The organism is Cupriavidus sp. 05N38 (assembly GCF_056397345.1).
The window spans coordinates 1-57,671 of the sequence record NZ_JBFTNF010000066.1 but is presented as its reverse complement, the minus strand read 5'-3'; the positions used below and the strand labels follow the sequence as shown (position 1 = coordinate 57,671).

General features: G+C 61.2%; 48 protein-coding genes (1 of these 48 running past the window's edge). 25 read left to right on the top strand and 23 right to left on the bottom strand.

Translation table 11 applies throughout. The features are described 5' to 3' along the window. The 3 genes from pobA to AC1DK4_RS33030 all read left to right on the top strand — a co-directional run. Nucleotides 1-969, top strand: the 3' portion of a protein-coding gene (gene pobA, locus AC1DK4_RS33040) for a 4-hydroxybenzoate 3-monooxygenase (protein ID WP_441614152.1). Its footprint begins 222 nt before the window's first position; the window shows 969 of its 1,191 coding nt (coding positions 223-1,191); its start codon lies beyond the left edge, outside the window; it ends in the stop codon at nucleotides 967-969. A gap of 271 nt (nucleotides 970-1,240) precedes the next feature. Further along, nucleotides 1,241-2,623 (top strand): MFS transporter, encoded by a 1,383-nt coding sequence (locus AC1DK4_RS33035; protein ID WP_441614153.1) that lies wholly within the window; start codon nucleotides 1,241-1,243, stop codon nucleotides 2,621-2,623. Between the two features lie 16 nt (nucleotides 2,624-2,639). Continuing rightward, nucleotides 2,640-3,584, top strand: a complete 945-nt coding sequence (locus AC1DK4_RS33030; protein ID WP_441614154.1) for a ketopantoate reductase family protein — start codon at nucleotides 2,640-2,642, stop codon at nucleotides 3,582-3,584. A gap of 274 nt (nucleotides 3,585-3,858) precedes the next feature. Here AC1DK4_RS33030 and AC1DK4_RS33025 read toward each other — a convergent pair whose 3' ends face one another. The 4 genes from AC1DK4_RS33025 to AC1DK4_RS33010 form a co-directional block, all read right to left on the bottom strand. After that, nucleotides 3,859-4,461, bottom strand: coding sequence for a cysteine hydrolase family protein (locus tag AC1DK4_RS33025; protein WP_441614155.1), 603 nt, complete (start codon nucleotides 4,459-4,461; stop codon nucleotides 3,859-3,861). A gap of 1,037 nt (nucleotides 4,462-5,498) precedes the next feature. Further along, a complete protein-coding gene (locus tag AC1DK4_RS33020; RefSeq protein ID WP_441614156.1) occupies nucleotides 5,499-5,789 on the bottom strand; it encodes a hypothetical protein in 291 nt (96 codons plus the stop codon). Between the two features lie 1,254 nt (nucleotides 5,790-7,043). Beyond that, on the bottom strand, nucleotides 7,044-8,147 hold the full coding sequence (locus tag AC1DK4_RS33015; protein ID WP_441614354.1) for a BamA/TamA family outer membrane protein: 1,104 nt from the start codon (nucleotides 8,145-8,147) through the stop codon (nucleotides 7,044-7,046). Between the two features lie 507 nt (nucleotides 8,148-8,654). After that, on the bottom strand, nucleotides 8,655-9,338 hold the full coding sequence (locus tag AC1DK4_RS33010) for a hypothetical protein (protein WP_441614157.1): 684 nt from the start codon (nucleotides 9,336-9,338) through the stop codon (nucleotides 8,655-8,657). 206 nt (nucleotides 9,339-9,544) lie between these two features. Here AC1DK4_RS33010 and AC1DK4_RS33005 point away from each other — a divergent pair, with 206 nt between their 5' ends. Continuing rightward, the gene (locus tag AC1DK4_RS33005; protein WP_441614158.1) at nucleotides 9,545-10,225 is read left to right on the top strand and encodes a PIN domain-containing protein; all 681 of its coding nucleotides are present in this window, start codon (nucleotides 9,545-9,547) and stop codon (nucleotides 10,223-10,225) included. Between the two features lie 115 nt (nucleotides 10,226-10,340). Here the strand turns inward: AC1DK4_RS33005 and AC1DK4_RS33000 are convergent, their stop codons facing one another. From AC1DK4_RS33000 to AC1DK4_RS32990, 3 genes are all read right to left on the bottom strand, one after another. Further along, a complete protein-coding gene (locus AC1DK4_RS33000; RefSeq protein ID WP_441614159.1) occupies nucleotides 10,341-10,982 on the bottom strand; it encodes a GIY-YIG nuclease family protein in 642 nt (213 codons plus the stop codon). A 5-nt stretch (nucleotides 10,983-10,987) separates the two neighbouring features. Beyond that, on the bottom strand, nucleotides 10,988-11,257 hold the full coding sequence (locus AC1DK4_RS32995; RefSeq protein WP_441614160.1) for a hypothetical protein: 270 nt from the start codon (nucleotides 11,255-11,257) through the stop codon (nucleotides 10,988-10,990). Nucleotides 11,258-11,709: 452 nt separating this feature from the next. Next, nucleotides 11,710-14,220: a hypothetical protein gene (locus AC1DK4_RS32990; RefSeq protein ID WP_477132027.1), complete on the bottom strand. Its 2,511-nt coding sequence runs from the start codon at nucleotides 14,218-14,220 to the stop codon at nucleotides 11,710-11,712. 178 nt (nucleotides 14,221-14,398) lie between these two features. Between AC1DK4_RS32990 and AC1DK4_RS32985 the strand changes: the two genes are divergently transcribed. Then, nucleotides 14,399-15,328 (top strand): viperin family antiviral radical SAM protein, encoded by a 930-nt coding sequence (locus AC1DK4_RS32985; RefSeq protein ID WP_441614162.1) that lies wholly within the window; start codon nucleotides 14,399-14,401, stop codon nucleotides 15,326-15,328. A 773-nt stretch (nucleotides 15,329-16,101) separates the two neighbouring features. Next, the gene (locus AC1DK4_RS32980; RefSeq protein WP_477132026.1) at nucleotides 16,102-16,851 is read left to right on the top strand and encodes a carbonic anhydrase; all 750 of its coding nucleotides are present in this window, start codon (nucleotides 16,102-16,104) and stop codon (nucleotides 16,849-16,851) included. A gap of 216 nt (nucleotides 16,852-17,067) precedes the next feature. On the opposite strand, the gene AC1DK4_RS32975 is transcribed toward AC1DK4_RS32980, so the two are convergent. Beyond that, nucleotides 17,068-17,271, bottom strand: a complete 204-nt coding sequence (locus AC1DK4_RS32975; RefSeq protein ID WP_441614164.1) for a hypothetical protein — start codon at nucleotides 17,269-17,271, stop codon at nucleotides 17,068-17,070. A 672-nt stretch (nucleotides 17,272-17,943) separates the two neighbouring features. Here AC1DK4_RS32975 and AC1DK4_RS32970 point away from each other — a divergent pair. The 7 genes from AC1DK4_RS32970 (at nucleotide 17,944) to AC1DK4_RS32940 (ending at nucleotide 25,882) form a co-directional block, all read left to right on the top strand. After that, the gene (locus AC1DK4_RS32970; RefSeq protein ID WP_441614165.1) at nucleotides 17,944-18,228 is read left to right on the top strand and encodes a hypothetical protein; all 285 of its coding nucleotides are present in this window, start codon (nucleotides 17,944-17,946) and stop codon (nucleotides 18,226-18,228) included. Between the two features lie 599 nt (nucleotides 18,229-18,827). Then, nucleotides 18,828-19,706 carry a polysaccharide biosynthesis/export family protein gene (locus tag AC1DK4_RS32965; RefSeq protein WP_477132025.1) on the top strand — a complete coding sequence of 293 codons (879 nt, stop codon included), beginning with the start codon at nucleotides 18,828-18,830 and terminating at the stop codon, nucleotides 19,704-19,706. After that, entirely contained in the window at nucleotides 19,703-20,140 is a 438-nt protein-coding gene (locus tag AC1DK4_RS32960; protein ID WP_441614166.1) for a low molecular weight protein-tyrosine-phosphatase, read from the top strand. The genes AC1DK4_RS32965 and AC1DK4_RS32960 overlap by 4 nt, the downstream gene beginning before the upstream one ends. 20 nt (nucleotides 20,141-20,160) lie before the next feature. Next, entirely contained in the window at nucleotides 20,161-22,383 is a 2,223-nt protein-coding gene (locus tag AC1DK4_RS32955; RefSeq protein ID WP_441614167.1) for a polysaccharide biosynthesis tyrosine autokinase, read from the top strand. A gap of 90 nt (nucleotides 22,384-22,473) precedes the next feature. Continuing rightward, complete coding sequence (locus AC1DK4_RS32950) at nucleotides 22,474-23,658, top strand: hypothetical protein (protein WP_441614168.1); 1,185 nt, start codon at nucleotides 22,474-22,476, stop codon at nucleotides 23,656-23,658. A 122-nt stretch (nucleotides 23,659-23,780) separates the two neighbouring features. Next, nucleotides 23,781-24,593 carry a glycosyltransferase gene (locus AC1DK4_RS32945; protein ID WP_477132024.1) on the top strand — a complete coding sequence of 271 codons (813 nt, stop codon included), beginning with the start codon at nucleotides 23,781-23,783 and terminating at the stop codon, nucleotides 24,591-24,593. Nucleotides 24,594-24,691: 98 nt separating this feature from the next. Next, entirely contained in the window at nucleotides 24,692-25,882 is a 1,191-nt protein-coding gene (locus AC1DK4_RS32940) for a capsular polysaccharide export protein, LipB/KpsS family (RefSeq protein WP_441614169.1), read from the top strand. 69 nt (nucleotides 25,883-25,951) lie between these two features. Here the strand turns inward: AC1DK4_RS32940 and AC1DK4_RS32935 are convergent, their stop codons facing one another. The 7 genes from AC1DK4_RS32935 to AC1DK4_RS32905 all read right to left on the bottom strand — a co-directional run bounded on the left by AC1DK4_RS32935 (nucleotide 25,952) and on the right by AC1DK4_RS32905 (nucleotide 33,938). Then, a complete protein-coding gene (locus AC1DK4_RS32935) occupies nucleotides 25,952-27,112 on the bottom strand; it encodes a beta propeller repeat protein (protein WP_477132023.1) in 1,161 nt (386 codons plus the stop codon). Between the two features lie 20 nt (nucleotides 27,113-27,132). Beyond that, entirely contained in the window at nucleotides 27,133-28,065 is a 933-nt protein-coding gene (locus tag AC1DK4_RS32930; RefSeq protein ID WP_441614360.1) for a KpsF/GutQ family sugar-phosphate isomerase, read from the bottom strand. A gap of 46 nt (nucleotides 28,066-28,111) precedes the next feature. Continuing rightward, nucleotides 28,112-28,957, bottom strand: a complete 846-nt coding sequence (gene kdsA, locus AC1DK4_RS32925) for a 3-deoxy-8-phosphooctulonate synthase (RefSeq protein WP_441614171.1) — start codon at nucleotides 28,955-28,957, stop codon at nucleotides 28,112-28,114. Between the two features lie 9 nt (nucleotides 28,958-28,966). Continuing rightward, nucleotides 28,967-30,001 carry an NAD-dependent epimerase/dehydratase family protein gene (locus tag AC1DK4_RS32920; RefSeq protein ID WP_441614172.1) on the bottom strand — a complete coding sequence of 345 codons (1,035 nt, stop codon included), beginning with the start codon at nucleotides 29,999-30,001 and terminating at the stop codon, nucleotides 28,967-28,969. Between the two features lie 12 nt (nucleotides 30,002-30,013). Further along, the gene (locus AC1DK4_RS32915; RefSeq protein ID WP_441614173.1) at nucleotides 30,014-31,114 is read right to left on the bottom strand and encodes a glycosyltransferase; all 1,101 of its coding nucleotides are present in this window, start codon (nucleotides 31,112-31,114) and stop codon (nucleotides 30,014-30,016) included. Nucleotides 31,115-31,244: 130 nt separating this feature from the next. Further along, on the bottom strand, nucleotides 31,245-32,486 hold the full coding sequence (locus AC1DK4_RS32910) for a lipopolysaccharide biosynthesis protein (RefSeq protein ID WP_441614174.1): 1,242 nt from the start codon (nucleotides 32,484-32,486) through the stop codon (nucleotides 31,245-31,247). Between the two features lie 45 nt (nucleotides 32,487-32,531). Then, entirely contained in the window at nucleotides 32,532-33,938 is a 1,407-nt protein-coding gene (locus tag AC1DK4_RS32905; RefSeq protein WP_441614175.1) for an undecaprenyl-phosphate glucose phosphotransferase, read from the bottom strand. A 771-nt stretch (nucleotides 33,939-34,709) separates the two neighbouring features. Here AC1DK4_RS32905 and AC1DK4_RS32900 point away from each other — a divergent pair. Further along, nucleotides 34,710-35,528 carry a transcriptional regulator gene (locus tag AC1DK4_RS32900; RefSeq protein WP_441614176.1) on the top strand — a complete coding sequence of 273 codons (819 nt, stop codon included), beginning with the start codon at nucleotides 34,710-34,712 and terminating at the stop codon, nucleotides 35,526-35,528. Between the two features lie 27 nt (nucleotides 35,529-35,555). Here the strand turns inward: AC1DK4_RS32900 and AC1DK4_RS32895 are convergent, their stop codons facing one another. Together AC1DK4_RS32895 and AC1DK4_RS32890 are read right to left on the bottom strand one after the other, a co-directional pair. Further along, a complete protein-coding gene (locus AC1DK4_RS32895) occupies nucleotides 35,556-36,662 on the bottom strand; it encodes a helix-turn-helix domain-containing protein (RefSeq protein WP_441614177.1) in 1,107 nt (368 codons plus the stop codon). A gap of 238 nt (nucleotides 36,663-36,900) precedes the next feature. Further along, nucleotides 36,901-37,119 (bottom strand): hypothetical protein, encoded by a 219-nt coding sequence (locus AC1DK4_RS32890; protein ID WP_441614178.1) that lies wholly within the window; start codon nucleotides 37,117-37,119, stop codon nucleotides 36,901-36,903. A gap of 136 nt (nucleotides 37,120-37,255) precedes the next feature. Here AC1DK4_RS32890 and AC1DK4_RS32885 point away from each other — a divergent pair, with 136 nt between their 5' ends. The 5 genes from AC1DK4_RS32885 to AC1DK4_RS32865 all read left to right on the top strand — a co-directional run bounded on the left by AC1DK4_RS32885 (nucleotide 37,256) and on the right by AC1DK4_RS32865 (nucleotide 43,717). After that, on the top strand, nucleotides 37,256-38,047 hold the full coding sequence (locus tag AC1DK4_RS32885; protein WP_441614362.1) for an XpsR family transcriptional regulator: 792 nt from the start codon (nucleotides 37,256-37,258) through the stop codon (nucleotides 38,045-38,047). A gap of 446 nt (nucleotides 38,048-38,493) precedes the next feature. After that, the gene (locus tag AC1DK4_RS32880) at nucleotides 38,494-40,200 is read left to right on the top strand and encodes a hypothetical protein (RefSeq protein ID WP_441614179.1); all 1,707 of its coding nucleotides are present in this window, start codon (nucleotides 38,494-38,496) and stop codon (nucleotides 40,198-40,200) included. 171 nt (nucleotides 40,201-40,371) lie between these two features. After that, a complete protein-coding gene (locus AC1DK4_RS32875) occupies nucleotides 40,372-41,490 on the top strand; it encodes a hypothetical protein (RefSeq protein WP_441643223.1) in 1,119 nt (372 codons plus the stop codon). Nucleotides 41,491-41,890: 400 nt separating this feature from the next. Next, entirely contained in the window at nucleotides 41,891-42,850 is a 960-nt protein-coding gene (locus AC1DK4_RS32870) for an EAL domain-containing protein (protein WP_441614181.1), read from the top strand. Nucleotides 42,851-43,141: 291 nt separating this feature from the next. After that, nucleotides 43,142-43,717 carry a nitrogen fixation protein NifQ gene (locus AC1DK4_RS32865; protein WP_477132022.1) on the top strand — a complete coding sequence of 192 codons (576 nt, stop codon included), beginning with the start codon at nucleotides 43,142-43,144 and terminating at the stop codon, nucleotides 43,715-43,717. 72 nt (nucleotides 43,718-43,789) lie between these two features. Here AC1DK4_RS32865 and AC1DK4_RS32860 read toward each other — a convergent pair whose 3' ends face one another. The 5 genes from AC1DK4_RS32860 to AC1DK4_RS32840 all read right to left on the bottom strand — a co-directional run bounded on the left by AC1DK4_RS32860 (nucleotide 43,790) and on the right by AC1DK4_RS32840 (nucleotide 50,187). Then, nucleotides 43,790-45,538 (bottom strand): dipeptide ABC transporter ATP-binding protein, encoded by a 1,749-nt coding sequence (locus tag AC1DK4_RS32860; RefSeq protein WP_441614183.1) that lies wholly within the window; start codon nucleotides 45,536-45,538, stop codon nucleotides 43,790-43,792. Further along, nucleotides 45,535-46,347: an ABC transporter permease gene (locus AC1DK4_RS32855; RefSeq protein ID WP_441643224.1), complete on the bottom strand. Its 813-nt coding sequence runs from the start codon at nucleotides 46,345-46,347 to the stop codon at nucleotides 45,535-45,537. The genes AC1DK4_RS32860 and AC1DK4_RS32855 overlap by 4 nt, the downstream gene beginning before the upstream one ends. Next, nucleotides 46,344-47,300 carry an ABC transporter permease gene (locus tag AC1DK4_RS32850; protein ID WP_441614185.1) on the bottom strand — a complete coding sequence of 319 codons (957 nt, stop codon included), beginning with the start codon at nucleotides 47,298-47,300 and terminating at the stop codon, nucleotides 46,344-46,346. Before AC1DK4_RS32850 ends, AC1DK4_RS32855 begins: the two co-directional genes overlap by 4 nt. Nucleotides 47,301-47,362: 62 nt before the next feature. Next, entirely contained in the window at nucleotides 47,363-48,964 is a 1,602-nt protein-coding gene (locus AC1DK4_RS32845) for an ABC transporter substrate-binding protein (RefSeq protein WP_441614186.1), read from the bottom strand. A 17-nt stretch (nucleotides 48,965-48,981) separates the two neighbouring features. After that, nucleotides 48,982-50,187 carry a C45 family autoproteolytic acyltransferase/hydolase gene (locus tag AC1DK4_RS32840; RefSeq protein ID WP_441643225.1) on the bottom strand — a complete coding sequence of 402 codons (1,206 nt, stop codon included), beginning with the start codon at nucleotides 50,185-50,187 and terminating at the stop codon, nucleotides 48,982-48,984. 178 nt (nucleotides 50,188-50,365) lie between these two features. Between AC1DK4_RS32840 and AC1DK4_RS32835 the strand changes: the two genes are divergently transcribed. Then, on the top strand, nucleotides 50,366-51,274 hold the full coding sequence (locus AC1DK4_RS32835) for a GntR family transcriptional regulator (RefSeq protein ID WP_441614188.1): 909 nt from the start codon (nucleotides 50,366-50,368) through the stop codon (nucleotides 51,272-51,274). A gap of 5 nt (nucleotides 51,275-51,279) precedes the next feature. Here AC1DK4_RS32835 and AC1DK4_RS32830 read toward each other — a convergent pair whose 3' ends face one another. Further along, on the bottom strand, nucleotides 51,280-51,705 hold the full coding sequence (locus AC1DK4_RS32830) for an Lrp/AsnC family transcriptional regulator (protein WP_441614189.1): 426 nt from the start codon (nucleotides 51,703-51,705) through the stop codon (nucleotides 51,280-51,282). 201 nt (nucleotides 51,706-51,906) lie between these two features. On the opposite strand from AC1DK4_RS32830, the gene AC1DK4_RS32825 reads away from it, so the two are divergent. The 5 genes from AC1DK4_RS32825 (at nucleotide 51,907) to AC1DK4_RS32805 (ending at nucleotide 57,452) form a co-directional block, all read left to right on the top strand. Beyond that, entirely contained in the window at nucleotides 51,907-52,977 is a 1,071-nt protein-coding gene (locus AC1DK4_RS32825; RefSeq protein ID WP_441614190.1) for an ornithine cyclodeaminase, read from the top strand. A gap of 44 nt (nucleotides 52,978-53,021) precedes the next feature. Further along, nucleotides 53,022-54,140, top strand: coding sequence for a succinylglutamate desuccinylase/aspartoacylase family protein (locus AC1DK4_RS32820; RefSeq protein WP_441614191.1), 1,119 nt, complete (start codon nucleotides 53,022-53,024; stop codon nucleotides 54,138-54,140). A 107-nt stretch (nucleotides 54,141-54,247) separates the two neighbouring features. Then, nucleotides 54,248-55,126: an alpha/beta fold hydrolase gene (locus AC1DK4_RS32815; RefSeq protein WP_441614192.1), complete on the top strand. Its 879-nt coding sequence runs from the start codon at nucleotides 54,248-54,250 to the stop codon at nucleotides 55,124-55,126. Nucleotides 55,127-55,437: 311 nt separating this feature from the next. Further along, nucleotides 55,438-56,505 carry a maleylacetate reductase gene (locus tag AC1DK4_RS32810; RefSeq protein ID WP_441614193.1) on the top strand — a complete coding sequence of 356 codons (1,068 nt, stop codon included), beginning with the start codon at nucleotides 55,438-55,440 and terminating at the stop codon, nucleotides 56,503-56,505. Nucleotides 56,506-56,576: 71 nt separating this feature from the next. Continuing rightward, complete coding sequence (locus AC1DK4_RS32805; RefSeq protein WP_441614194.1) at nucleotides 56,577-57,452, top strand: NAD(P)-dependent oxidoreductase; 876 nt, start codon at nucleotides 56,577-56,579, stop codon at nucleotides 57,450-57,452. Nucleotides 57,453-57,671: the final 219 nt, after the last annotated feature.

Genomic DNA, 57,671 nt, shown 5'->3' with positions numbered 1-57,671 from the left:
ACCATCCTGCGCTTCAACGGCATTGACCGCCGCATCGATTTTCCAGAACTCACTGGTGGCAAGGCTGTGATGGTCTATGCACAGCACGAGGTGATCAAGGACTTGGTGGAAGCGCGCCTGGCGACGGGTGGCGACATTCGGTTCGAAGTGACCGATGTCAGCATCCACGACCTCGACTCGACGGCACCGAGCGTGCGATTTCGTCAATGGGGCGGCAATCTGCAGACAATTGAAGCCGACTTCATCGCCGGCTGCGATGGCACGCAAGGGGTTAGTCGCCCATCGATTCCGAAAGGCATGCTTAGCGGGTTTGAGCGGCTCTATCCTTTCGGATGGCTCGGGATCCTGTGCAAGGCACCGCCGTCATCAGACGAACTGATCTACGCCTTAAGCGATAGGGGCTTTGCTCTCGTCAGTACGCGTTCGCCGGATGTGCAACGCATGTACTTGCAGTGCGAGCCGACCGACAAAATTGAAAACTGGTCCGACGACCGTATCTGGAGTGAATTTCGCGAACGCCTGGCAACGCGTGACGGCTGGGCCCCCAAAGAGGGCCAGATATTCAGCAAGACCGTGGTCGGCATGCGCAGTTCCGTGACTGAGCCGATGCAGTACGGCCGCCTGTTCCTGGCGGGAGACGCGGCGCACGTAGTGCCGCCCACGGGTGCCAAGGGTCTGAACCTCGCGGCGGCCGACGTACGAGTGCTCGCAAGGGCCATCGGCAAGTTCTACAAGAACGGCCGTCAGGATCTGCTCGAGCGCTACAGCGAAACCGCACTGCGGCGCATCTGGAAAGCGCAACGCTTCTCGTGGTGGATGACCTCGATGCTGCATCGCTTCCCCAACGCGGACGAGTTCCAGCACAAGGTGCAGGTCGCCGAACTCGACTACGTAACCGGCTCGCGTGCTGCTTTGACAGCGCTGGCCGAGAACTATGTCGGCTTGCCATTCGACGCGCTCGACGACTGAGATTCAGTCCGTCAGACCGCCCGGGAAGAGGCGGAGGCTGTTCGAAAGCTATGTGGTGAGGAATGCCGTTTTCTCGATAAAGCAGTTTTCCGGCAGGCGTACAGGTTGGACACCTCTACTGCTACTACCAGGGCGCGCGGACGCCAGAGCGCTCAATCAGGAGACAAGACATGATCGATCGAACCCCGTCAGCCGTTGGCTCGCAAGCTTTTCCATCGCGCGGCCAATGCCAGCGCATGCTGCCCACGACCTGCAACTTGGGAGTACGCGCATGAGCCCCCAAGCGGTTCCCTTCAAGGGCAATGCCGATATCGGTCGTCTGCTCGACGATGGCGCCTATACGACCATGCAAAAGATTGTGGTCTTCCTGGCAGCCATGTCCATTGTGATGGACGGCTTTGATGGTCAACTCATCGGCTTCGCGATTCCGTTGATGATCAAGGAGTGGAACATCACGCGAAGCGCCTTCGCCCCAGCGGTTGCCGCTGGCCTCATTGGCATGGGGATCGGCAGCGCCTGCGCAGGCCTGTTCGCGGACCGATTCGGACGTCGGATGGCGGTCATCTCCAGCGTCTTTGTCTTCGGCGCAGCGACCTGCGCCATTGGCCTCGCGCCCGATGTCCTGACCGTGGCCGCACTTAGGTTTGTCGCCGGCCTGGGCATTGGTGGCGCACTGCCGAGTTCGACCACGGTCACGGCCGAGTTCACGCCGGCGCGCCGCAGGACGCTCGCAGTCACGGCCACGATTGTGTGCGTGCCGCTCGGCGGCATGCTGGCGGGCCTCTTTGCCGGTGAAATCCTGCCGGCATTCGGCTGGCGCGGACTGTTCTTTATCGGTGGAACTTTTCCAATTGCGCTGGCTATCATTCTTCTGTTCACCTTGCCAGAGACGCCTCGATTCCTGGCACGCCATCCGGCACGCTGGGATGAGTTGGGCAAGCTGCTAGGGCGTATGGGCCATCCGATGGCCGCCAATGCAACGTACACCGACGCCGCGGAACAGGGCGTAGAAGAGCGGGCCGGGTTTGGCGCGCTGTTCTCAGATGGTCTGGCGCGCGACACTCTGGCAACCTGGGCTGCGTTCTTCCTGTGTCTTACCGCCGTCTACGGCGCCTTTAGCTGGCTGCCGACGATGTTGGCATCAGAAGGATTGTCGATGGCCGTCGCTGGCTCGGGGTTGACCGCCTACAATCTCGGAGGCGTTATTGGCGCGTTGGTCTGTGCTGTTGCGATAACGCGATTCGGGTCACGTTGGCCCTTGGTGCTGTGCTGCGCCGGTGCAGCCGCAAGTGCATTCGCGATGCAGACCCTGAATGTCGGGCGCGACACGCACCTGTTGATCTTCGGTTTCGGTGTGCATGGCATGTTCGTCAATGCAGTGCAGTCCACCATGTATGCGCTGTGCGCGTTCATGTACCCCACCAGCGTCAGAGCGACCGGCACCGCGTCCGCGCTGGCCTTCGGACGACTGGGTGCGATCCTCAGTGCATTCGCAGGGGCAGCGGTCATTACGGCCGGTGGTGCCATGGCTTATCTCGCACTACTTGGCTCCGCGATGGTCTTCGCGATGCTCGCGCTCCTTGTCGTCACGCGTCACATCCCGAAGCGTGAGGGGCTGTTAAAGCCGAGTTCCGCGGTGGCAATCACTAGCTGAAATTCTGAGGGAAATCATGAAAATTACCATAGTCGGCGCTGGCGCCATGGGCTCAATGTTTGGCGGCTTGCTCGCTGAGTGCGGCAATGACGTCACTCTGATCGATATCAACGATGCACACATCAGCGCAATCCAATCGGATGGCTTGCGATTGGTCACGGACAACAGCGATCGGCGTGTGAAGACGCTCAAGATTTGCCGACCTGGGGAAGCTCAGGAACTACCCGAGTTGCTGGTGATCTTTACCAAGACCCTGCACACTGGCGCCGCGCTCCAAGGCGTCAAGCACCTGATTGGTCCGGATGTCCATGTGCTGTCCCTGCAGAACGGGTTAGGCAACGTTGAGAAGATCAGCGAGTTCGTCTCGCCAGAGCGCATCCTCATCGGCGTGACCACCTGGCCGGCCGACATGGTTGCGCCTGGCCACGTGCACTCACATGGCAAGGGTATCGTTAGACTCATGGCCGCTGACGGCAACGTCCGATCGATCGTCTCCGTGGTCTCCGAGACGCTCTCGGCCGCCGGTCTCCAGTGCAGTTCGGAAGCCACCGTATGGGCTGCGATTTGGGAGAAGGTCGCGTTCAACGCCGCGCTCAACAGCATCTGCGCCGTAACTGGGTGCACAGTCGATCAGCTCGGTACTACGCCTGAAGGTAGCCGCCTCGCAGAGCTAGTCGTCGTTGAAGTGCTGTCGGTCGCACAGAGGCTCGGTATCGAAGTGAATCCAGCCAAGTGCAAAGCCAATGTCGCAGGCGCCATTGCTCAGCACAAGGGGCACAAGCCATCGATGTTGCAGGACGTTCAGGCCGGGCGCCGCACCGAGATCGAAGCGATTAATGGAGCAGCGGTCGCCACGGCCGATAGCTTAAACATGAAGCTGCCCACAACCGAAACGCTGCTGTCGCTCGTGCGCCTCGTCGAGGCGCGGGCAATTGCCTGTCATCAGCCGTCTCTCTCATAAACACATCAGGATGTAACCCCATCAAGCGTTTGAATGGGAGGCCCCGTATAAAGACACAATAGCCTGCGTCTTGATAGAACGAGGCCTGTCGCCGTCGATGGCGGACATCAGCGGTCAGATACAGATCGCCCGATAAGCGGGCAGCCGCATTTCCCGGTCCCTCCAGCTCGTGTCGAACGGATATTTGACCGAGACTTTATAGCCCTTGTCAGCAGTCGACTTCACGGCCATCGTGAGCTGCCAGTACGCCGGCGACACGAAATGCCAGCAAATGCTAGGCAAGCAACAGCAAGGCATCAACGAGCGAGAGCACCGTTGTGCGCGAATCGAACGCCGTTGAAAAAAGATGATCGTGCACGACCTGATCTGGGTCGTAGCAGCAATCCTTGACCGTGAACAAACGGAAGTCTGCATCGCTCGCGTACGCGACCGACGACAGCACCACACCGGTCGACGCAATGCCCACCATGAGCAGGGTATCGATACCCTGCGCGGAAAGCCGCACCTGCAGGTCGGTACCAAAGAACACGCTGGCACGATGCGCGATGATGAGCGGTTCGGTGGCCTGTTGGCCGAGTTCCGGCGAGATCTGGTCGTCGACGAAAAGACCAAGTTGCTTGATTCCCTGCCCGTTCCTGTTCAACGGACTGACTTCCGGATAGCCTGGACGAAAGTGGATCTTGGCGAAATAGACGCTGACGCCCTTGGCCCTCGCAGCGTCACACAGCTTGCGTGTATTGGAAAGCAAAGTGGGCGCGACCGATGGAAATAACGCCAGGATGTCGGTCTGATAATGCATGACCACCAGAGCGGTTTGCGCTGGAACAATTGCCGGAATCTGCATGGTCACACTGCGCGCATCAGCGGCGCTTTCCATGCCCTGTTGATGGTCTGCTGAATCGACCGGACCACGTTCAACGGGTGACGACATAAGGCTACGCGATAAAAAATGATGATCGACTCTACCACGACCAATGGGTTGTCCGTTCTGGGTCGGCAGCCACCGATGACCGCCGTCGGTCCTCGAACGGTGAGCCGACGGCGGAGTTCGGCCATAAGCAGCCATCAAGCCAGGGACTTGAAGATTGCTGCCGCGTCCAACAAGGCTGCACGACTCAAGGCCACCTGCGGTTCGTCTATCTCGGCCCTGCCCAGGGCACGCTCCGCTTCCCTGAAACTACGCAAACCTACGCATAGCCTCAGGCGTGCGGGAATCACTCCCGGGCGGCGATGCGACGCCGGACTTGTCACAGCAACGCCCGAGGACGCGTGACCTACGCCCCTCGGTGTCTTGAGACAGCAACGTCCGAATCCCCCCAGGCATGCTAGCGGGGGATTTTTCGTCTCGCGTTCTCGGCGCGCTGGGTCCGCGCTCGGCGCCGGCAGGATTGGCGGCCAGCGGCCCGATCTCAACGGAAGAAACCGGGCGATAACTAAAAAATCCTGGTCACCCCTGCGTGTCTGCACAAAAACCACACGCGATGCAAGATTTGAGCGGCTAAAAGTGTCTAATAGGTTTATTAATGGGCTTTACCTTGGGCGAGACTGAAGGACCGCTTAGGGGTCGGGCAGGGCCGGTCGCTGTGGCCATCTGCATGGCCAGAACCTGGCCATAGAGTTACGCATCCCACCTCGCGAGTGGCCTCGATCTTGCGGCCCAATTACACGGCGCACTGAACTGGGATGAATTGGTCTGCCACGCGAGCGATTTGATGGCGCTCGCCGGGTAAGAGCCCAAACGGCCGCGCCTGGCAGCCGGCGTCACGATCACGTTCAGGACAGAAGTCACCGATCGCGATAGCCAAGAACAAAGCAGCCGACCTATCGGTCGGCTGCTTTCTTGAGAAGCCGCTGAAGGCTTGCGGAAGGTTTGGCTCGAACGACTACCCTTCCGCCCGCCTCGCTGACGCCGCCTTACTGCTTCGTGGCGGTGGGGGTCGTCACGACCTTCTCAGCCGCGACGGGGGTGGCCTTCGCTTCGGCCGGAGCAGCAGCCTTCGCCGTGCTCACCTTGGTGGCCTTGGCGTGCGCGGTGGCGTGCTTATGGGTAGCGGTCTTGGCGGAAGCCTTCGCAGCGGGAGCCGGAGTGGCTTGCGCAACCGCAGCGGCCGGTGCCGGGGCAGCAGCGGGAGCCGGGGCAACGCCTTGGGCGAAAGCGGCGCCGGTGATGGCGAGGGAGGCGACAGCGGCGAACAGCTTCTTCATGATGAATCCTTCTTTGAGGTTAGAGGCACAGCAAGTTGCCGTGCTTACCCGTGAAAACGATCCACGTTGATTTGGCGTTGACGATGAGGTTGTGACAAACCGTAAGCGATGTTTCTGCAGAACCCATCGCCGTTATGTCTGCCTCGACCCGAGAATTCACCAAAGGGGGGGCTGCTGCGCATCTGCAACGCCTTGGTGAACGCACTTCGGCTCCGTCTAGGTGATACGGGCAGCTAGAGCCTCGTCTGCTTGGCGCATCGGTAAGGATCGTGGCATAGAGCAGCCGGCCATCCGCACATCGATAGCCGGCGATCCGGGAAACGAATGCCGGGGAGCCTGCTGAGTAGGCCAGCACCTCCTCTTTCAGCGCCGTCGTATCCGTGTGTGGGGGATTCGCTCTCCAGAATCGTCCCGCAGCGATACTACCTGGCGAGCATGGCCCGAGGTCGGGGAAACACAGCGCCCTCCCTACCACGCGTGGGAACAGTGTCATGGGCGTCGATCCGAACCGCTTCTCCAAGGAAATGGGCACAGGTATCGCTCGCACCGACGGCATTGCTACATTCCAGGAGGATCACCAGACTCGCGCATGCCTGTCTAGCCCATCCGAAGATCGCCATGTGTCATCGGTCCGAAAGCGCTGAAACGTGCAATCTACCAACGAACCATCCTCAGTCCGCTTACGCCGAAGTGGGATGTCAGAGCCGTACAACAAACGGGGACCAATCAATTCTCGACCATTGGGTGATGGTGTCGAAGGTGGCTTCGTCACGAAGCTTCCGGCCTTACGACAGCGCGGTGTCGAATGAACGGTTGAGTCCGCAGTCGGGTATGGAAGCTCACTGCGCGGGCGGCCGGCGGGCCCCAGGTGAGCGACCTTCGAGTTCCGAGATCGGCCAGGAAGAGACTTTCGTCTGACGCTCCGCATGGACATTTATGCGGCAGTTCCACTCAAGCAAACAGTCATTCAATCGCCGGCTGCCGACGTCACTTGATCGGCCAACGCGGTCTTCCAATGCGGAGCCGGCAATCGTTGCTTCGCTGGTGTAGCTCTCAATAGGCTCTTGTGAACCCGCCGTCATGCAGCAAGTTCACACCAGTCATGTGGCCGGAGATGGGAGATAGCAGAACTTCGACCGGCCAGAGCCATCTCGTCAGGGCTTACTTACTTCCGCCAGGGAATGTTCGAAGTCTGCGCGCGGGTGGGTCGGTTGAGCCCGCGATGGCGCGCTCGCCGGGACGGCCTGAGCCTGGCTAACGCCAGGCGCTGCCAACCTGAATGTAGAAGGCGTTCTGGTCCCTGCTGTGGGCCACGTCGATCCCGACCGCCACGCCCAGCTTGCGGGCGACCAGGTACCGGAAGCCGGCGCCGACGCTGACCACGTTCTGCGCCTCGTCGAAGCTGTGCCAGTGGCCGTATGCCTTGCCCACCCCGCTGAAGCCCAGCACGCTCCAGCGCGGGGTGACGTTCCAGCGCAGTTCGGCCTCCGCCACCAGCGCGTTGCGGTCCTGGTAGCGGCCCTTCTGCACGCCGCGCAGATCGACATAGGGCTGTGCGTAGAACGGCGTCTGGCCGCTCGACATACGGCCGTCACCCCTCAGGCCAAGCACGAACGTGTTGCCAATGGGCATCCAGTGGTAGCCGCGCAGGTTGTACAGGTCGAAGCTGTTCGAGCTGCCCAGGCCGGGCCGGGCGAACTGGAGCTCAAGTTCGGCGTAGGTGCCGCGACGCGGGTAGAAGATGTTGTCGCGCGAGTCGTAATCCACCACCAGCGCGCCCATGCCGATGCGCTGGCCCCGCGAAATGTCGCCCAGTTCGGGCGCGCTGCTGCCGTGCCTGAACGTGGTGGTGGCATCGAAGTAGGCGTAGCGCGGGCCGACATACCAGCGGCTGTTGCCGAGACGGGCCAGGAACTGCTGGACGGTTCCCGCGCCGCTCAGTTCGTAGGCGCGCGGCTGATTGAGCACGCCGAAATAGTCCAGTCGCGCGTCGACCTTGGCGAGGCCGCCGAGGTAGCGGTAGCGGTCGCCATCCCAGGTATGGAAATGCCCGAGGAAGGCGCCCCACGTGCCATTCTCGGTATAGAGGCCCCCGGCAAAGGTGATGTTGGGCGGCGCCGGCCCGCTCTCGCCGGATCGCGCCTGCGCAACCGACTCCGAGAAAAACAGCAGCCCGAATCCGGCCCCGTAGCCGACGGCCGGCTCCGTAATGACGATCGGCACGGGCAGCGCGCCCTTGTGGTTGAGCAGGTAGTCGCTGGCGTCGAACTGGCCATCCTCCGGATCGATGAACGACAGCGGCGCGGATGCCGCGCCGGTGGCGGCGCACAATGCGGCCACGGTGCACAGGCCGCGCAGGCGAAAGGCAGTTCGACGATACACGGCGGATGTGTGCCGGGGCCATGAGCGATCGGCCCGTAGTTGATCTTTAAGCCTATGCGGCAGAGTAGCCCAAGCGGCCCGCCAGCGCCAGCACTGGGTCTGCGTCATCTCGAACAGAGGATGGCCGAGCGTGGCATCTTGGTCGATCATTCGACCGTCCAGGTCTGCGTCGGCCGAATTGGCGACGCTTTCCATGCCGACATCAAGGGACGTTGTACCTTGGAAACGGCCATTGATGTGCCCCCGTGACGACCGACAGGTATGGGATCGGTAAGAGCCGACCGGCTCACGACTGGTGGAGATCGCTTGCCTGCCAGAAGCGGGCGGTGTTCGCTTGCGAAAGCAGGCACTCAGCATTCACAGTAGCCTGCGCCGGAGCGCAGCACCGGGTCACCAACAGCGTAGCTGCRAACCCTTCGACGATCCAGCCTAGCCCCCAGAGCACCAAGGAAATTGATCGGAACGCAACGGGATTCCAGATGGTCAGAAGGCGCGCCTGCCTTCCCTGCTGGTAGGGAAGTTGCCCGCCGGCGTGCGCTGGAGATACAGGGTATGGCCAGTAATGGTGTCCCCGGTTGAGTAGAACTGAAGCGGCTTGTCTCCGACCTGCACCTGCGTGGAAGGGCCGAAGAGATCGTCAAGCCCGTACCAGGCTTCACCCCCCGCCATCTTGACCCGATATACACCGAAGGGAACCTTGATACTGGACACCGTCCCTCCGCGTACAAATGTCACCAGAACCGGCCGCTGGGTGTTCCATTCCTCAAGCTTAACGATGTTCAGGCTGCTGCTGGCCATTGCGTCGACGGTAAATCCTGCGGCCTGACCTTCCGGCAGTTGCTGGAATGTCAGCACGGTGCCATTGTCGGGAAACGGCTGGGCGGGGGCAGACGGAGTCGGCGGCGTTGCAGGCTGGGCAGGCATTGAGTTCGGAATCTGGCCAAGGATGCGCCGCTCGGGGTCGGACGACGATCCGGCCGTTGTGGTTTGCCCTATGCCGTCGCTGCCGTGCACCTCGGCCCACGGCGGCGTGGGTAGGCTGTAGTCGCGAGGCCCAAATAGCTTCCACATCGGAACAGCAAGTAAGCCGATGCACCCGAAGATAACCGCGATGACCACATGGCCCACCGTCAGTCCTGACCCGCGTCGGCGCGGTGGCAATTTCATGTGTCCGTCGCGAAATCTCTCGCGGTCCCGCGTGTAGTCTCGATCCTGGACGCCCACTGTGCCGTTTCCCCCGTGTATGCACGACCTAACATCTTAGCGGCGACGACCTGATGGCAACCCCCCCACTAAAGTATGGGGCGGCGGGAGTACATAGCCGCCCTGAACGAGCCACAATTCCAGCTTACGTACATTTTGGCTGCAAAGACATGACTAGGAAGCTCCTGCTGGTGGACTACGAGAACGTCCACAAGATTGACCTTTCGCCGTTGGACAAAAGCTATAGCGCGATGATCTTCGTCGGCGCGAATCAGAATCCACCAAAGGCAGTCACCAAGCCCGCCACCGCGCACAGGTTCCAGCGCGTTGACTTCCTGAAAATCGAAGGCAGTGGCAAGAATGCACTGGACTTCCACATCGCATTCCAACTCGGCCGAATGATCGAGACCGCACCACAGACAGAGTGCTTTGTCTTGTCGAGAGACAAGGGCTTCGACCCCTTGCTGGCCTACCTCAACAAGATCGGGTTGAAATGTCGACGTCTGGAGAGCATGGACGAACTCGTGTGCGAGCCCGTGTGTCAGGGCGAGAATGACGAAACGACCGCCTGCAGGAGATGTCACAAGGTGAGTACAATCGCGCACTACGGCGGCCGCTGGTGTACGAATTGCGGCTGCTTCGCGAGCCCCCCGGACCGCAAGCAACTGCCTTCCTCTCAAGCCGGCTTCGCAGAGCGTGAAGGTCAGCGTGGCGGCAGGCACCTCACAGACCGCCAGCAAGGCATTCTCGCAGTCTGCGGGTGGTGCAACTGCCGCGGCGACATGACCGGGGGTATCTACGACGATGGGGAATGGATGTGTGCCGGTTGCGTAGGCCGATACGCCCGGTGACGAGCGGCAGTCCAACAGTCGCTCGACGCGAGCTGTTCCGAATGGCAGAGATGCGTCGGTAGCGCCGTCGCGTGCGCGCCCTCGCCCCACCAATGGGTGGGGGGGTCCCTTTTGGTTAGGCCGGTTGTTCTTCGAATTGCTTCGCTTCGAGCCGGACTCTGCGCTCGTCCAGCAGCTCGCCATCGAACATCCAATAGTCGGAACCGCTGACCGAACTCGATTTGTATCCCATGTCCTGGAGGGCTTTCAGGGCGGCGCCGGACAGGCTCATGGTTTCGCCCTTGAAGCTGACCTTACCGCCATCGAGGACTGTTGCCGTGATGCTCTCATCCCGAGCCAGCACCAGGATGTCGCAAGCCTTGATACCGAGCGCAGCAAGATTGATACGCGATCGGCGCTGTTCCTTCGCCTTTTCCATGGCTTGCACTTCGACGGGGTCGATGTCGGCTTTGCCTGGGGTAATTTCCTTGAAGTTGCCGATGCTCAGTGCCAGCACGACCTTCTCTGGCTCGACTTTGAAGAACTCTCGCTTTGGGTTAATGCGGTGTTCGGAGAATAGCTGGTGGAGAGTTTTCTCCAGCTTGTTCAGATTGATCTCCTCCGGTATCTCGGCGGCAAAGTGGCACTCGAACGGCAGCGGCACTCCGGTGCCGCAGCTTAGATTGGAAATGCGGGATTCGACGCTATCGGTGGTGAGCCCGATTTTCACAAGACCGGGCATGGCCTCGTTTTTCAGCACGTAGATAACTCTGGGCATGGGCGTTATTTCTTGGAGTTGCGGTCTTGTTCGCTGAGTATCTGCAGCAGCGCCAGGACAATTCGAGGAGCCCCGCGGAATCCATCCATGCTTTCATGCTCGTGCACCGAGAGCATGGCCTCAAGGGCCCGGTATGCAGGACCATCCCCGTCGTATAGGGTCTCGTCGATGGCATCGAGGTCAATGACGAGTTGCTTCGTTCCTTCTTCGCGAAGCTCATAGAAGCGGTGGGCAGCCTCCGTCCAGTAGGGGTCTTCAGACCAATGACGCGTCATAGCGGAATTCATGGCGAAACAGATGGAAGGTCATTCTAGCCGTCAGCATAAAAATTTGCACTGTCGCCGCCCCTGATTGATTGTCCATTCTTCTATGCGCGCACTTGCTTATGGTTTGAGTTGACCAGAGTCCTCACAAACCTGACGTTACCCCATTTTAATGACGAATGACAGAAGCGGGTTGGCAAGGGCCAGCTATCCGCCCGCGACCTGACTAGCCGACCAAGTCCGCCCCCAAACACCGGCGTTCCTGAGCGTTTCCGCCGGTGCAGGCGAGTCCGCGTTCGACCGGTCACTGCCGTCCGCCATTGCCATTCGGAAAACTTTCAGCCGACTGCTTCCCGTTGGTAATCGGCCGATCACCATCACTCACGGATACAAAAGTCGCGAAAACGGCTCGCCGAAGGCCGAATATCGATCCGGTGGAGCAGGGCGACTGGGTGTGACTCCTCCTATTTACCGCTAGTCATGCAACGTAGGTACTCCACGCAAGAGACATAGTCGCTCCGGTCTGCGATCTTCACGTGGTTGTAGTTCATTGCGCGCTCGAAGACTGACCAATCACGTTTCACTGCGGCGTGAATTGACGTTCTGCCTAGATGGTCCTGCTGGTCAACAACAGCGCCGGCATCGAGCACGGCGCGAACAATCGGGACGTCGCCGCGATCAGCCGAGAGCATAAGCGGGCTCTGCCGCTTGAAATCCGTCAGGTTCGCCTGTTCAGGCCACGCTCTCAGTAGAAGGCAGATCGCGTGGCGGCGCCTTTCGAGGTGCGTGGCAAGCCTACTGACATCGTCGGACAGCCCCTTCGGAATCATGGTGTGCAAGCGCGGCATACTCGCTTCGAGCCCGTTGAGAAATTTCAACCAACACAGCAGGACGGAATCGCCTCGCACGCTGTCCAACTTCTTGTTGCCGAACGATTTGGCGTTATCGTCGAACCAGCGCTGCAGACTGTCCCAATCTCCTTCTTCGATCATCCGGAATGTTTCGCCCATGATTTGCTTCACTTGCGCCTCGGCGATTGGCCGTTCCCTCGGGTAGCCCGGATAGGGCTTGTAGAGCGTGTCCCAGAAGTATTCGGCGACGACCTTCGCTACGTCCTTTATGTCGATGTTTATAGGATCGCCTTCTATCATGTTATTCGCCAGCATGATGCGATACGGTCGCTCGTGCTTATCGGGATCGAGTCGCCGGTCCGCGACGAGTGTCGCTAAGAGGTCGCGCGCCGCCTCGCCGAACATCGATCCGAAGTTGCGCTGATAGCCGGAGTCGATAGCCTGCTTGAAAAGCTCTGTCGCCTCCTCGAATTGATTGCGTGCGAGGCAGTGCTTCGCCCGATATTGCAGAAGCGGCAACGCCCAGGTAGCGCGCGCAGGACTGCGCTCCGCTTCTTGCAGCAGCGCCTCGACGCGCTGTTCGACGTCGTGGGGCCGGTCCGAGGAGCCGCAGTTGAGAAGGTTCCCAAGTGCGCACACGAGTGCGCCGACCACCTGTTGGGGGGACTGCGCGAGTTGTCTCATGCGCTCAATAGCCGCCTGGCGCGCCCTTGGCGAGGCGTCGGAGGACAACGCCAACTGGCTAACCGCCATGTAGTCAGTTTCCGCCTGCAATGCTCGCCAGGGCGAGGACCTGCGGGCCCGGTCCTTCAGATCGATCTCCAGTTTCCTGCTCTCGATAAAGTCGCTCAGCAACAAGCCCTTCGTCTGGGCCACGCGTAGCGCATCCGCGCTATCCATCGCGAAAAAGTCGTCAAGTGGGGCCTGCGAGTCTAGGGTCGTGAAGCGGTGGGTCAGCAGATCGGCGACTTCGGTTTTGGCGGACAACCTTTGCGAAGGCGCGATCGACAGAAAAACCGTCGCTCGCTCCAGAGGCGGAAGACGATGCTCGAACCAGGCGTCCTGTTCCACTTCGCTTTCGGCGCACTTATAGGCTTCGACGGTTATGTTGTAGCTGATCCGAAAGAGGGCGAAGAGCTGCAGCACTTTGTTCTCATTGGCGTTAGGACAGGTGAAGGCAACGCCCGGACACAGAAATTCCACGAGACGTTTGTAGCCGTCCTGCACCGCACGCGCGATGCGGAGGCGCTGGCGAATGGTGCGCATCGACGGCCTGGCATAGCGAACCTCGAGCAGCCGCACGAATTCCGCTTGCTCTTCGGTCGATGCCTCGTCGTTCATGACAGCTTCAATGCGGCCGGGCTGCGTCATCGGGATCTGCGAACGCAGCGCTTCCGGGTCCAGCTTCTTGCGATGAACAAAGGTCAGCGCGGCGGCGATCCGTTCCTCGTGCGGCAGCTCACCGGACAAGTCGAGGGTGCCTTTGAATTCCATGGTGGCGTCATTCGGAAAATAGTCCTTGATCGACTGGATCCTGGGGATCGTCCCATTCCGCCATTTGTAGAGTGTCCGCTCCATCGAATCGGGCGCATCGGCGTCGTCTCTAGCCTTGGCGCCGCCCAGACTGAGTACGACCTGATCCATCGGCAGGCCGAGAAGATCCATAAGCCAATCGACGACGTGCTGCACGGGAAGGGATATCTGTTTCGTCGTCTGGTCGACGTTGGGAAGGAACCAGAATTCACCGCCGGGCATGCCGTGGTCAAAGGGCTCGACGAGATTCCAATTTGCGATCAGGCGTCCTGCCGCTGGAGCGTAGGTGAAGGCGCACATATGCCAGACAACCTGCTGAGCGCTTGCATCAAATGTCCAGACATTCTGAGAGAGGGAACGATGGAAGCMCGTCCAATCGTCCAGATTGATAGAGGCATCGCGGCGTGCGGCTTCGCTCAATTCGAGCGCATCGAAAATCCCTTCGAGCTCGCTTTTCAGTATGGCTAGGTGACTCTTGAGCTTCTTTTCGAGTTTGACGAACTTCCCTTGATCTTTTGACGACAGACGCTCAAGGCCGATGCACTGGCTGATTTCGAGCAGAACGGATTCGAAGGTCGGCAGGACGGCCATGGAAGCATCCTAAGAAGTGGATAGTGATCCTCATTCTCTGCGATGGAGGGAAAGAATCCAATGAACTTTGGCGTCCCCCGCCTTTCGATCCGGCGCGATCGAGGGGACGGGTAGATTCATTTCGCGGTGGCCGCACTACGGGCAATCTGGGGGAACCCGCATCCACCGGAGAGTGTCCTTGCTGCAAGCCAAGAAAGAGCATCAGCCCATCTCGCGCGAGTTGGTCATCAACTGGCATGTGACCGAAGCGTGCAACTACAGTTGCCGTTATTGCTATGCCAAATGGGACAACGCCGAGTCCCGTCGAGAACTGATTCATGACTGGGCTGGCACGACGCGCCTGCTCCAAGAACTGCAGACGTTCTTTGTTCCCGGGAACGCGACCAATCCGCTTACGCCTGCATTCAAATGGACGTCCGTCCGGCTGAACCTGGCCGGCGGCGAGCCGCTCCTGTATAGCAGGCAGATCCTGAACATTGCAGCGCTTGCGCGCGAACTGGGATTTGGCGTTTCGATCATCACCAATGCCAGCTTGCTGACTCCTGCACTGGCGGAAGCGCTGGCCGAATACCTGTCGTTGCTTGGCGTCAGTCTGGATTCGGCGTGTAGTGCGAGCAACCGAGAAATCGGTCGTCGTGACAGACAAGGACGGCAGATTACGCCCGACACGCTGGAAGGAAGCATTGCGGCCGCGCGACGCATCAATCCAGAACTCCGCCTGAAAATCAATACGGTTGTCAACGCACTAAACTGCGATGAAGACATGACACCGCTGATACGCAAACTGGCACCGGAAAAGTGGAAGGTGCTCAAGATGCTCCCGATCATTTCATCCGAGCTCGGCGTCTCCGACGCTCAGTTCGCCGCCTTCGTGAAACGTCATTCCGGATACGGCTTGCCACTGCGCGCCGAGAACAATGTCGACATGGTCGAGTCATACATCATGATCGATCCGCTTGGACGCTTCTTCCAGAACGCGGGATCTCGCAGCGGGTATCACTACAGTCCGCCAATCCCTCGCATCGGTGCAATCGCCGCATTTGCGAAGATCGCTTTGTCGTCGACGAGATATCTGGCTCGATACTCCTCGACGGGCACCGTGCGATGAAGTATTCCCCCGGAAAGGAGATGACGTCCTTGTTCGCCGGCTCGTTAGGGAGGGTTGGAGATTTACGCGGGGAGGCAGACACGGCGGCCTGCTGCCTCCTTCTGGGCAAGAGCGTTGATCGTCCCCTGTGCCCCCGGCGATCGAAGGGCCTGGTTGAACTTCAAGCGAGACGTGAAAAACGCGCGTCGAGTCGTTAACGAGAGTGTGCCGTCCGCAAACGCAGGATAGAGGGTACAAATGCCCCAAGAGCTTCGCGTTCCGCAACAGCCTACCGCTGTCGGCGGCGGGGAAGGTGCTCAAAAGTGCGTTACGCAGGGAGTTGGGGGAGTGTTTTCCGCACCTCGTCGGGGGCACACGGCGCCCTTGCCGCAGACGAAGGCTTGCCGAGAGCTGTCTTAGCGCCCTACGGCCGTTCGCGCACGGCGCCCCCGAGACATTCAAACGTCAGCTTCGTGGAGACGATGCTCTGGCAGACCTGCCAGCGCGCGCCGCGGACATGTGCGCATCGATCTCGGTGGAACAGTTCTGACGAGGACAGGACTCCCACACCACCACCCCAACCAGTACCTTGCCGTTGGGCAACATGGGAATTCACGGTGCCCGATGTCATCTTCATTTCCTATACACTTTCCTGCGCACATGGAGGTAGCCCGACCGGGCCCGCAAGCCGGCGTCTGCACGATTCCGGCACCTCTGGTGCCATGGTGCGCTGGCCGCGCCGGAGCCGGCCTCCGCGCCTGAGTTAAGCGATTTTCAGAACGTGAGGTAATCAGATGAAAGCACGGATCGTGATCGCAGCATTGGGAACCTTGTTTCTCACCCCCTTGGYCCATGCCTCGGAGCAGGTGCACTGGTCCTACCAGGGCAAGACCGACCCAAGGCACTGGGCGGGTCTGGAAGCGGATTACGCGGTGTGTGGAATCGGCCACCGGCAGTCACCGATCAATATCGAGACACGCAAGGTGACCGGCAAGACGGCCCAACCCGTTGGCCTCTCCCATATGCCTGCCAGCGCAGAGGTCATCAACAACGGCCATACCATCCAGATCGAGCCCGAGAACGGGGGCACCCTTACCCTCGACGGGGTGGCCTACAAGCTCGTGCAGTTCCACTTCCACACCCCGAGCGAAGAGAAAATCAACGCAAAGGCCTATCCACTGGTCGCCCATCTGGTACACAAGAGCGCGGACGGCAAGCTGGCGGCGATCGCCGTGCTGTTCCGCACCGGGAAGTCAAATGCCACGCTGCGGCCAGTCTTTGCAAACCTGCCGGCGAAGGAAGGCGAGAAACGGCGGCTGGATGGCAACATCAATGCTGGCGACCTGCTGCCGGCGGATCGCAGCAACTACACCTTCATGGGATCGCTGACGACGCCGCCGTGCAGCGAAGATGTGCGGTGGGTGGTGATGAAGACGCCAGTGAGCCTGTCATCGGCGCAGCTCGCGGCGTTCCGCAAGTTGTACAAGATGAATGCGCGGCCGACGCAACCGCTGAACGGGCGCGAGATACAGGCCGGGAGCTAGAGCGAGCCCAAGGTCCCTCAATATCTGGAGGGATGTTGCCGCAGACTACATAACGCGTCGGTGCCGCAAGCGCGGTACATCCGCTAGCCAAGGTTAGCCACCGGCCGGCTGCAGCACCCTGGAAGCTGCCGTCGGGGCGACGCTGGATTGAACGGCTGACAGGGGTCGTTCTCCGGCCTTCAGTCGCCTGCAGATCGGCGATGAACCTTTCTTTATTCAGGACGACAAGGAGCGCACCAGTCGCGTTTTCAGCGGCCAGGGTCTAAAGGCGAGAATCCAAAGGCAGACCAAGGGCCCAACCAGCGGAATCAGCGCCAGGTATTCGTAGCCCGATTCGAAACGGGCGGTGCGGAAGACCTTCCGGAACGGAAAGAACCACAGCGCCTCAAAGGCGAGAAAGCCAAGCAGGTAGATGCTCATGGTGCAGCGCCGCAAAAATTCATCCGGGAAGTGTACGGCTCGCCGGTGTATTTCTTTTCCCCTAAGGCGAGGGGGATAGCAGGGGGTGGATGCGCCGCCGTCCGGGCGACCGCTTCACTCCACTCAACTTCGAATTGCGAACATCAGGGAAACGTAGTCAGCAGCCATGGCTCAGTCCGCGACAACAGCGGAGGCACGAGTTCGGCGGTGGGGGTTGAGTGCCGGGCACTTCGCGGGCCCGCATGAGACAACGGGACGTTCCCTTCAAGACTTGATTCGCTAAGATTCTGCAGTCGCCGCAACCGCGGTGGCCGGGGATAGCAGCCCGCAATACGTAGACGGACGACCGCCGCAAGGCGGCATTCTTACCGCTAACGTACGAGGCACCCATGCTTACTCATCTCCCTGTCCACTGTGGGCGACGCTCGAAGCACTTTAGCTGGCTTGGATTTTTGCTGGCATCTAGACTTCGCGTGTCGCATCCACGGCGATTGGGTTTGACAGCCCGTTCACAAAGGACGTCGAGCCGCTCCGCGCGGCTCCTTGTCAAACCTGTTCGCACAGGAGGTCACTCCATGTCCTTCATTCCCGTCACCCATTGCTTGCAATCGACACATCCGCAGTTCGCCCCCGCCTCTGGATGCATCAACGCGATGCAAAGGAGCGTGTTCCATGGTTAAGCACACCCGCTACGGCATCACTGCTGAACACACCGGCGCCGACATGTTCATTACGGCCCATTTCCCATGTGAAGACCCGCTGAGCCTGGCGGGTGAGAAGGCCGCGCAGCTCCACGCGCTGCTCACTGTCACGCAAGACGGCGCCACCGTTGGCCAGGACCTTGCGGACGATCCTCAGGGGCATCTGCTCTCGCTTGCCGCCGGGCTGGCGCACGAGACTCTGGTGCTGAGCGAACTCGCTGCCCAGCATGAACAAGAGGGACAGGGCGGGGCATAATGCAGCGTCAACATTACGCGGTAACCCGGCGAGCAGGACTGCCGGGTTGTCGCGTTCGTGCGTACGGTGCCCTTGTGCGATCGAGTTTTCCCTCCCATCGTAGGGTGGGCAGAGAATCAAAAGTCATTTCCCTTGGCAGAGCACAATAAAACATCAAATAAATCTGCCAGAAATATCGCTGGAAATTTCGAACGAATTACTAACCCTTTCGGGTGAAGCATGCAGGGTACCGGCGCAATTTCCCACCGTCATCAAGGGGGCGATTGTTGCTCGTAACCCCTTGTCGGCGCATCCCTACCTTTGTCGGGTCCACACTTAAGGGGGGATCGAAAAGACAGGAAAAACGCCTGTATTGCCTTGAAGATTGCCCCCCTGGAGCCATACACTTCGCCGGTCCTTCGCGCGGTGATGCAGTGCAAGAGAGCATGCCGGGCAGACAACACGAGGCCATCACCGCCAGGTTCATCTCCGCGCGCTGCACACAGTAGAGCGGGAAGGCACCAGCGTGTGCCAATGTCGGACCAGCGGATTCGTCTCAGCAATGCGTGTCAGAGAATGACAGCAGCGCGGGCATTCGGGTATCAAGGGAATTACTAGTCGTGTTCAAGTATGCAAGCAAGCAGTCGTTTATCAGAGCGTTAATCAGCCTGGGCATTGTCCCGTTGCTGGCCTCTTGCGCACTCGCGCCCGGGATGCGTTTCGATCCCCAACGACCGCTCGATCCGGAAGACCCGGAATCCGTGCCCAAGGTCACGCTGATCACCCCCGCACTGGTTCGGGCGCTGAAGGCGTCCACTGTACCGGCCAACGCCGGCATCGAGGCACTGTACGCTGAGCCGAAGCCGTACACCATTGGTGTGGGCGATATTCTTTCCATCGTCGTCTGGGATCACCCTGAGTTGGTGTTCCCCACGCAGACGTACTCGATCGGTCAGGCCTACGACATTCCCAATTACAGTGGTGCCGCTAACGTACCGGGCTATGTGGTCAGCCCGGCGGGCACCATTCAGTTCCCGTATGCAGGGGTGATCCAGGTCCTGGGTAAGACACCGGATGATATTCGCGGCCAGCTCAGCAAATCACTGGTGCCGTACGTCACCATGCCGCAGGTGACCGTGCGCGTGCTGGCATTCCGCAGCAAGCGCGTGTACCTGGACGGCGAAGTCAAAACCCCGGGCCCGCAGAACATCGACGATGTGCCAATGACGCTGGTCGAGGCACTCAACCGCGCAGGCGGCATCAACGTTCTGACCGGCGACAACAGTCGCATCCGCATCTCGCGCGATGGCAAGAACTACATCGTCAATATGCCGGCGCTCCTGCAACAAGGCGTGGACCCCGCGCGCATCGCCTTCGAGCTCAAGCCCAGGGACGTCGTCTACGTCGATGCCGCCGGTGTGGTCCGCTGGAGCCGCGTGATCAACCAGCTGCTGCCCAGCGGCAACTTCGTAACGGGCGCCGCGAACGTAGCCAAATGATCAAGACTGTTCTGGTGGTATGTATCGGCAATATTTGCCGGAGTCCGATGGCAGAGGGGATTCTGAAACAGGCTTTGCCTGAGACAAATGTCGCGTCCGCCGGCCTCGGGGCGCTTATTGGCGATCCTGCCGACCCTATCGCAGTCGCACTGATGAAGGAACGCGGTATCGATATCACCGCCCACCGCGCTCAGCAACTCAGCCGGGTCTTAGCGACGCGGGCAGACCTAATCCTTGTAATGGACAACGAGCAGCGCCAAGATATCCAGCGGCACTATCCCGCCACCACCGGGCGGGTATTTCGCATGGGAGAGTTCGCCAAGTTCGACGTGCCAGATCCGTACCGCGAAAGCCGCACTGCGTTCGAAAACGCTCTGCAGTTGATCCAACGAGGCGTGGAAGCCTGGGTGCCGCGCATCCAGGCGCTCCGTTAACAGTATTGGTAGCAAAGGCAATGAACCAGACCCCTCCCCCAGTCGTTGTAGCCGCGCCGCCGGAAGAAGAAATTGACCTAGTCCGGTATTTGGACGTGCTGCTTGCAAGCCGTTGGCTGATTGCGGCAATTGCGTGCGTCGTTCTGATGCTTGGAATTGCATACGCCTTCCTTGCGCGACCCGTATACCAGGCGGATATCCTTGTCCAGGTTGAGGACAGCCCCAACAGTGCGAAGAGCCTTCTTGGGGATGTATCGAGCCTCTTCGATGTGAAGGCAGAGGCTGCCGCGGAAATCGAGATTCTTCGATCAAGAATGGTGGTCGGAAAAGCAGTAGACAATCTGAAGCTCTATATCGATGCCAAGCCAAAGTACTTCCCGCTGGTTGGAGCAGGGATCGCGCGCAAGGCGAAAGGCCTTTCAGAGCCCGGGTTCTTCGGGTTGGGCGGCTACGCTTGGGCAGCGGAAGCAATCAAGGTCGATCATTTTGATATTCCAGAAGAGCTCGAGGGCGAAAACTTCCAGATTGTAAGCTTGGGAGACGGTCGCTATTCCCTGGAGCAGCCTAGCCTCGATCATCCTATAGCGGGCGTTATCGGCGAGGATATTCGATCCGAACAGAGTGTCGGGACTGTCAGCGTGTTGGTGACCTCGTTGAAAGCGAAGGCAGGCGTAAAATTCAACCTGGTGCGAAATTCAAGATTGAAAACGCTTGAGGATCTGCAGGACGATCTAAAGATTGCGGAAAAAGGAAAACAAAGCGGCATAATCGGTGCGTCGCTAGATGGAAAAGATCCGATTCTGACGGCCGCTATCCTGAATGAGATTGGTGAGGAATACGTTGCCCAAAATATCAAAAGGAAGGCTGCAGAAGCAGAAAAATCTCTGGTATTCCTTGGCGATCTTCTTCCACAACTGAAAGTCGAATTGGAGCGTGCAGAAGTCAAATACAATGACATGCGTAACAAACGCGGCACATTCAATTTGAGTGAGGAAGGTAAAGCATTTCTCCAAGAAAGCGTTACCGCCGACACTACTCTTCTCGAACTGAAGCAAAAGCGCGCTGAGTTGATAACTCGCTTCGCACCTGGTCATCCCTCCGTGATAGCGCTCGACCAGCAAATCGCTGGCCTAAACGAGAAAGTTGGAAGCGTAGCAATTCGAGTGAAATCCCTACCCAACATCGAGCAAGACGCTTTGCGTCTGATGCGCGATGTTCAAGTGAACAACGACCTATACGTAGGGTTGCTGAACAACATGCAGCAACTCAAATTGGTGAAGGCAGGCAAGGTCGGGAATGTTCGTCTGCTGGATAATTCTCCCGTTCCAGAGGAAGCCATTAGACCCAAGAAGCCCTTGGTCATCGCGCTTTCGGCTGTTCTCGGACTTATGTTCGGTGTTATTGTCGCATTTATCAGGAATTGGTTATTCGGAGGAATTACCGATCCTCAAGATATCGAGCAACACACCGGGCTTAGCGTTTATGCAACAGTTCCGCTCTCGCAGGGACAGGTCAGCTTAAGCAACGAACTTCACTCGCGAAAAAAAGGTCAATACTTACTCGCGAATCGCTATCCAAACGAGACGTCCATTGAAAGCTTACGCAGCTTGCGGACCGCTCTCCAGTTCGCGATGCTTGACGCTGACAATAATCGCGTCCTTTTAACGGGACCCACGCCGGGAGTGGGAAAGTCATTTGTCTCAGCGAATCTGGCTGCAGTTATGGCTTCCGGTGGAAAGCGAGTGCTTCTAGTCGATGCGGACATGAGAAGAGGTTATCTGAATCAATATTTCGGAAAAGATCGAAACCTTGGTTTGTCGGATGTACTTGCTGGAAAAGCGAGTATTGAAGATGTTACTCACGGTGACGTGGCGGAGGGGTTGGATTTTATCTCGACAGGAACAATTCCTCCAAATCCAGCTGAGTTACTGTTGAATGAGAAAATGGTCCACTTGCTAGATGAGTTTAGTGGGCGTTATGACTTGGTGATAATTGATACCCCTCCGGTTTTGGCTGTATCGGACACAGCGATTCTCGCCGCACATTGCGGTGCTGTTTTCTTGGTGACGAGGTTCGAAAGAAGCACCATCGGAGAGGTGCGAGAGAGCGCCAAGCAATTGGGACATGCCAACGCCGATGTGAAGGGTGTGATATTTAATGGCCTAGATCCAAAAGCGTTTCGATATAGCTATGGCTCGAAATATGGTCGGTATCGTTACGCCTACTACAACTATGGGGCATAGGGTATTACCCTCCGGCTGGCCGGTTGCTCACCGCCTTTTGCAGAATCACCGATTCCTGCGAAGGGGAATCCGACGGAGGGAACAACATCGATGAATCGTTTTTCATTTTTGCTTTTCTCGGGAAGCTTGTTTTTCTTCTCCTTGAACGCATTTAGTGTCAGAGCTACGGCGATCGGGTACATCTTAATGTGCCTTCTCTTGCTTGTGAACGGAAGCAAGTTGTTGAGTATAAAAAATGGATTAGGCGTCGCAGTGCTTGGGGTGCTCGCATCCACGGCGATTGTTTGGTCGATCTCAATACTTCACGATTTTTATTTAAATTTTTTTATTAAGTTTTTTTTCGTCCAGATTTATATTGCTGCCGTTTATATATGCTTTAAGTCTGCTGTGGTTGGGTGTAGTGAGCTGCGTAAGGCTTGTCAGGTTCTTATATTTATTCATGCAGCATTCTTTCTATTCCAGGTTGGATATTTCTTGGCGACCGGTGATTTCATCGATTTGAATAACTATGTTAGAGAGGTTGAATCGGAATCCCTCTATATGACTAAGGCGCTGGAAGGAAGAGCCATCGGGATTAGGGGAGTAGGTTTGTTTTCTGAGCCGTCATTCTACGCCATGGCCGTACTTCCTGCTGCCGCCGTTCTTTTGGCCATTGACCGGCGCATTACGGTCCCGATTATTATCGCACTTGGGACCGCAACACTAAGCCTCTCAATCGCCGCGATTTTTGTGGTTGCTTTGCTGGGAACAGTCTTTCTTGTTGCGTGCAAGGGATCTCGCTGGGTAAAAGTGGCCATCCTTGCGGCAGCTCTCGCTGCCTCTCCATTTTTGTTTGAGTTTTATAATCTACGGGTCACAGAGTCTGTAGATTACGATGCAATTTCCAGCAGGCAATCTGTATTCGAGGAATTCAAGCAGCGCGAGTGGAATGCTGATGTATTTGGAGCGGGATTTTTTTGGGATGAGACATCCCGGGTCGGTGTAACCGGACTTTGGGGTTACCATGTTCGCGACTCATCTTTCCTGGTCTACTTGTATTTTGCTTCGGGAGTATTGGGGTGCGGATTATTTGCAACTATCCTTGCGCGAATATTTCGCGGTTGTTTTGTCGAGTTGCTCTTCTTTCTTCCTTTGCTTCTTTTTAAGTTTCATATTCTTTTTGGTCTGCTTTGGTTTACCCTAGCCTCCTTTTACCAAATTTGCCTATGGCGAAGAGTTGCCGAAAGGGAGCATGCACCGGAAATGATGCGGGTTGCAGGAAGGCATAAGAAATAGAAACTTGCTTGCGAGCGCGTTGCAATCCGTAGGTTGGCAAATGAACACGTGTAGTTCGTGATCAGATCCAGTTCTGATCTAGGCGAGTAATTAGCTTAATAAATGGTGACCTGAGGGTGGTTATGATGGGGAATGCCGGTAAGTGCTGCGTCCTAATACCTTACTATAACGCGGGCGATTCGTTGTTGGAGACCATCCACTCTGTCGAGGCCGGTTCGCTGGCGCCGGACGTCATCGTCGTGGATGACGGCAGTAGAGTCGAACGGAAAGCGGTCAATATCTTGGAGAAATATTCAGGCGCGCTGAAAATAAGATTGATTGAGTTGGATGAGAATCAGGGGATCGAACATGCCTTGAATCGCGGTCTCATTGATCTCGGTACATCTTACAAGTATGTTGCCAGGCTGGACTGTGGTGACCGTTGCAAGAACGATCGACTCAGAAAGCAAGTTGAGTTCTTGGACTCACATATGGATTACCATCTTGTCGGAAGTTGGGTTGATTTCGTCGATTTGGAAGGGAAACTGTTATACACCCTCAAGCACCCATCGGATTTTGCGTCGATCAAAAAGATGATGTTTCTAAATCCGACCTTTACGCATCCGGCAGTAATGTTTAGGAGTTCTTTACTTGCCACGTCTGGCTTGTATCCGGTTGATAAGCCAGCAGCGGAAGATTACGCATTTTTCTTCAAGATTATCCAAAACCATAAAGCGTCAAATCTGAACGAAAGCTTGGTAGACTGCCTAATTAGTCCGGCGGGGATATCCAATATGCGGCGGAGAATTCAGATCAAGAGCAGAATAAAAATTATATTGGAAAATTTCGAAGTTAATCCGTACGCATTTTATGGCCTGATTAGGTCAATTTTGCTTTTCTGCACGCCGAGAGGATTCACAGTAACCCTGCGCCGCGCGATGCGGAAGTTACAGTGACTAGGCAGCGAAGGAATATTATTTCAACGATTCGCTCCGGCTCGAATTTTCGAGCCTTGACATATATTGAGCGGTGAAGTTGCAACTGGAACGATGCCATGATCGCAATTATCGTTGACTCTCTGGAGCGCGTCCAATTCTTCAAGAGATTGGTTCTCCCTCTGTCGGACCGGTACGGCTTCATTTTTCTGACTTCTGAGCCAATCGCTCATCTTCGGATCCGTGCCGCGAAGCAGAGGTCATTCTACTTTCGCAGAAGTTGTGGCGAGGCTCGCTACCTGCGGGAGGACGACGTACTGACGTCGATCGAGCATTTAAACGATGATTTGCCGTTCCAGCAACTGATGCAGGACTACAGCATCATATACGGCAAGACGCGAGAGCTATTCGAGAAACTCGGTGTGGTGAAGTGTGCGATGTGGAATGGGCAGCAGATGCTTGGCAGAGCGGCGACGCGGGTCTGTCAGGAGATGGATATCGATACAGTATTTCTGGAGATATCAAATCTACCAGACAAGCTGTTTTCAGACTCAGAGGGTGTAAATGCGCTTTCAAGCATCAGCCGAGACCCGTCACTACTCGACGTTTTGCCCGATGCTGACCTTGAGGATCATCGTCGATGGTTCAAAAAATACGAGGAATATAAGCGCCTCCCCCCACCTCAATCTAATGTGAGGGTCGCGGCAAAAATAGCTTCTGGCTTGAATTATCTGGCTAAATTGGGGACAAATGGCGTTCTTCAAAGGAAGGTAAAAGGGTTAAGGCTTCGTAGCGCCGCATCCGTCACGGCAGCCAACGAGAATATGGATGTGGAAAGGTTAAAAGAAACGGAGTACATTTTTCTTCCGTTGCAAGTGAGTGGGGATACTCAGCTAAAGCTCCATTCCGAAGTGGGTAATGTGGAAGCGATACGGATTGCTGTCGAGAAAGCACGGGAGTTGGGGTGCATCCTGCTTGTCAAGCCGCACCCGGCCGAATTCAATTTAAACGAAATAGAGACTATTAAGGTGATGGCTCACCAACTTGGATTTCGTATTGTTGGGGGCAACACGACGATTTTGATTAAGTACGCGCGTTGCGTTATGACGATTAACTCGACAATTGGCCTCGAGGCACATCTGTACGGAAAGTCCGTAATATGTCTTGGTCGAAGCTATTACAGAGATTTCGATGAGGTGCAGGTGCGGAAATTTGTGCACCGGTACCTGGTTGACGGTATCGACTACTTTTCGCGTATGCCGATCTCCCGAACGGCCGCAGCACGGGCGTTGCAGATTTCTGCCGATTGAAGGTGGGGTGCTATGCTTCCGAACTGGCCGCGCAATCGCTTGGACGGACCCGCGGCCAGTCGGTATGAATCATTTTGGCAGTAATTTTCGGAAATTTTTAATTTTCAAGAATGTGATGTAATTTGAATCGTGCTGATTTTTTGCGCCACCTCGAGAGTCGTCCGCCGCGACTCGAACCGCAGTTAAAATATCGTCACCGTCGAAGATCCAGTCGGCATATTGATAGCCATGTCTATTCCAATCTGGATTGAATATTATATCGTCGGCGACCTTCCAATCATGCAAATCGAGAGAGTAGATGAGAGATAATCGATTTCTTGCTCGCTCGTAGTTGCCCCCCGCGTAGTCATTTTTCACCGCGTTCGATAGAGCGAGGTAGTAGCCACTGCTCGCATCGAAGCGTATAGTGAATTTCTTTCCGCCGCCTGGGAGGTTGATGAATCCAGTTTCTGGGTTGAATTCAGCGCGGGAACCAGATGAATCGACAGTGACTAGGGCTGCTTTCTCCTCACGGTCGTTGTAGTTGACTCGAAGAATATTTGTCACGTGGCCACTTGCGCTTGCGACGAGATTCCCTTCCATCCATCCGAGAAATCTGCCGTCAAGCCAACGTCGACTGGGAGTCGCCCCCGCGCTGATTGTCCAATTTGATGTGTTCAACAGGTCAAGCGTATCTTCCGGAATGGACAATACGATACTTTCGAGGCCTGCTTTCTGCACTCGCTCCATTGAGCGCCWGAGCCTGCCCTCGTGAACGAGAACTGGGACAGGGGCGGAAAGATAACGCCCGCTAAGTGGAAACAAGCCGTTGCGGGCCGAGTCTGGAGATGTCCAGGTAATACCTCCATTTTCGGACTTGCGGATAATTGGCGCTCCACGATCACTTGTGGTGCCGAGTAGATAGAGGTTATTCCGGAAAGTGAAGATAGATGACCAGTACTGGCCATCGATGACGGCCGCTTGAGACCAGTGTTCCCCTTGGTCGACCGACTTGTAAACGAAAGTTCTTTCGCCACTAGCAGCTGGTCCGAACTCGTCGTGAGAGATCACTATCGTACCGTCACGCAGTTTCGCGATTGAAGGTGATCCCAAATATAGCGAGTCGGACGCGAATCGATGTGAGACGACTGTGCCAGGTGGTCCTCCGTTGACTACTTGAGCAGTGCAACTCAATAGGAAAATGTGTGCGCCGAGAATAAATGTTATGCCGAGAGTGCGAAGAGAGTTCATTCTTCTCTGCAGTGCGGATGCTACTTTTTAAAAACACCGACGATGCGGTCATTCTGAGTTACGAGCAACGACGAGACACCTTTACGGTCCATAAGAGCCAACGCGTCCTCCACGCGCGTTCCGACCGGCACGGCGAATGGATCGGTCGACATCATGTCACGTGCTGTTCGTTCGAAAACCGCACTGCGATGGCGCTCAATCGCCCGACGAATGTCGCCGTCGGTTATGACGCCAACTGCGTCGCCGGATCTGACTAAGGCGATTCCTAACCTCGCATCTGTCATTGTGCTCAACACTTGCAGAATCCCGGTGTCGAGTTCTACAAATGGTAGGTCTCTCACCATTTCATCCTCCACCTTCCGTAGCAGCCTTCTCCCCAGCGATCCACCAGGGTGAAACCTAGCGAAGGCCTCGGGGGAAAAATCCTTCGCGCGCATCGCGGCAACAGCCAGTGCATCCCCGAGAGCGAGGGTTGCGGTGGTGGATGATGTGGGTGCCAACTGGAACGGACAGGCTTCAACGACGGCGCCGATACTCAGATGGCAATGTGCTGCCATTGCTAGCGTAGACGCAGGATTCCCAGTGATCGAGATCAGATGATTTCCGTTATCGCGAAGGTACGGAATTATCTTTACGACCTCGTCGGTTTCGCCGGAGTTCGAGATTGCGAGAAACGTATCTTCTGCTGTCACCATGCCGAGATCGCCGTGGTAAGCCTCGCCGGGGTGCATGAAGAAACTCGGAGTTCCAGTACTGGCTAAAGTGGCCGCAATTTTCTTTCCGACTATGCCAGATTTTCCCATGCCACAGACAACGACCCGCCCGCGCGAGCGAAGGATGTGTTGCACAGCTTGTGCAAATGATTCGTCGATCCCTTGGAGGAGGGCGGAGATTGCGTCTGCCTCGGATTGGAGAGTCGCCTTTCCCCACTTAATTAATTCGTTGCTGCTGATGTGACTATTATTCATTTGTTGCGTGCGAAAATTGCTATTCGATAAATCAATTTACGGTTATCGTGTCAAAAGACTTTATAAGGTCGTCAAGCGCCTTGATTTGCTTCAAAACTGGCTCGAGCAGATCAAGCGGAAGTGCACTCGGGCCATCGCAAAGCGCGTTGTCGGGGTCTGGGTGAGCCTCGAGGAAGAGGCCAGCGATACCAAGCGAGACAGCGGCTTTCGCCAGTTCGAGGACCTGACCGCGACGGCCACCGGACGCCTCCGCTCCTGCATCTCGTCGCTGTAGACTGTGAGTGACATCGAAAATCAGCGGGTGACCACCGGTGGCGTTGATCATTTCGCGGAAGCCGAGCATGTCGACGACAAGATTGTCGTAGCCGAAGGACGCGCCTCGTTCGCAGAGGAGAACATTCGGATTCCCGCTCTCTTTGCACTTCATCACGATATTCCTGACTTGCGTAGGGCTCATGAATTGTGGCTTTTTGATATTTAGCGGTTTTCCGGTATGTGAGGCCGCCACTATAAGATCGGTTTGTCGTGCCAGGAATGCCGGAATCTGTAGGATATCGACGTGCTTTGCGACGACCTCGGCTTGCGCAGGTTCATGGATATCCGTAATTATGGGAACGGCGAATTCATCTTTTACCCTGTCAAATATGCGCATGCCCTCCAACAATCCCGGTCCGCGATAAGAGTGTATGGAGGAGCGGTTGGCCTTGTCGAATGACGCCTTGAAGACAAATGGGATTCCGATGGCAGTCGTGACCTTCATGAATCGCTCGCACGCAAAAAGCGTGCTGTCGAGATCCTCCAGAACGTTCAAGCCACCAATAAGGACAAGGGGAAGTTGGTTTGATAGGCGAATATCGGGCGAAATATCAATCTGCATGTTAAGTTCCTATTTCCAGTCGTCCGGGCATAGCGTTTGCCAATCTTGAAACGCACCGGCCAGGTCATACTTGAATGAGTAGCCCGAGGCAAGCAAGTATCCAGGCGTTATATAGTTAGGGCGGACGAGTTTGCGTACCCGAACAGGACTAAATGGCTGTTTCAGGCCGATCAAGCCGGCGAGCAAGCTGATGCTGTGAGATGCCAAAAGTAGAAGAGAAAATGGCACCTCCGGTACATGACGTTTAATTCCGGCAGTCAGGCACACAGCATTCACATAGTCACGAATTGCAGGCGCGGGTTCCATCGACATATTAAATAGCGCATATGCGTCTTTGCTGTCGATCTGTTGCTGATGTACCCACTGCATTGCGTCAACCAATTCTTTTACATAGACGCCGGCCTTCCGCGTTTCCTTATTCCCCATATAAAAGAAATAACGCCGCATGACGGCATGGATGAGCCGAGATACGTTCCCGCTTTCGCCAGGCCCGAAAACTACACCGGGGCGAACGATTGTTAGTACTCTTTGTGAGCGATCTTCGTTGAGCCACGAAAGATGAATTTTTTCGGCGACTAGCTTAGATCCGCCGTAGGCAGAAGCCGGGACCGGCAATGAATTCTCGTCACGTCGTTCATCGCTTACGCCGTAAGGTGCAATCGAACTTGTGAAAATAATATTCGTCGCATTGACTCGTCTAGCCCAATCGCACACGTTCTCCGCACCGAGGATATTGGTCTCGTAGTACTCATGCGGGAGGTGGCCGGGTTCGCGATGCACTGCAGCTAGATTCGCGACGAAGTCGACTCTCTCATCCGGTGCCCATGTGATTGGATGCCGCACGTCCCCAAGTAGCTCAATGGCACCGCTGGATCGCACCATTTCAAGTCGAAACTGATTTTGCTTTTCCTCGATACTTTCTCGGTCAAAAAGGTATACCTTGCGATATTTTTTGCTGGATGCGAGGCTGTATGCCAGAAATGCACCAATAAAACCATTTCCGCCGAAGATAACCGCGCAGTTGCCGTCCCCGATTTCCTCCATAATGAGTTTCTCCTAGTGAGCACCAACCCGGGAAGGCTGGATGTAAATTTGTTCGAGTTGGTGAAGGAACCTGCTTTGGGCAAAGCGCCCGCGAGCGGCCTGCTCCCCTTGGTGCGCGATCTGGGTACGCAGGTCAGTATTCAGATATAGACGTTCGAGTTGGCCAACGGCCTCACTTGCGCCAGAGAACAGAACCCCATTGACTTCATCGTCAACGACGTCCACGTTCCCCGGGCATCGATTTGCAAGAACGGGCAACCCGGATGCCATTGCCTCGATGACTGAGACAGGCATGCCTTCCCAAGCCGCGGTTGAGAGGTACACGTCTGCGGAATGAAGCATGTCGCGTACTTCTTGGCGAGTACGCCATCCAGTTACGCGAACACCTGCATCTGTGAGGGCTGCTTTGCTGGTGAGGTCGCCGTCTCCGATCCAAACAAATTCGAAGCCTCGGTGAGAAAGAAGTCTCGAAATGTCTGAGAAGAGGTCGAAACCCTTCTGACGGCGAATCCCACCTACGGTGACAACTGTGAGGCGCTTGTCTGGTCGGTGCGCTCGAAGCGGGGTGTCGGTGTTTGGCCTGGTAAAGAAGCCGACGTCAACAGCATTTTCAAGTATGAGCGCGGGAAGTCCCAACGAATCTTCAATGGCTAGCGCTTCGCTGCGCGAGCAGGCGATATAGGTTCCATGGCGTTTAGCAGCAATGGCTTCTAGCAGCGTAAAGATTCGCTTCTTGAGATCCGAAATATCGGTTCTCATAAAGGAGATACAGTGCGGGCTGTAAAATGATTTTAGATCTGATTTCCACCCAATTGTCGCTAGGCGACCCACGAACCCTGCGAAGGACGAATGCATGTGCAGCACATCTGGATTGAGTTCCTTCAGTTTCCTGCGAGCTTCGAGGATGCCGCCAGGAAGATCCCGTGGGCCCATCGGAAGGGCATGCAGGACGACATCGCGGTGAAACAGTGATTCGAGATCAGTTGGCGTTTCCGGTCGGGGGGAGTAGACGACGCTTACTTGGTGTCCGTTCGCGGCGAAGTAGTTGGCGGCAAGGCAAACCATCGACAAAGTACCTGTCGCAGTGGACTCGATGAGGTGCGTGATCTTCATAGACTTGCTTTTAACTCGACTGTAAGCTTCGGCTATCGCTAGATAATTCGAGGTTAATTGTTCAGGATTCTTATGGATGTAATGTAACTTGCAATCACAGTGTGTTTTGTCAGATTATTAATAGAATTCACTATCGTAGCGTTGCTTGCAATTCATCGGTGATTTCTGAATGATTCTTTTGATGTGAGTCAGCTGAGACTCTAAAGATAACGAAAAGTCCAAAAAGAAGAACCAGCGAGCCACCGATGGAGAATGCAAGCGACGTACCCAGCAACGTGAACTTACTTATCTTTGAAATTATCAATGCGCTGGCGAGGCTTATTGCACTAACCAGCTGGATTAGTAGGTCGATGCGCTGAGATTTTGTTGCCAGGAAGACCTGCGACAGCGGTATGTATATCAATTGAAGGGCGAAGAACGGCATCAAGGCGTGAAAGTAGATTGCCGAGTGCTGCCATTTCTCGCCGAGAAAGAGGGAGACTAACGTCGTATAGAGTGTAATTCCGGCAATGACGTAGGCGGCTGCCAGAATCGAGAGCATAGCCGCATATGGGCGTAGGACAGTGAGCAGCGGCGCCCCCTTTGCCACGGCAGAAACCGCGTCGCGGCGGAGTACGCCGCCAATGCTTTGTGCGATGAGTGATACTGGGAAGGCGCCGAAGCGATAGGCGGCGGCGAAATAACCAGCAGCTATGGCGTCAAACCAGCGTGGCACCAGGATCGAGAGTGCATAGAGAGAGACTGAAGCCAACAGGGTGGCGGGGAGTGTGTAGCTGGCGAAACGAAGATTTTCGTGGATGAAACGGTAGAAAGAAATCGTGTTTCGACACTTCCTATTGAAAAATAGGATGAGAAATACTGAGGCCGTCGAAAGAGTCAACGTGACAAACGCAAATTCATAAAAAGGGTTGATCTCGACAGAGCCAAATATTTTCGGCGCGGTGATCAGCGAAGCTAGAAGGAGCGCGTTAACAAGGACGCGGAGAAAAGCGATGGCTACGTAATGACGTAGGGAATTTAGATAGTGGGCGACGGCTTGTTGCGCAAAGAAAGACATTGCGAATACGACCACCGTGTACTTGCTGAAAAGAAAGTACAGTAATATCCCTAATGCGATTGTGCTCGCGCTGGCGAGTGTCAGAGCATGTCGAAGCGAGGTGAGCGAGATTGCACGGGAGTCGCTGACGCAGGCCAACTCGTATCGGAATGCCAATATGGTGCCGAGAAACATTCCGAGCGCCACGTCGCCGTTGAAGACGCCAAGCGCCTCTGGGCCGTAGGAGCGCGCGATCACCGCAACGCATGCGAAGAAGAGTAGCTGCGCGGTGACCGTCGAGCCCAGTGCGACGGCTGAGTCCTTGATGCGGAACATCCTACTGCTCACAACGTGCCAGGAAGGGCTGCGAACCGGAATCGACTAATACGCATTTTTTCCCGTCCAGCCTTTGAAAGCAGTGAAGAAGATTATCCGCAGGTCCATCCAGAATGACCAGTTTCGGATATAGAAGATGTCGTGCTCCACGCGCTTGGCCATCTTGTCCAGCGTGTCGGTCTCGCCGCGGTAGCCGTTGATCTGGGCCCAGCCGGTAATGCCGGGCTTGACCCGGTGACGCAGCATGTAGAAGTCCAGCTGCTCTTTGTAGAGGTTGTTGTGCGCCATGGCGTGCGGGCGGGGGCCTACCACGCTCATTTCGCCGCGCAGCACGTTGATGAACTGGGGCAGCTCGTCCAGGCTGGTGCGGCGCAGGAAGGCGCCGATGGGTGTGATGCGGTTGTCGCCCTTGGTGGCCTGGGTGACCACGCCGTGCTCGGCGTGTACCTGCATGCTGCGGAACTTGTAGACGTGGATCTCGCGGCCGTCCAGGCCCAGGCGTTCTTGCTTGAAAAAGACCGGGCCGGGCGAGCTGCGCTTGATCAGGATGCCGATCAGCAGGAACAGCGGCGAAAGGGCGATGAGGACCAGCGCGGCAAAGGCGCGGTCGAAGATGGCCTTGACGGTGCCGCGCACGCCTAGCGATGGCGGGCGGTTCATTTCCACCGCGGGCATGCCCAGGAAGTTGCCGAGCTTGTGGTTGAGCAGGTCGAAGTCCAGCACGCTGGGCATCCACTTGATGTCGATGAAGTCGTTGCGCAGGGAGAAGGCGATTTCCTGCATCTGCAGGGATTCGCTCAGGGGCAGGGTGAGCCAGACTTCGTCAATGCCGTGCGAGCGTGAGAATTCGGCAATGTCGGCGGTGTCGGTGATGCGCGGGCGGCCTTCGGGCGTGGCTTCGCCTTCGGGGGCGTAGATGCCGCTGACCTTGTAGCCGGTGCGGTGGCTGACGGTGGCGCGGCGGTACATCTCCTGGCCGGTGCGGCCGTAGCCCACGATCAGCACGCGCTTGTGGTTGGCGCCGGCACTGCGCACGATGCCCAGCACGGAGCGGCTGGCCAGGTGGACGATGAACAGGCCAGCCAGGGAGAGGCCGTACCAGTAGGCCATCCACAGGCGCGAGAGTGCGTCTGCCTGATGAATGAAGTAGCACATCAGCAGGCTGATCAGCCAGACCAGCGTCCAGGCGGAGATCACGCGCGTGGCCATCGCGGCAAGGCTGCGGCCGCGCCAGGAGGCGTAGAGGTCGAACGCCGGCATGACGATGAAGGCCACCGCGCAGGCAAAGTACTGGATGAACTGGTGAACGGGCGCGGCTGGCCCGAGGTCAGGCGCGAAGCGTAGTGCGGCCGCCAGGTAGCCGGCGATCAAGATGGCCCCGATGTCGAACAGGCGCACCATCAGCGCTAGCTGATCGTGATGCCTGGCGAACATGTCGCGATAGACTCCCATGACTTCTCCCGAAGCGTTCGCGTAGCAGGTGCACCTTGTGCACCGTACTGTTCCTCCCCGCCGGTTAATTGGCTATGCGGGCGGCCGGTGTTGCCGGCGCCATGCACAGTGCCGCGGCGCTGGCCACGGCAAGACAAAGCAAAGTCGTGCGGACTGCTTCCGCGGCAGTCGGGTCCCATGGCATGGCTGCGCGATGGTGGCTGACCTTGCCACCTGCGGCGTCCTTTGCGGACTGCCCATTGGAATTGCAACGCTTGGTTTCTGCCCGCCGGCATAAGCCGCGCGGTGTACTTCGTCTTTACGATGGTGCGGATAATGCGGTGCAGCGAGAATCCCGGGTACCCTGCGTGAGAAGGGATAGAGTGGGGATCGTCGGCGCTTATTGCGCGCGGCGCTTGCGGGCTGCCGTATCGCGCGGCAAGGTTCGCCACGGTCTGCATTGACAGTGGGTCATATGATTTTTTTAAATAACCTGCGTCATCCGTTGCGCCTTATCTTTTATCCCTGCTTTGGTAGGGGGTGCTTGGATTGATGGAGCCGGGGAGAGGTGGCGTGGCGCGTGATTCGGCTGCTTACACCGGCTCTGCGGGATTGCGCGGGCGCGGTCATTGCCGGCCGGCGGCTCTTGCGAGGCTGAAAATTTTCCCATCCGACGAGGGGAAAAGTGAGACAGAYGGTCAAGCGATGCGCGTGCGCCGGCCTATGCTGTGGGTCTGAACTGATCCACGCCTCGTACCCGTTGCAAGGCGACCAACCGTTGGAAAGATGGAAATGGATGGGAATGGCTTCACGCGTGAGCAGCTCGATAGTTACTTTGCGTCTTATGTGGGCATGGAGGGGGGCAATCTGGCGGGCGCAGTCTGGTTCTGCGATTACATGCCGATGACAGATGCGGAATCATTGCCGGTGACGTTGTCACCGCGCCGCACGGTGCCGGCCTGGGACGCGGATTTCCGTCTGCGCCACGCGCGGCAGATAGCTAAGTGGCAGACGCACCAGCGCATTGCCCGCATCATGGCCGCGGCCCGGGAGATGGTGTTGTTCGGGCGGGACGATAGCGGCGACTGGCAGCGTTACCTGGCGGAGTACCTTTACCGGCCGCGCGGTTGGGATTTCAAGCTGAGCTTGTTTCCCTTGTCGGTGCGGGCCGAGAACGGGCTGCCCTGGAAGCGGCTGCACGGCGCACAGGCGGAACTGAACCCCAAGGGCAAGTACCTGGCGCTTTGCCGCACCGGCACGCGCTTCCGCTTTATCGCGGCAATGCGCCGGCGCGCGCGGCCCAAGGTGGTGGTATGCCTTGGCGAGCGCCACGAAAGTGACTATCTCCACGCCTTCGGCATGCGCGGCCTGCCCTATACGGAGCACACGCTGCAGCCGGCCGACCAGGCAAGGGTCCTGCGGATCTACGCAGACCAGGGCACGCACCTGGTGATCTGCCCGGCCGTGGCGGGTGCCGCCGGGCTGGCTTCGGATGTCCTTCTGAATGCGATGGGCGGGTTCATCAGCCAGTGGCTGACGCTGGCCGACTTCCAGACGCGGCCAGACGCGCCTGGCCAGCCGGATCCGGCGGCTCTGCGCCTCGCGGCGTGATGCGGCCCTGCGGGTGCGCTGTGTGGCTCAGGCTTGCTGCCGGTGCAGCCACCGGCGGAATTCTTCGCCCTGGAGGGCCAGGGCGGCCTGCCTGAGCCCGGTGTTGCCGGCGTCGGTGGCGTAGGCACGCAGGTCGCTGGGCGACATGCCTAGCGTGCGGCGAAAGGCGCGGGTGAAATCAGACGCGCTGTTGAAGCCCAGGCCGTAGGCGATGTCGTTGACGGCAAGCCGCGGATACCGCACCAGCTCCAGGGCGGCGGCGCGCAGCCGGCTCTTGCGGATATACGCCTGCACACCACCCTCGTCCTCGAACAGCCGGTACAGGGTCGGGCGCGAGATTTCCATCTTTGCCAGCAGGTTTGCCGGGGACAGGCCGGCCTCGCCGGGATCGGCGTCGATCAGGCGGCGTGCGCGCGCCAGCATGGCGCTGCGGGCCGCGGACCTGGCGCTGCCTTCGAGCTTCGCGCCACGGCGAAACGCCGCGACCAGCAGTTCCACACCGATTTGCATGGCATCCGCGGCGGCTTCGGGCGCCATGCGGGGAAGCTCGCGTTCGAGCATCCTGGCATGGTCCACCGCCAGGCGGGTCAGCGGGGTATCGGTCTCGACAATGCGCCCGTGCGCGGCTTCGGCTTCAGCAAAGACGGTGTCCATCATGGCGCGGGGCACGAAGATCGAGAGCGCGCGCGTGGTGCCACGCTGCATCTGGATAGGCTGGCCGAGATCGGTGAGCAGGATCCCGCCGTGGCGCGGCACCGGGTTGCGTTGCATTCCCTCCACCTCGCCGGCGCTGCCTTCCACAAATACCTGTAGCACATGGTGTCGCATCGTATCGGTTGAGATACGTGCGAGGCTGCGCTGCAGCGTCACGCCGTCGCAACGGCTGTCGGTGAAGAGCATGTCGCCGACCAGATAGCGGTCGATGGCGCCGTGAAAGGGGGCGATCAGGCTGTCGCGGCTCACATGCAGGTCCATGACATGACCCACGCGCTGCCGCCAAGTGAGTATCTGGCCGCTTACATTGGGGTTCGCGCTGGCGTGCGCCGGCCCGCCGACTTCGAAACGGCTGTGCTGCAGGCGGCTGGCCTGCGGCGATGCGTTAGCGGAGGAAAGGGCGAGGGGCAGGGGGGACACGGTTGCCGCGCCGTCCTGAGAGAAGAGGAGCGGTGCGCCTGCCCTACTGTATAGAAGAATGGCCGTGCGCGCCGTGGCCGTACCCTACCGCTTTTATGGGATTGCTTTTCGCGCGCGAATTTGCCCTGTGCCGGCATCGGGCGTTACCCCGCTCAAGAAGGGAAACAAGAGTGCAACGAATCCCTCGAAAGGGGGGCGCGCATCGCTCGATTCTCGCGCAAAATCTCGGTCCGCCTAGTTAGTGTTTCGCGCAAACGCGATCAGGTTTCCTTAAGGCGGGGTTCGGCGGCACGCGGGTCATCATGACAAAGACGCCGGACAGCATCTTCCAAAGGGAAAGACTGATCCAGATTGGTTGCAGGAAGGTCAAATCCGTCGGGGCCGGTGTGGCGTCGGGCTGGCAGGTCTCCGATACGAAGCGGGATGAGAGGCGCGGGATTTCCAGCGCGTTGTCCATCCCCATTCAGCGGGTTGTCTCCAGGTTCTATTAGAGATTTGCCGATGCATTCGGGGCGTCTCGTTGCCTTTCGTACAGGTGTGTATTGCCTCTGCGTGTGGCATCTTTAACTCCACCAAGCGGTAGAGGCATGGAAATAGAGCAGAAGACAGTATTTTCGCGTGAGCAGTTGGACGCGTATTTCGCGTCGTACGTTGGTATGGAAGGGGGAAATCCGGGGGCAGCGGTGTGGTTTTGCGACAGCACGCCGCACCCGTGGGTCGAGTCGCTGGTAGCGCCGCTGGTGCCGCGCGAGCAGCCGGGCGCCTGGGATGCCGGATACCGCGACAAGCACCGCGCCAGCATGGAACGCTGGCAATCCCACCAGAAGATCGCAAGGATCATGGCGGCCGCGCGCGCACACACGTTTGGGAGCGCGCCGAGCGAGTGCGACTGGAAGCATTACTTCGACCATCTTCTCTACGCGCCGCGTGGCGCGGAGTTCAAGCTCAGCCTGTTCCCGCTGCCGGCCCATCTGATCGGGCAGACGCCGTGGTCGAAGGCGTTCCGCGGGCAGCCTGCGCTGGTGCCCAAGCAGCGCTACCTTGACCTGTGCCGCAGCGGCCAGCGCTTCGGCTTCATCGATGGCATCCGCCGGCACTGGAAGCCGAAGGTGGTGGTCTGCCTTGGTGAGCGTCATCTCGCGGACTACGTGCAGGCGTTTGCGCTGGAGGATGCGCGCGCTGCCGACTACATCCTGCAGCCCGCCGACCTGGCCAAGACACTGCGCGTGCTGGAGCGCGACGGTACCACCTGGATCATCTGCCCGGCACTGGCCGGCGCGTCGGGACTGACCTCGGATGTGTTGCTCGAGGCCATGGGGCGCTACGTGGCGGGATGGCTCAACCCGGATGATTTCCCGGCGCTGCAGGTACTGCAGCCGGTGTAGCTGCCGCATCTGCACTGTAGCGGGGCTCGGGCGTGTGCATGGGCACCGGCATGTGCTGGTGCTTGCCTGCGCGCGCCTGCGTGTTGCGCCAGAAGCGAGCGCAATGGCCCGGCCCGGGTGCATGGATGCAGGTGGCGCGGCCGCTGCGGCAGGGTCGCGCCATCACGCCACGCGGGCTCCCGGATAACGCCTTGCGTGCAAGCCAATGCTTTCCCCCGCCTAGTAGGGGTGACACGGTAGTTGGGATTGTTTATCTAGTGTGCTGGCAAGACGCAGCATCGGACCGTTGCTGCTGAATCCGCTTGCGAGAGCCAGCAAGGGTATCCGTGATGCGCAGCAGGAGAGGGCAGCGAAGGGCGCCGGCAACGGCGTGCTGCTGTCGTCCGGCGCGCTGGGCCACAGACCATCATCGAAGTATTGAAGTGTTGATTTCAGGAGCGAGAAGCGTGCAAACCAATTTCAGGAATATCTTTACCCTCGGCATCATGGCGTCTGCCGCGGTTGCGCTGGTAGCGTGCGGGGGCGGGTCGGATTCTTCGTCGCCATCCACGCCGGCAGCGGTTACCGTGAGCGGCAAGGCGGTCGACTTCTACCTGTCGGGCGCCACCGTGACCTTTGTCGATTGCGCAAACCAGACGGCAACGACCAGCGCAACCGGCGACTTCACCTTCCCGGCTGGCTGCAGCACGAGCGCGCTGAAAGTCTCCGGCGGTACCGACATCGGTACCAAGCAGCCGTTCACCGGCGTGCTGCAGGCGCCCGCTGTCACCTACAAGGCTGGCGTGACGCCGGTGGTCACGCCGCTGACCACGCTGGTGGCGCAGCTCGGGCCTACCCAGGCCGCCGCGCTGGCTACCAAGCTTGGCCTGTCCGGCAAGGACCTGGCCACGCTGGACCCGATGCAGGACGCAGCGGTGCTCAAGGCAGCCGTGGTGGTGCAGCAACTGATTGACCAGGTTGCCAAGACGCTGACGGGCCTGGCCAAGGGCGGCGGCACGCTGAGCGCGGCCGATGCCGCTGCGGCAGCTGCCAAGGCGGTGGCCACCGCGGTGAACGCCGCCTCGGGCACGGCTGACCTGGGCAGCGCCACGCTGGTGACGTCGGTGGTGACGTCCGCAGTGCAGAACGCCAAGGCAGGCCTGCCGGCAAACCTGCAGGCGAACATCGATACGGTGGCGGCAAACGTGGGCGCGCTGGCCGGCCCCGTCGTCGCAAACCAGGTCGCCAACGTGAGCGCCGCACTGGGCACCATCGTGCTGGGCACCGATCCGGCCGCGACGGTGGCGGCACTGCAGTCGGGCGGCTCGCTCAACGCGGTGATCGATAGCGCCAAGTCCACCACGACGAGCACCCTGATGTCGGCGGTCACGCCCGCGGCGCTGGTCGATGCATCCATCACGGCCAACCTGAAGACGCTCGGCAACGCCGTGGCCACGGGCAATGCCGGCGCGATCCAGAGCGCCGCGACCGCCCTCGGTGGCTCGGTGGTCTCCACCGTCATCACCACCGTGACCGATGCCGTCAAGCCGACCAACTTCATCCAGCTGGCGACCATGACCATCAACGGCCAGACGTTCCCGGTCGGCGATGCGGTCACGGTCACCGGCGGTGGCGCGCTCAGCTCGATCAAGGTGGCGGTGTCGCAGAGCGGCGATGCCTTCGCCGGTGGTGCGGCTGACGTGCGTGCCGGCCTGAGCTACACCTACAACGGCAGCACCGTGAACGTGATCATCGAGAAGGTGTCGCTGACCTTCAGCGGTTCGGCGCTGACCAATGTGCAGGTGCCTGCCAACACGACGTACTCGTTCAGCATCTCGGGTGCCACCTCGGCCAATGTCAGCCTGACCAATGCCGTGGCCGACAACCTGTTCGACAGCGCCAGCGGCGGCTCGCTGAACCTGCCGTTCACCACCTTCCTCGGCAAGCTCAAGAACGCCGGGGCGCTGAGCCAGACGCAGATCGATGCGCTCACGCCGAAGGCAACCACCACCTTCCCGGTGACGTTTGCCGTGGCGGGCCAGGGCGGCAAGTCGGTGAGCGTGGGTGCGCTGGTCGGCGGCAGCCCGCAGAAGACCTCGGTCCAGTCGGTGCAGACCGGCTCGGCAGTCGTCAGCGGCAACGGCATCAAGACCTCGGTCACGCTGAACCCCTGACCGGTGCGTAGCCAGGCCCTCCGCCCGCACGGGGAGGGCATGCCCGGTCATCCGTCGCGCGCCGGCAGGCGCCGCGGCGGATGACTGGCTTTTTTTTGCGTGCAGCGCGCCGGGCCACGACCCGGTGCGCGCCGTGCATGAGGCACGCTCCCCGGGCCTCGGAGTCTCTCTATGGTGTTGTATCCCACGCGCCGGCTCGGCAAGGCCGGCGCCCTGTTGCTGGGCTTGTCATGCGCGGGCGCGGCCAGCGCGGCGCCAGACGATGTGTTCATGCTGGCAGAGCCTGCCACCGGCGAATTCAATACCGTGCGTGTGGAGGCCAGCTATGACATGGTCAACCACACGGTCGATGTCTTCAACCTGCGCGAGAGCCAGGGCAGCGTGCCGGACAACGCCGGCGATTATCGCGGCGGGCGGCTCATGCTGGGCTACAAGTTCTCGCCGAAGTGGTCGGCCTCGGCGACCTACTGGCGGCGCGGTATCGATTACGGTCCGGACAACAACCAGATCGATAGCTGGATGCTGGCCTTGCATTACGATCCGCTGGCCGAACCCGGCGCGCGTGACCGCATCATGATGCGCTTCTCGCTGTGGGGCGACCGCGCCGGCAGCCTGGACCGCTCTTCCGCGCTCAAGGTCAGGAACGCCACCTTCAGCAGCATCACGGTCCAGGACGCCAACGATATCCAGGCCCAGGCAGACGTGATCTTTTCCGGCGAACTCACCGAGCGCAACCAGCTGACCGGCTTCTTTGGCCTGGGCGCCAGCCGCGTCACCATCGGCGGCATCAATACGCGCCTGCAGCAGGGCGGCTGCACGTTCAATGTCTCCATCGGCTCGGACAATATTGCCAACGGCGCGCTGGCCGCGCCATGCCGCGTGGGCAATACCAACCTGCAGTCGGCCTCCTTCTCCACGGACGCCGGGCAGTACGGTCTGAATTTCAATGACGATTTCAACTACGTGGCGGGCTACCTGAACCTGGGTGGCGCATGGCGCTGGAAGTACCAGAACTTCAGCGCGCGGCTGGGCTACCAGTTCCAGTATTTGCTGCGCAGCAACGTCGACAACCGCGCGAGCACTTATGGCTATTCGCCGATCCGCTCGAACCACACGCTGGGGCTGGAGCTGTCGTACGCGGTGGTGAAGAACGTGGAAGTGTTCCTGCGCGGGCAGGCGTCGCTGCACAACTTTGTGGGCACCATCCCGTTCCTCTATAACGCCGCAACGGCAGGAAAGCTCGACCGTTACTACGGCTACGGCTCGATTGGCTTGCGTGTGGGATTCTGATGCCGAGGGGGGAGCGCGCCGTGAGGCCGGCGTGGTATCGCGCGGGCGTTGCCGCCGGCGAAAAAGAGGGGTGCAGGTGCAGGGCGCCCCTGCACCCCTTGAGTGTTTAGCAAGGGGTCAGTCTTGCTGAGATACATTGTGGTCCTCGCTGCATTGCAGCAGTACCCTGCGTTAGAGGGTGGTCCTGCTAACGAGGGGAACTGAAATCGCCCGTAGCCGGCCGCGGACTGAAAGAATGGGGTCGGTGGTATTGCAGTTCGGAAGGTGAACGCGAAGAACAAGAAAAACGATAAAAACGATAAAAACAAGAAAAAACCACAAGAACAATAAAAACCAAAAACCAAGGCGAGATTGGCGTGGTCAGGGAATGGCAGTAAGGATTGGCTTCCGGGAGCTTGAATTGCATATCGCGTTAATCAGTAGCGAGGCGGGCGCCTGGCCGGCAGCACCGCCGCAATCCGCACCCGCAGCGGCAACGGAGGGCAGCCGCTACGATGCCATGGTCCAGCGCATGGCGCGGCTGCGGCAAAGGATGGCCCAGCCCACGCTTGCGCAGCCGGACGCGGACACGGACGCGCAAGGGCGCAGCCTGCAGAGCGACGAGCTGCTCGCGCTCTCCAGGGCCGATCTGGTCGGCGCGATCGAGCTGGGGCATATCTATCCGGTGTTCCAGCCGCAGATCAGTGCGCTGCACGGTGGCATCGTCGGGCTCGAGGTGCTGGCGCGCTGGTCGGACAAGGGCCGCGTGCACGCGCCGGACAAGTTCGTGGAAAACCTCGCCGGACATGGCGTGGAGAACCTGCTGCTGGATCATTTCCTGCGTGCCTGCGCGCGCGTGCAGGCGCGCTTCCCATGCTACTGCGGCCGCTTCTCGCTCAACGTCAACCCGTGCACGGCGGCCGCCGCCGGCTTTATCCCGGCCATGTTACGCATGAGCATGTCGCACGGCCTGGATATCGCGCGCGTGGTGCTCGAGCTCACGGAGCAGACGCGGTTGTCCCGCGAGGGCGAGATGCGCCTGCTGGAAAACCTCAGCGCATTGTCGGCGCGCGGCATGGTGATCTCGCAGGACGATTTCGGTGCCGGCTACGCTTCGCTGCAGGCACTGGGCCTGCTGCCCTTCAAGCAGGTCAAGATCGACAAGACCATGCTGCACCGGGCGCGCCATGCCGAACGCGCGCGGCGGCTGCTGTCGCTGTCGATGGAGCTGGCACGCGCGCTGGAACTGCAGACCGTGGCCGAAGGGGTGGAGAACGACGAGGATATGGCGCTGGCCAGGTCGCTTGGCGCGGACCTGTTGCAGGGCTATGCCATCTCGGCGCCGGTGCCGTTCGAGGGCCTGGACCAGCTGACGCTCTGATCCTGGATTCCGGCTGGCTCCGGTAATACGTGCGGATGGGCGGTGATGGGTGTGGATCGGCGGTGATAAGGCAGGACTGAGCCGCGAAACGCGTGCGGAGTGCGCAGCGCCAGACCCGTGGCGGCAGGTTTGACTGTCGTTATATACGCCGCTATATTTCGGTCACTGGACTACCGCATCTTCCGCATCGACTGCATCTACCGCATCCGGCAGCCTGTGGCCGCAGGTTGCTGATCGCTCTGATCGCGCAGATTGCCTGGCGTGCGGGGTCCGTCTTCACAAGGCCGTGCCGTGAACCAGTCCTTACTGATCCTCGATGCGTTTTCACTCTCCCCGGGTGAGCCGGCGGCGCGCGCGCTGGCCGGGGTGCTGGAAAGCGCCAACGCCGGCAAGCTGCCCCGCTTCGCGCAATGGCTTGGCCTGGCGGAAGCCGAATTCTGGGAGATGCTCGGGCACTGCTTTCCCGGCGCCCGGGAGGCGGGATGGGCACCCGAGTCCGCGCCCGTGGATGCCGCGGCGCTGCCCTGCGAGTTTCCCGACCTGGTGGAGATGCTCATTTCCTGCGGCGAGGCCGCCCGCCCCGAGATGCGCTGGGCTGCGCACGCGCTGGCCAGCGGCTGCTTCGGCGGCTCGCATCTGTGGCATGACATGGGGCTGKCCGGCAGGCACGACGTGTCGCGCCTGCTGCAGGASTACTTTCCCTCTCTATACGCTGCCAACACCATGGACATGAAGTGGAAGAAGTTCTTCTACCATGCGCTATGCCTGCGGCTTGACCTGCATCCCTGTCCCGAACCGGCTTGCGCCGGCTGCGAGAACTATGCGGCGTGTCATGGGGCGCAGACGGTGGCGGTGGTCTGGCGTTAGTCCGGCGGTTTTCCGCTCCCCGGCCCCGCTCCCGTATGCGGGAGCGAAGGCGCGCGGAGAGGACCGGCGCCGCTACGAAGCGCTGACGCTCGCCGGGCGCTCAGCCAGGCCAGCGGCGCCAGCGCCCGCCGCACCGGCCTGCATCGACAGCGGCGCCTGCTGCCCCGGCGCCACATAAGCCGCCTCCAGCAGCGCCCGCGTATAGGCGTGCTGCGGCCGGTCGAAGATATCGGCCACGCTGCCCTGCTCGACGATACGCCCCTGGTGCATGACGACGATGCGGTCCGCCACCTCGGACACCGCGGCCAGGTTGTGCGAGACGAAGAAGCAGGCAAAGCCGTGCTGCGCCTGCAGTTGCCGGAACAGCGTCAGCACTTGCTTCTGGATCGTCATGTCCAGCGCCGAGACCGGTTCGTCCGCCACCACAAGCGCGGGCCGCCGGATCAACGCGCGGGCAATCGCCACGCGCTGGCGCTGGCCGCCCGAGAGCGCATGCGGAAAGCGCTCGCCCAATCCATCCAGGCCCACTTCGGCCAGCATGGCGTCGACCCGCTCGCGGCGCTGCGCGCGGGTCAGCGGCTCGCCGTGGTTGAGCGGCTCGGCCACGATCTCGCCGATGCGCTGGCGCGGATCGAGCGAGGAGTACGGATCCTGGAACACCATCTGGCAGGCCAGGCGGAATTCGCGCCGGGCGTGCCTGTCGCCCGCGCCGACCGGCTGCCCGCGGAACCGGATCTCGCCGCCCTCGAGCGGCAGCAGGCCGATCATGGCGCGCCCCAGCGTGGTCTTGCCCGAGCCCGAGCCGCCCACCACCGCCACCACCTCGCCCGGCCGGATCGCCAGCGAGACCTGGTCCACCGCCAGCTTGGCGGCGGTGCGCGAGAACAGGCGCTGGGTGCCGGGATAGCCGATCGAGACGTTGCGCGCCTCGATCACGGGCGGGGCGTCGGCCACGGCGGGGCGGTTGTCGTCGCGCTGCGGCAGCGCGGCGATCAGGCTGCGCGTATAGGCCTCGCGCGGATTGCGCAGCACGTCGCAGGCGGCGCCGGACTCGACCTGGTCGCCGCGCTTGAGCACCAGCACCGAATCCGCGTAGTGCGCCACCAGTTGCAGGTCGTGCGTGACCAGAAGCACGGCGGTGCCGCTGGTGCGGGTGAGGTCCGCCATGATCTGCATGACTTCGCGCTGGCTGAGCGCGTCCAGCGCGGTGGTGGGCTCGTCGGCGATCAGCAGGCGCGGCTTGAGCAGCATCACCGAGGCCAGCATGATGCGCTGGCGCATGCCGCCCGAGAACACATGCGGATAGGCCGCCATGCAGCCTTCCGGGTCGGCGATCTGCACGCGCGCCAGCATGTCCACGGCGCGCTCGCGCGCGGCCTGCGCCGGGATCTTCTCATGCAGCATCAGGCCTTCGCACAATTGCGCGCCGACCGTCATGGCGGGGTTGAGCGAGACCATCGGCTCCTGGAACACCATGCCCGCCACCTGCCCGCGCAGCGAGCGCATGGTCCGGTCCGGCACGGCGGCGATATCGTTGCCGGCAAGCGTGATGGTGCCGCCGGTGTGGCGCACCTGCGAAGGCAGCAGCCGCATCACGGCGCGCCCGGCCATGGTCTTGCCGCTGCCGGATTCGCCCACCAGCGCAAGCACCTCGCCCTGGGCGATATCGAAGGAGATGCCGTTGAGGATGCGCGCGCCGGCGGCGCTGCGCAGCGTCAGGCCGCGCACGCTCAGCAGCGGGGCGCCCTGGTCGCCGGCGGCGGCCGTGGGGCCGGGCGCCGGACGTTCGTCAGGCGTGGGGGGATTCATCCTGGAGTTCATCCTTGCTCCATGCGGGGGTCGAGCCAGTCGCGCAGTGCGTCGCCCAGCAGGTTGATGCCGAGCAGCGTCAGCGCGATGCACACGCCCGGGGCAATGCCCAGCCATGCGGCGGATTCGATATAGGGGCGCCCGGAGGACAGCATGTTGCCCCAGGTGGGCGCCGGCGGCGGCACGCCCAGGCCGAGGAAGCTGAGCGCGCTTTCGGCCAGCACGACCCAGCCGAACATCGACGTGCCCAGCACCATCAGCGGCGCGGCGCAGTTGGGCAGGATGTGGCGCAGCATGGTGGTCAGCTCGCTGTTGCCGATCACGCGCGAGGCCTCCACGTATTCCTTCTCGCGCAGCGACAGCACGGTGCCGCGCACCAGCCGCACCGCCGTGGGCGTGTAGGCCAGCCCCAGCGCCAGCACGATGCCGTATTTGTTGGCGCCGGTGATGACCATGATGCCGAGCGCCAGCAGGATGCCCGGGAAGGCGAGCAGCGCATCGTTCATCACCATCATCAGGCGGTCGGTCTTGCCGCGGAAATAGCCGGCCACCAGCCCCAGCAGCGTGCCCAGCAGCAGCGCCACCAGCACGGTCAGCGCGGCCACCATCAGGCTGGCGCCGGCGCCAGCCAGCAGGCGCGAGAGGATGTCGCGCCCGAACTCGTCGGTGCCCAGCCAGTGCAGGCCGGAAGGCGGCTTGAGCCGCATGCGCAGGTTCAGGCGCAGGGGGTTGTAGGGCGTCCAGACCACGGAGAGCAGCGCCATCGCCGTCACCGAGGCCACCAGCAGGCCGCCCACCAGTGCATTGGTGCGTAGTTTCATGATGTCGCGACCCGCGGATCGAACAGAGGATAGAAGAGGTCCACCACCAGGTTGACCAGCACGTAGATAGCCGCGGTAAACAGCAGGCAGCCCTGCACCACGGGGTAGTCGCGCGCGAAGATCGCGTCCACCAGCAACCGCCCCAGGCCGGGCAGCGTGAACACGGTTTCGAGCACCGCGATGCCGCCCAGCAGGTTGCCCAGCACCAGCCCGATCAAGGTCCAGGTGGGGGCGAAGGCGTTGGGCAGCACGTGGCGCAGCAGCACGCGCAGCTCCGACAGGCCCTTGGCGCGGGCGTGGGTCACGTACTCCAGGCGCAGCGTCTCGATCGCGCTGGAGCGCGCCATGCGGGTGAGCACGCCCATCTCGATCAGGGTCAGGGTCACCACGGGCAGCACCAGGAAGCTTGCGGCGGCTCGCCAGTCCTGGCTGAAGGTGACGTAGCCCACCACCGGCACCCAGCCCAGCTTGAGGCCGACGAACAGCAGCAACAGCAGGCCCAGCCAGAAGCTGGGGATCGACAGGAAGAAGGTGGCGCCGGCCACGATCACCGTATCGGTCAGCGAGTTCTGCTTCCACGCGGCGATCAGCCCGGCCGGCACGGCCAGCGCGGTGGCCGCGCCCACCGCCACCAGCACGATGGCGGCGCTGACCTGGAAGCGTTCGAGCAACAGCGGCAGCACGGCCTCGCCGCTGCTCAGCGAGTGGCCCAGGTCGCCGCTGGCCATATGCGAGAGCCACAGGCCGAACTGCAGCAGGATGGGTTTGTCGAGGCCGAACTGGGTGCGCAGGTCGGCAAGTTGCTCGGGCGTGCCGGCATCGCCCAGGATGAGCTGGGCCGGGTCGCCCGGGATCAGCCGCATCAGGACGAATACCAGCGCCGCCACCAGCAGCAGCGTGGGCAGCGTCCACAGCACGCGCCTGAGCAGGTAGAGCAGGAAGGACGAAGACAAGGGGTGGCTCCGGTTATTGACAGTGTGCAGTGAGGCGGGCCATCAAGCGCGCCGCCAGGCGCTCAGCGGCCCGCCATCGACACGCCCCAGGCACGCGGCTGGCCCAGAGGCCAGCCCTTGTAGCCCTTCACGTAATCGCGCGCGGCGCTGGTGCGCATTTCCGAGTAGAAGAACACTGCCGGCACGTCTTCGCGCAGGCGGGCGTCGAGGCCGTCGAACATGGCCTGGCGCTGCGTGCGGTCCGACAGGCTCATGCTGTTGTTGAGCAGGCGGATGGCGTCGGCGGTGTCCCACACCTTGCGCGGCTGCTTGTCCTTCGGGCCGATGATCATGTCGTAGGACAGCGACGCGTCCAGCCGCGCGGAATAGCTGAAGGCCATGGCCTGGTAGTCGCCGCGGTTATAGCGGTCGAGCAGGGTGGCCCAGTCCAGCACTTCCACGTCCACGCGCAGGCCGGCCTCGCTGGCCATGGCCTGGGTCAGCACCGCCATGTCGAACAGCGAGTTGTAGCGCTTGGTGGTCAGGATCTTGATGGGCTGGCCACGGTAGCCCGCTTCGGCCAGCAGCTTGCGCGCGGCTTCGATGTCGCGCCCCGGCATGCCGGCCTGCGCGCGGCCGTAGTAAGGGCTGGGGCGCGGGATGGCGGAGCGGCTGGGCTGCGAGCCGCCTTCGGTGATGGCACCGACCATCTCGGGCACATCCATCGACAGCGCCAGCGCGCGGCGGATGCGCACGTCCTTGAGCAGCGGGTCGCGGGTCTGGAACAGCAGGCCGTTGAGGCCCATGGTGGGCACGCTCTCCAGCACCAGGTCGCGGCGCTTGCGGTATTCGGGCAGGTCGTTGTCTTCCACGTCGAAGATCATGTCGACGCCGCCCGACAGAAGCGCGGCCTTGGCCGCCGCCACGTCGGGGATGACGATGAAGCGTACCTTGCCCACCTCGGCGGTCTTGTTGCCGGTGGCGCCGTCGCGCTTGCCGGGCAGCGCCGCGTAGGACGGGTTGCGCACCAGTTCCATGTACTGGCCGCGCTTCCACTCCGAGAACCTGAACGGCCCGGTGCCGACCGGCTCGCGCCACTTGCCGTCGGGGCCGACGGAGCTGCGGTGGTAGATGCCGGTGCCGCCGCAGTCGGGACGCGCGAGCGTCTGGAGGAACAGCGCGGAAGGGCGGTCCAGCGTGTAGACCACGGTAGACGCGTCCTTCGCTTCGACCTTCAGCACCTTGGCCTGGCCGCGCCCGTCGAACTCCGACAGGCAGCGCCAGTTGTTGCCCGGCGTCATGTAGCGGTTCCACGAATACACCACGTCGTCGGCCGTGACCGGCGCGCCGTTGTGGAATTTCAGCCCGGGGCGCAGCACGAAGGTGTAGGTGGTGCCGTCGGCCGAGGGTGTCACGCTCTGCGCCAGCAGCGGCCCCACGGTGGTGTCTTCGCGGAACGCGACCAGGCCTTCGAGCATGTGCGCGACCACCGCATCGCTGTTGGCGTCGCGGTTCACGCCCGGGTCGGTCGAGCGCACGTCGGCGTTCAGGCGGATGCGCAGGGTGTCCTGCGCGGGCTGGGCGTGCAGGCCCGGCGCGGCCAGCGCCAGGCATGCCGCCAGGGTGGATATGGCCGTCAGCAGCCGGGTCAGCGGCCGCGCGGCGGTGGTTCGTCTCGTCTCCATGGCTCCTCCGCGCCGCGTCAGGCCGCCACTGCCCGTGCGTGGGCCGGGGCGGCGGCGCCGCTCCGCTGGATCTCCATATCCAGGCGGAAGGTGGCGAAGGTGGGGTGCAGCGCCGGCAGCATCGAGACTTCCATCACGCCCAGTTCCGGCTCCATCACGATCATCGCCACGGTGGCCGACAGGTTGTTGCTCGAGTTCGGGCGCGGCGGGCGGCAAACCGAATACGGCGTCTCGAAGTCGTCGAACAGCGCGCGCTTGATGGTGTCCACGGTGATGTTGCCGATATGCGGCTGCACCAGCTGGCGCACGCGCTCGTCGCGGTACAGCGAATCCGGCATCTTCTGGATGCCCAGGTCGCGCAGCTTGGTCAGCGCCACCGGGCTCAGCCAGTGGTTGGCATGCACGAGCACGCCGCGCTCGGGCAGCACCTGGAAGGTTTCATCGGGCGCGCATTCGAAGTTGATGGCCACGCCGTCGGCGTGCGCCACCATCATATTGTTGGCGGCGGACTTGGCGGTCACGTACACCGACTGCATGGCAAAGGCCAGGCGCCGCTGCTCCAGCACCTTGCGGCGGATCAGCGCCAGCGGCACGCCCAGCGTGCGGTAATCCCGCTCGCACTCCAGGTAGTTGGCCGTGATCGAGATGCCGGCCGCGTTCATGCCCGAGCGCGCCAGCGCGCCGGCTTCGGTGAAGGTCAGGAAATCGGGGCCGTCGTCGCGCCTGACCTTCAGCACCACGGACGATTCCGCGCACTCCGCCTTCCAGTCCCAGTTCTGCGCGTGGATCACGCGGCCGCTGGCGGTGGCGCCGGGCAGCGCCAGCACGCCGGTGCAGCCGTCCGGGTCCAGCGGCACCGGCTGCTGGTTGCGCATGCGGTCGGCCAGCTTGAGCACTTCGGTGCGCGCGTTGAGCATCACCACGGCGGCGTACTCCACCTGCGCGCCTTCGGCGATGCCTTTCATTTCCTCGATATAGTTCGGGTCGAACGCGGCAATGGTGGGCTCGAAGGTGGCCACGATCTTGCGCAGCTCCGGCCAGCCCAGCTGGTTGCTCTCGAGTTGTCGCGCATAGTGCTCGATGCCGCGCTTGATGCGCACGACGGCCTGTTCGCCGTATTGCCGGCCACGCTCGCGCGGCGCGCCGCTGACTTCGATCAGCGGGCAGTGGGGAACGGTGTCATGGATGGCGGTTTGGTCCGGGGAAGCGGGATGGCTGGTCATGGGAGCGTTTTCGGCGTCAAATAATTGCGTAACTTGCGGAAAGTCTGCGTAAGGGTCTGCGGAAAGTCTGCGTAAAGGCCTGCATAAAGGCGGTAACGGCGCGCTGTCTTGATGGCGTCACGGCAGTGTGCCGTCAGGTGTGCTATAAATAGTGTATTTTGTGAGTACAAAAAAATCAATGGATACTTCACCGGAGATCCCCGAGTCGACTGGACGCGTGCGCCTGGCGCTGGGCTACCGCATTGCGCAGTGGATTCGCGACGAGTCGCTGCAGGCCGGCGACCGCCTCAACGAGCAGCGCCTGGCCGAGCACCTGGGCGTGTCGCGCACACCGATCCGCGCCGCGCTGGATCACCTGGAGGCGCAGGGTTTCGTGCAGCGGCGCCGCAACAAGGGGGTGGAACTGCTGGCGCATCCGCCGCTGGAGGCGCCGACAGAGGCGGCCGGCGAAGGCGGGGATGAATTGCTGGTGCGCATCGCGCACGACCGCCGGCGGGAGATCCTGCCCGACGAGGTTTCCGAGCGCGACCTGATGGAGCGCTACGGCGAGACGCGCGCCACCATCAAGCAGGCGCTGGTGCGCCTGGCCGACCTGGGCCTGGCCGAGCGCCGCCTGGGCTACCGCTGGAAATTCCAGGACTCGGCCTGGTACAACGAGGCGCGGCTGGAGAGCTACCGCTTCCGCATGGCGATCGAGCCGGCGGCCATCCTGGAGCCCGGGTTTGCGCTGTCGCCCGAATGGGCCGCGCGCATGCGCATCGAGCATTCCGCCTTTCTCACGCAGCCGTGGACCGAGGCCTCCAGCGTGGCCTTCTTCGAGACCAACGCGGCCTTCCACGAAGGGCTGGCGCTGGCCTCCGGCAACCGTTTCTACGCCGATGCAGTCCGGCGCATGAACCGGCTGCGGCGCCTGTCCAACTACGACTGGAAGCACGGCCACGGCCGCGTGGAAGTGAGCTGCCACGAGCACCTGGGCATTCTTGCCGCGCTCGAATCGGGCAACCGCGAAGGCGCGGCCGAACTGATGCGCAAGCACCTGGACGTCGCCAGCAGGCTGACGTCGGGCGTGCGCTCCGGCGAAGACTGAGCGCGTCAGGAGAGCTTGTAGCTCTGCAGGTGGATGCTGGTTTCCGTGGCGCTGATGCCCTTGATCAGCCGCACGCGTTCCAGCACGTTGGCCAGTCCTTCCAGGGTCGAGGCGCGCACCTCGGCCAGCAGGTCCCACCTGCCATTGGTGTCATGCAGCGCCGCGATGCCGGGCTCCCCCAGCAGCGTGGCGATCACCTCGCGCGTCTGGTTGCCGTCCACGGCAACGCTCATCCATGCGGCAATCGCATCCGGCCGCGCCTCGGGGCGCAGCTGCACCGTATAGCCCACGATCACCCCGGATTTTTCCAGCCGCGCCATGCGGTTGGTGATGGTCGTGCGCGCCACGCCGAGCCGGTGCGCGAGCAGGGCCACGCTGGCGCGGGCGTCGGCGCGCAGCAGCGCCAGCAGTTGGTGGTCGAAGGCGTCCATGTGGGTCCATATGGGTCGATGTGTCGAAACGAAAGTCGTTGTGGTCATTCTGATGCGATGATAGTATTTTGTTGACACAATAACCACTTCATTTTGGCTTTGCCGGCTGGAAGAATGGGTGTGTTCCGCATAGGCGCCAATACGCACCAAGGCGCACCCATGCGCGCCGACATGCACCCACCAATTCCACCGGAGACCCACATGACCTTGTTCCTTTCACCCAGCCACGTATCGCGCATCGTCGCCGAGCGCGGCCTCGGCCACGCCCTGCGCGGCATGGCCGCCTATATCCGCGAGGATTTCCTGCGCTGGCAGGACTTCGACAAATCCGCCCGTGTGGCCACGCATTCGGCGCTCGGCGTGATCGAACTGATGCCGATCGCCGATGCCCGCCTCTACAGCTTCAAGTACGTCAACGGCCACCCGGCCAACACCCGCGCCGGCCTGCCCACCGTGATGGCCTTCGGCGTGCTGGCCGACGTGGACACCGGTGAGCCGGTCCTGCTCAGCGAGCTGACCCTGACCACCGCGCTGCGCACTGCGGCCACGTCCGCGGTGGCCGCCAGCCAGCTCGCGCGGGCCGGCGCCACCACCATGGCGCTGGTCGGCAACGGTGCGCAGAGCGAGTTCCAGGCGCTGGCCTTCTATCACCTGCTGGGCATCCGGCGCATCCAGGCCTTTGACGTCGATCCCGCCGCCACCGCCAAGCTGCGCCGCAACCTGGCCGATGTGCCCGGGCTGGAAGTGCGCGCCTGCGCCAGCACGGCCGAAGCCGTGCGCGGCGCCGACATCGTCACCACGGTCACCGCCGACAAGGCGCTCGCCACCATCCTCACGCCCGGCATGATCGAGCCGGGCATGCACCTGAACGCCGTGGGCGGCGATTGCCCCGGCAAGACCGAGCTGCATCCGGACATCCTGCGTGGCGCCAGCGTGTTCGTCGAGTTCGAGCCGCAGAGCCGCATCGAGGGCGACGTGCAGCAGATGCCGGCCGATTTCCCCGTCACCGAGCTGTGGTCGGTGCTGGCCGGCCGCGTGCCGGGCCGGCGCGATGCGGGCGAGGTCACCGTGTTCGATTCGGTCGGTTTCGCGCTGGAAGATTACTCGGCGCTGCGCTACCTGCGCGACCAGGCCATCGCGCTGGGGCTGGGCGAGGACGCGGCGCTGATCCCGCGCCTGCCCGATCCCAAGGACCTGTTCGCGCAGCTCGCCAGCCCGTGCGTGCCGCCCGCACCGCCGCGGGCCGCGCCGCTCGCGCAGCCCGTCAACTAAGCCAGGCCCCCCGAGGGCAAGACCCACTAGCGAAGACACACACCATGCAAAGCCAGATCCATCCCCTGATCTCCCCTGCGCCCGGGCTTGCCCTGCAGCTCACCAGCCACCATTTCGGCGACGCTGCCGCCGGGCGCAAGATCTACCTGCAGGCCGGCCTGCACGCCGACGAGATCCCCGCCATGCTGGTGGCCGTCACGCTCAAGGCGCGCCTGCGCGAGCTGGAGGCGCAGGGCCGGCTGCGCGCGCAGGTGGTGCTGGTCAGCGCCGCCAATCCGCTCGGGCTTGGCCAGGCGGTGCTGGGCAGTTTCATCGGCCGCTTCGACCTGGCCAGTGGCAATAACTTCAACCGCGGCTTCCCGATGCTGTTCAAGGACATTGCGGCGGCGGTGGAGGGCAAGCTCACGCAGGACAGCGCGCACAATCTGCGTACCATCCGCGCGGCCTGGCGCGAAGCGCTGCTGGCGCGCCCCGCCGTCAATGCCTTCAAGTCTTTGCAACACGCGCTGATGCTGCTGGCGCACGATGCGGACGTCGTGCTCGACCTGCACTGCTCGCGCGAGGCCGCCATGCATGTCTACACCGGCGATGCGATCTGGCCGGAGGTCGAGCCGCTGGCGCGCTATCTCGGCGCCACCGCCAGCCTGCTGGCGCTCGATTCCGGCGCGCACTCCTTCGACGAAGCGCACAGCTACACCTGGTGGCAGTTGCAGCAGGAATTCGGCAAGCGCTTTCCCATTCCCCACGGCAGCATCGCCGTGACCGTGGAGCACCGCGGCCAGCGCGACGTGACCGATGCCCTGGCGCAGCAGGACACGCAGGCGCTGCTCGACTACCTGACCCATATCGGCGCGATCGACGGCGACGCGCCGCCCTTGCCGCCGCTGCTCCAGCCGGCAACGCCGCTGGCCGGCAGCGAGCAGTTCGTGGCGCCCGCGGCGGGCCTGCTGGTCTATCGCGCGCCGATGGGCGCGCAGGTGAAGGCGGGGCAGCCCCTGTTCGATATCGTCGATCCGGTGGAGGGCACGCGCGAGACCATCGTCAGCCATACCGACGGTGTCTTCTACATGGGCCGCGAGGTGCGCTACGTGAAGCCGGGCGACCAGATCGGCCGGGTCTCCGGCGCGCGGGCATTCCGCGTGGGGAACCTGCTGGGGCCGTGAGGGCGTGCCTGTCTGCCGGGCTACCGGCGGGGGTGGCGCTACACTGCTGCCTGGCTCGCCGGCAGCTGGTGCCGGCCGACTTCTCGCGCGCACGCGCAGGTATCCGGATGCAAGGCACTGTTCCCGATCATTTCGATCATTTGGCACAACCCGATACCGCGGCCGCGCTGGCCGCGGTCGCGGCTCTAGAACGCCAGGCCGGCCGCACGGTCACCGATGCCGGCGGCTGCCGCGTGGTGTGGCGCCGCTTCGGCCAGGGGCGTCCGCTGATCCTGCTGCATGGCGGGCACGGCAGCTGGCTGCACTGGGTGCGCAATATCGAGGCACTGGCCGCGCGGCGCACCGTATGGGCCCCCGACATGCCGGGCTTCGGCGAATCGGGGGACATTGCCAGCGAGCTGCCCCTCATTGCCGGCACGCTGGCCGCCGCCGCCGCGCAATTGCCCGGCTGCGCGGACGGCTTCGACCTTGCCGGCTTTTCCTTTGGCGGGCTGGTCGCCGCCAACGTCGCTGCCAACGTCACGGCCTCGGCCGGCGCGGTGGGCCGGCTGGCCTTGCTGGGTTCGGCCGGGCACGCTGGCGTGCGGCGCCAGCAGCAGGCGCTGGTGGACTGGCGCAAGGCGCCGGACGAGCGCGCGCTGGCGCAAGCCATGTGCCACAATCTCGCCGCCTTCATGATTGCCGACCCCGCGCGTATCGACGCCATGGCGCTGCATGCGCATACCGAGTCTTGCAGGCATACGCGCTTTCGCAGCAAGCCGATCTCGCGCGCGGGCGGCTTGCGCGAGGCGCTCGACCGCTTTGGCGGCGACGTGCTGCTCGCCTGGGGCGAGCACGACGTGACCGCCGAACCGATGGCGGCGGCGCAGGCCATGGCGCAGGGCGACGCGCGGCGGCAGGTGCGCATCGTGCCCGGCGCCGGCCACTGGGTCCAGTACGAAGCGCACGAGCAAGTCAATGCGCTGCTGGACGGCTGGCTGGCATAAGCCGGCCTATCCTCATATCGTCCGACACGCCTCGGTGCCCGCCGGCGCGGCCTGCCTGGCTGGACGCACACGACGGGCGCCCGTAGCGCCCGGCATCGAGGCTGAGCGGCCGGCAATCCGGCCGGACCGGCGATTCTTCCGCTGGCATCAAGAGTGTTTTCCCGTTCGGGCATTTCTTTCCGGCAGGCGGAAGGCTAACGTGCACAAAGATGTTGCGCGGACGCAGGCCTGTCTGCAGGCGCAGCGCAAAGTGCGAAATAAAACACATTGGTGCGGGCGCGGTCCCGACCCATGCGGAGGAAGACAAGATCATGTCCATATCGTTTGTCTATGCAAGCCAGCCCACGCGCGTGCTGTTCGGAGCCGGCAAGCTGGACCAGCTCGCCGCCGAACTCGGGCGGCTAGGCGCCACCCGCGCGCTGGTCCTGTGCACGCCGAACCAGGTGGCGGAGGCCACGCGCGTGTCGGAACAGCTCGGGCCCTTGTCGGCCGGCGTCTACGACGGCGCGGTCATGCATGTGCCGCTGGAATCGGCCCGCGCCGCCATTGCGCACGCGCAGGCGGTCGGCGCCGATTGCATGGTCGCGCTGGGCGGTGGGTCCACCACCGGCCTGGGCAAGGCGGTGGCGCTGACCTCCGGCCTGCCCATCGTGGCGATCCCCACCACCTATGCCGGCTCGGAGATGACGTCGATCTACGGCATCACCGACGCCGGCCTGAAGAAGACCGGACGCGATGCGCGCGTGCTGCCGCGCACCGTGATCTACGATCCCGTGCTGACGACCGGCCTGCCGGTGGCGCTGAGCGTGACCAGCGGCCTGAACGCGATCGCCCATGCCGCCGAAGGCCTTTATGCGGAGGATGCCAATCCGGTCACGTCCCTGATGGCCGAGGAGGGCATCCGCGCGCTGGCCAGCGGCATTGCGCGTATCTTCGAAGCCCCGGCCGATCTCGATGCGCGCGCCGACTGCCTCTACGGCGCCTGGCTGTGCGGCACGGTGCTGGGCAGCGTGGGCATGGCGCTGCATCACAAGCTGTGCCACACGCTCGGCGGCAGCTTCAACCTGCCGCATGCCGAGACCCATACCGTGGTGCTGCCACACGCCATTGCCTATAACGCCAGTGCGGCGCCCGAAGCCATGGCGCGCATCCGCCGCGCCTTGGGCAGCGGCAACACTTCGGCGGCACGCGCCCTGTACGACCTCGCAGCGCGGCACGGTGCGCCGACCGCGCTGCGCGACATCGGCATGCGCGCCGAAGACCTGGACCGCGCCGCCGATATCGCGCTGGCCAACCCTTACTGGAATCCGCGCCCGATCGAGCGCGCGCCGATCCGCGAATTGCTGCAGGCGGCCTTCGAGGGCGCACGCCCCGACTGAGGCGCGCAGGCGAACCAGCACGGCGCAACACAGCGCCATACAACACAGCACGACACACACTGGAGACAGCAATGCAAATCGGCTTTATCGGAACCGGCAAGATGGGTTTGCCCATGGCGCGCCACCTGGCCGCGGCCGGACATGAGGTCACCGGCTTCGACCTGGCGCCCGCCGTGCTGGACGCAGCGCGCCAGGCCGGCCTGAAGACGGCCGCGTCGCTGGCGCAGGCATGCGGCGGCAAGGACATCCTGTTCAGCTCGCTGCCGCACGACGCGGCGTTCGAGGCGGTCGGCGCGCAGGTGGCGGAACTGGCGGCGCCGGGCACGCTGTACATCGATACCAGCACGGTGTCGCCGCAGGCGTCCGCGCGCGTGGCGGCGCTGCTTGCGCAACGCGATGTCCGGTACCTGCGCGTGACAGTGTCCGGCAACAACAAGATGGCCGAAGCCGCCCAGCTCACCGCGCTGGTGTCCGGTCCAGAGGCCGCCTATGAACAGGCCAGGCCCCTGCTGGCGGCGCTCGGGCCGGCCCAGTTCTACCTGGGCGAGGCGGAACAGGCGCGCCTGATGAAGCTGGTGGTGAACCTGATGATCGGCCTGACCTCCGGCATGCTGGCCGAAGCGCTGACGCTGGGCGCCAAGGGCGGCCTGAAGTGGCAGGACATGTGGTCGGTGATCACCGCCAGTGCGGTGGCCGCGCCCATCGTCAAGGCCAAGTCAGCGCAGTTGGTGGAGCATGACTACACGCCCACCTTCACGGTGGACCAGATGCTCAAGGACGTAGGGCTGATCCTGGATGCCGGTGCGGATCTGCGCGTGCCCTTGTCGCTGACCGCGCTGCTCGGCCAGATGCTGCAGGGCGCTGCGGCGCAGGGCATGGCTGGTGATGACTACGCGGCGGTGATCAAGGCTGCGCGGTTGGGGGCGGGGTTGACGGTGGAGGGATAAGGGGGGGTGGATTTTGGTCTTTAGGTGTTTGATATGATGTGATTTGATTCAAGGGATTTGGATTCAAAGTCAACTTCAAGGATTAAAATCTTCAAAGCTTCAAATTAAAAGTCAACTYCAAAGTCAACGGCTTTCGCTCCCCCGGAGCGACCTACTTTCTTTTTTCCGAAAAGAAAGTAGGCAAAGAAAGCGGACTGCCTGGCCGGCAGGGGCAGAAAC

Coding starts and splice junctions, on each gene's coding strand:
- AC1DK4_RS33035 (WP_441614153.1), top strand. CDS start 1,241: ATGAGCCCCCAAGCGGTTCCCTTCAAGGGCAATGCCGATATCGGTCGT.
- AC1DK4_RS33030 (WP_441614154.1), top strand. CDS start 2,640: ATGAAAATTACCATAGTCGGCGCTGGCGCCATGGGCTCAATGTTTGGC.
- AC1DK4_RS33025 (WP_441614155.1), bottom strand. CDS start 4,461: ATGGAAAGCGCCGCTGATGCGCGCAGTGTGACCATGCAGATTCCGGCA.
- AC1DK4_RS33020 (WP_441614156.1), bottom strand. CDS start 5,789: ATGAAGAAGCTGTTCGCCGCTGTCGCCTCCCTCGCCATCACCGGCGCC.
- AC1DK4_RS33010 (WP_441614157.1), bottom strand. CDS start 9,338: ATGAAATTGCCACCGCGCCGACGCGGGTCAGGACTGACGGTGGGCCAT.
- AC1DK4_RS33005 (WP_441614158.1), top strand. CDS start 9,545: ATGACTAGGAAGCTCCTGCTGGTGGACTACGAGAACGTCCACAAGATT.
- AC1DK4_RS33000 (WP_441614159.1), bottom strand. CDS start 10,982: ATGCCCAGAGTTATCTACGTGCTGAAAAACGAGGCCATGCCCGGTCTT.
- AC1DK4_RS32995 (WP_441614160.1), bottom strand. CDS start 11,257: ATGACGCGTCATTGGTCTGAAGACCCCTACTGGACGGAGGCTGCCCAC.
- AC1DK4_RS32975 (WP_441614164.1), bottom strand. CDS start 17,271: ATGAGCATCTACCTGCTTGGCTTTCTCGCCTTTGAGGCGCTGTGGTTC.
- AC1DK4_RS32970 (WP_441614165.1), top strand. CDS start 17,944: ATGGTTAAGCACACCCGCTACGGCATCACTGCTGAACACACCGGCGCC.
- AC1DK4_RS32960 (WP_441614166.1), top strand. CDS start 19,703: ATGATCAAGACTGTTCTGGTGGTATGTATCGGCAATATTTGCCGGAGT.
- AC1DK4_RS32955 (WP_441614167.1), top strand. CDS start 20,161: ATGAACCAGACCCCTCCCCCAGTCGTTGTAGCCGCGCCGCCGGAAGAA.
- AC1DK4_RS32950 (WP_441614168.1), top strand. CDS start 22,474: ATGAATCGTTTTTCATTTTTGCTTTTCTCGGGAAGCTTGTTTTTCTTC.
- AC1DK4_RS32945 (WP_477132024.1), top strand. CDS start 23,781: ATGATGGGGAATGCCGGTAAGTGCTGCGTCCTAATACCTTACTATAAC.
- AC1DK4_RS32940 (WP_441614169.1), top strand. CDS start 24,692: ATGATCGCAATTATCGTTGACTCTCTGGAGCGCGTCCAATTCTTCAAG.
- kdsA (WP_441614171.1), bottom strand. CDS start 28,957: ATGCAGATTGATATTTCGCCCGATATTCGCCTATCAAACCAACTTCCC.
- AC1DK4_RS32920 (WP_441614172.1), bottom strand. CDS start 30,001: ATGGAGGAAATCGGGGACGGCAACTGCGCGGTTATCTTCGGCGGAAAT.
- AC1DK4_RS32915 (WP_441614173.1), bottom strand. CDS start 31,114: ATGAAGATCACGCACCTCATCGAGTCCACTGCGACAGGTACTTTGTCG.
- AC1DK4_RS32910 (WP_441614174.1), bottom strand. CDS start 32,486: ATGTTCCGCATCAAGGACTCAGCCGTCGCACTGGGCTCGACGGTCACC.
- AC1DK4_RS32905 (WP_441614175.1), bottom strand. CDS start 33,938: ATGGGAGTCTATCGCGACATGTTCGCCAGGCATCACGATCAGCTAGCG.
- AC1DK4_RS32900 (WP_441614176.1), top strand. CDS start 34,710: ATGGATGGGAATGGCTTCACGCGTGAGCAGCTCGATAGTTACTTTGCG.
- AC1DK4_RS32890 (WP_441614178.1), bottom strand. CDS start 37,119: ATGGACAACGCGCTGGAAATCCCGCGCCTCTCATCCCGCTTCGTATCG.
- AC1DK4_RS32875 (WP_441643223.1), top strand. CDS start 40,372: ATGGTGTTGTATCCCACGCGCCGGCTCGGCAAGGCCGGCGCCCTGTTG.
- AC1DK4_RS32860 (WP_441614183.1), bottom strand. CDS start 45,538: ATGAACTCCAGGATGAATCCCCCCACGCCTGACGAACGTCCGGCGCCC.
- AC1DK4_RS32855 (WP_441643224.1), bottom strand. CDS start 46,347: ATGAAACTACGCACCAATGCACTGGTGGGCGGCCTGCTGGTGGCCTCG.
- AC1DK4_RS32845 (WP_441614186.1), bottom strand. CDS start 48,964: ATGGAGACGAGACGAACCACCGCCGCGCGGCCGCTGACCCGGCTGCTG.
- AC1DK4_RS32840 (WP_441643225.1), bottom strand. CDS start 50,187: ATGACCAGCCATCCCGCTTCCCCGGACCAAACCGCCATCCATGACACC.
- AC1DK4_RS32835 (WP_441614188.1), top strand. CDS start 50,366: ATGGATACTTCACCGGAGATCCCCGAGTCGACTGGACGCGTGCGCCTG.
- AC1DK4_RS32830 (WP_441614189.1), bottom strand. CDS start 51,705: ATGGACGCCTTCGACCACCAACTGCTGGCGCTGCTGCGCGCCGACGCC.
- AC1DK4_RS32825 (WP_441614190.1), top strand. CDS start 51,907: ATGACCTTGTTCCTTTCACCCAGCCACGTATCGCGCATCGTCGCCGAG.
- AC1DK4_RS32820 (WP_441614191.1), top strand. CDS start 53,022: ATGCAAAGCCAGATCCATCCCCTGATCTCCCCTGCGCCCGGGCTTGCC.
- AC1DK4_RS32815 (WP_441614192.1), top strand. CDS start 54,248: ATGCAAGGCACTGTTCCCGATCATTTCGATCATTTGGCACAACCCGAT.
- AC1DK4_RS32810 (WP_441614193.1), top strand. CDS start 55,438: ATGTCCATATCGTTTGTCTATGCAAGCCAGCCCACGCGCGTGCTGTTC.
- AC1DK4_RS32805 (WP_441614194.1), top strand. CDS start 56,577: ATGCAAATCGGCTTTATCGGAACCGGCAAGATGGGTTTGCCCATGGCG.